Source organism: Spongiibacter thalassae (assembly GCF_012272835.1).
GTDB lineage: Bacteria > Pseudomonadota > Gammaproteobacteria > Pseudomonadales > Spongiibacteraceae > Spongiibacter > Spongiibacter thalassae.
In genome coordinates this window covers 397,122-454,792 of record NZ_JAAWWK010000002.1, presented here as the reverse complement: position 1 = coordinate 454,792, position 57,671 = coordinate 397,122, and the positions used below count along the sequence as shown (strand labels likewise).

General features: G+C 57.3%; 51 protein-coding genes (2 of these 51 cut by a window edge). 11 read left to right on the top strand and 40 right to left on the bottom strand.

The genetic code is table 11. From position 1 onward, the window contains the following. Positions 1-279 carry the final stretch of an alpha/beta fold hydrolase gene (locus HCU74_RS06275; protein WP_168449558.1) on the top strand. 717 nt of this gene lie to the left of the window's left edge, so 279 of the gene's 996 nt are visible here — the last part of the coding sequence; its start codon lies off the left edge, out of view; the stop codon is at positions 277-279. Between the two features lie 313 nt (positions 280-592). On the opposite strand, the gene sat is transcribed toward HCU74_RS06275, so the two are convergent. Both sat and cysC read right to left on the bottom strand, forming a co-directional pair. Continuing rightward, positions 593-1,780 carry a sulfate adenylyltransferase gene (gene sat / locus HCU74_RS06270; protein ID WP_168449557.1) on the bottom strand — a complete coding sequence of 396 codons (1,188 nt, stop codon included), beginning with the start codon at positions 1,778-1,780 and terminating at the stop codon, positions 593-595. Positions 1,781-1,911: 131 nt separating this feature from the next. Continuing rightward, the gene (gene cysC, locus HCU74_RS06265; protein ID WP_168449556.1) at positions 1,912-2,523 is read right to left on the bottom strand and encodes an adenylyl-sulfate kinase; all 612 of its coding nucleotides are present in this window, start codon (positions 2,521-2,523) and stop codon (positions 1,912-1,914) included. A 203-nt stretch (positions 2,524-2,726) separates the two neighbouring features. On the opposite strand from cysC, the gene HCU74_RS06260 reads away from it, so the two are divergent. Next, positions 2,727-3,629 (top strand): LysR substrate-binding domain-containing protein, encoded by a 903-nt coding sequence (locus HCU74_RS06260; protein WP_168449555.1) that lies wholly within the window; start codon positions 2,727-2,729, stop codon positions 3,627-3,629. On the opposite strand, the gene HCU74_RS06255 is transcribed toward HCU74_RS06260, so the two are convergent. The 4 genes from HCU74_RS06255 to HCU74_RS06240 form a co-directional block, all read right to left on the bottom strand. Beyond that, complete coding sequence (locus HCU74_RS06255; RefSeq protein ID WP_168449554.1) at positions 3,614-4,816, bottom strand: sulfotransferase family protein; 1,203 nt, start codon at positions 4,814-4,816, stop codon at positions 3,614-3,616. The two genes, HCU74_RS06260 and HCU74_RS06255, sit on opposite strands and share 16 nt — an antisense overlap. Beyond that, complete coding sequence (locus HCU74_RS06250; RefSeq protein WP_168449553.1) at positions 4,806-5,948, bottom strand: hypothetical protein; 1,143 nt, start codon at positions 5,946-5,948, stop codon at positions 4,806-4,808. Before HCU74_RS06250 ends, HCU74_RS06255 begins: the two co-directional genes overlap by 11 nt. Positions 5,949-6,020: 72 nt before the next feature. After that, on the bottom strand, positions 6,021-6,701 hold the full coding sequence (gene trmH, locus HCU74_RS06245) for a tRNA (guanosine(18)-2'-O)-methyltransferase TrmH (RefSeq protein WP_168449552.1): 681 nt from the start codon (positions 6,699-6,701) through the stop codon (positions 6,021-6,023). 36 nt (positions 6,702-6,737) lie between these two features. Beyond that, positions 6,738-7,163 (bottom strand): hotdog fold thioesterase, encoded by a 426-nt coding sequence (locus tag HCU74_RS06240; RefSeq protein WP_168449551.1) that lies wholly within the window; start codon positions 7,161-7,163, stop codon positions 6,738-6,740. A gap of 162 nt (positions 7,164-7,325) precedes the next feature. Between HCU74_RS06240 and HCU74_RS06235 the strand changes: the two genes are divergently transcribed. Continuing rightward, positions 7,326-8,474 carry an acyl-CoA dehydrogenase family protein gene (locus tag HCU74_RS06235; protein ID WP_168449550.1) on the top strand — a complete coding sequence of 383 codons (1,149 nt, stop codon included), beginning with the start codon at positions 7,326-7,328 and terminating at the stop codon, positions 8,472-8,474. A 71-nt stretch (positions 8,475-8,545) separates the two neighbouring features. Here the strand turns inward: HCU74_RS06235 and HCU74_RS06230 are convergent, their stop codons facing one another. The 6 genes from HCU74_RS06230 to HCU74_RS06205 all read right to left on the bottom strand — a co-directional run bounded on the left by HCU74_RS06230 (position 8,546) and on the right by HCU74_RS06205 (position 13,785). Beyond that, entirely contained in the window at positions 8,546-8,998 is a 453-nt protein-coding gene (locus HCU74_RS06230) for a pyridoxamine 5'-phosphate oxidase family protein (protein ID WP_168449549.1), read from the bottom strand. Positions 8,999-9,164: 166 nt separating this feature from the next. After that, positions 9,165-9,929, bottom strand: coding sequence for a crotonase/enoyl-CoA hydratase family protein (locus tag HCU74_RS06225; RefSeq protein ID WP_168449548.1), 765 nt, complete (start codon positions 9,927-9,929; stop codon positions 9,165-9,167). A gap of 39 nt (positions 9,930-9,968) precedes the next feature. Next, positions 9,969-10,742, bottom strand: a complete 774-nt coding sequence (locus tag HCU74_RS06220; protein WP_168449547.1) for an SDR family NAD(P)-dependent oxidoreductase — start codon at positions 10,740-10,742, stop codon at positions 9,969-9,971. Between the two features lie 41 nt (positions 10,743-10,783). After that, complete coding sequence (locus tag HCU74_RS06215; RefSeq protein ID WP_168449546.1) at positions 10,784-11,809, bottom strand: phosphotransferase family protein; 1,026 nt, start codon at positions 11,807-11,809, stop codon at positions 10,784-10,786. Positions 11,810-11,837: 28 nt separating this feature from the next. Then, a complete protein-coding gene (locus HCU74_RS06210) occupies positions 11,838-13,064 on the bottom strand; it encodes an acyl-CoA dehydrogenase family protein (protein WP_168449545.1) in 1,227 nt (408 codons plus the stop codon). Between the two features lie 43 nt (positions 13,065-13,107). Continuing rightward, positions 13,108-13,785: a histidine phosphatase family protein gene (locus tag HCU74_RS06205; RefSeq protein WP_168449544.1), complete on the bottom strand. Its 678-nt coding sequence runs from the start codon at positions 13,783-13,785 to the stop codon at positions 13,108-13,110. A gap of 157 nt (positions 13,786-13,942) precedes the next feature. Between HCU74_RS06205 and HCU74_RS06200 the strand changes: the two genes are divergently transcribed. The 4 genes from HCU74_RS06200 (at position 13,943) to HCU74_RS06185 (ending at position 19,000) form a co-directional block, all read left to right on the top strand. Then, positions 13,943-14,848, top strand: a complete 906-nt coding sequence (locus HCU74_RS06200) for a LysR family transcriptional regulator (RefSeq protein ID WP_168449543.1) — start codon at positions 13,943-13,945, stop codon at positions 14,846-14,848. 87 nt (positions 14,849-14,935) lie between these two features. Then, complete coding sequence (locus HCU74_RS06195) at positions 14,936-15,799, top strand: MlaA family lipoprotein (protein ID WP_168449542.1); 864 nt, start codon at positions 14,936-14,938, stop codon at positions 15,797-15,799. A 53-nt stretch (positions 15,800-15,852) separates the two neighbouring features. Next, positions 15,853-18,267: an MMPL family transporter gene (locus HCU74_RS06190; RefSeq protein WP_168449541.1), complete on the top strand. Its 2,415-nt coding sequence runs from the start codon at positions 15,853-15,855 to the stop codon at positions 18,265-18,267. Continuing rightward, complete coding sequence (locus tag HCU74_RS06185) at positions 18,257-19,000, top strand: N-acetylmuramoyl-L-alanine amidase family protein (RefSeq protein WP_168449540.1); 744 nt, start codon at positions 18,257-18,259, stop codon at positions 18,998-19,000. The genes HCU74_RS06190 and HCU74_RS06185 overlap by 11 nt, the downstream gene beginning before the upstream one ends. Here HCU74_RS06185 and HCU74_RS06180 read toward each other — a convergent pair. Then, on the bottom strand, positions 18,997-19,353 hold the full coding sequence (locus tag HCU74_RS06180; protein ID WP_168449539.1) for a YibL family ribosome-associated protein: 357 nt from the start codon (positions 19,351-19,353) through the stop codon (positions 18,997-18,999). The two genes, HCU74_RS06185 and HCU74_RS06180, sit on opposite strands and share 4 nt — an antisense overlap. A gap of 141 nt (positions 19,354-19,494) precedes the next feature. On the opposite strand from HCU74_RS06180, the gene HCU74_RS06175 reads away from it, so the two are divergent. Beyond that, positions 19,495-19,791 (top strand): YebG family protein, encoded by a 297-nt coding sequence (locus HCU74_RS06175; RefSeq protein ID WP_345889659.1) that lies wholly within the window; start codon positions 19,495-19,497, stop codon positions 19,789-19,791. Positions 19,792-19,842: 51 nt separating this feature from the next. On the opposite strand, the gene HCU74_RS06170 is transcribed toward HCU74_RS06175, so the two are convergent. After that, entirely contained in the window at positions 19,843-22,938 is a 3,096-nt protein-coding gene (locus tag HCU74_RS06170; RefSeq protein WP_168449537.1) for an efflux RND transporter permease subunit, read from the bottom strand. Then, on the bottom strand, positions 22,938-24,050 hold the full coding sequence (locus HCU74_RS06165; RefSeq protein ID WP_168449536.1) for an efflux RND transporter periplasmic adaptor subunit: 1,113 nt from the start codon (positions 24,048-24,050) through the stop codon (positions 22,938-22,940). The genes HCU74_RS06170 and HCU74_RS06165 overlap by 1 nt, the downstream gene beginning before the upstream one ends. A 96-nt stretch (positions 24,051-24,146) precedes the next feature. Between HCU74_RS06165 and HCU74_RS06160 the strand changes: the two genes are divergently transcribed. Further along, entirely contained in the window at positions 24,147-24,809 is a 663-nt protein-coding gene (locus tag HCU74_RS06160; protein WP_168449535.1) for a TetR/AcrR family transcriptional regulator, read from the top strand. Here the strand turns inward: HCU74_RS06160 and HCU74_RS06155 are convergent, their stop codons facing one another. The 20 genes from HCU74_RS06155 to leuC form a co-directional block, all read right to left on the bottom strand. After that, positions 24,810-25,352 (bottom strand): mechanosensitive ion channel domain-containing protein, encoded by a 543-nt coding sequence (locus tag HCU74_RS06155; protein ID WP_246864475.1) that lies wholly within the window; start codon positions 25,350-25,352, stop codon positions 24,810-24,812. 45 nt (positions 25,353-25,397) lie between these two features. Continuing rightward, the gene (locus HCU74_RS06150; RefSeq protein ID WP_168449534.1) at positions 25,398-27,386 is read right to left on the bottom strand and encodes a transglutaminase TgpA family protein; all 1,989 of its coding nucleotides are present in this window, start codon (positions 27,384-27,386) and stop codon (positions 25,398-25,400) included. Further along, a complete protein-coding gene (locus tag HCU74_RS20300) occupies positions 27,383-28,348 on the bottom strand; it encodes a DUF58 domain-containing protein (protein ID WP_168449533.1) in 966 nt (321 codons plus the stop codon). Before HCU74_RS20300 ends, HCU74_RS06150 begins: the two co-directional genes overlap by 4 nt. A 1-nt stretch (position 28,349) precedes the next feature. Further along, positions 28,350-29,276 carry an AAA family ATPase gene (locus HCU74_RS06140; RefSeq protein ID WP_168449532.1) on the bottom strand — a complete coding sequence of 309 codons (927 nt, stop codon included), beginning with the start codon at positions 29,274-29,276 and terminating at the stop codon, positions 28,350-28,352. Beyond that, positions 29,266-30,474, bottom strand: coding sequence for an O-succinylhomoserine sulfhydrylase (locus HCU74_RS06135; RefSeq protein ID WP_168449531.1), 1,209 nt, complete (start codon positions 30,472-30,474; stop codon positions 29,266-29,268). Before HCU74_RS06135 ends, HCU74_RS06140 begins: the two co-directional genes overlap by 11 nt. Before the next feature lie 14 nt (positions 30,475-30,488). Next, positions 30,489-32,009, bottom strand: coding sequence for an amidophosphoribosyltransferase (purF, locus tag HCU74_RS06130; RefSeq protein WP_168449530.1), 1,521 nt, complete (start codon positions 32,007-32,009; stop codon positions 30,489-30,491). A gap of 34 nt (positions 32,010-32,043) precedes the next feature. After that, complete coding sequence (locus HCU74_RS06125; RefSeq protein WP_168449529.1) at positions 32,044-32,565, bottom strand: CvpA family protein; 522 nt, start codon at positions 32,563-32,565, stop codon at positions 32,044-32,046. A gap of 66 nt (positions 32,566-32,631) precedes the next feature. Further along, positions 32,632-33,297: an SPOR domain-containing protein gene (locus HCU74_RS06120; protein WP_168449528.1), complete on the bottom strand. Its 666-nt coding sequence runs from the start codon at positions 33,295-33,297 to the stop codon at positions 32,632-32,634. Next, positions 33,297-34,583 carry a bifunctional tetrahydrofolate synthase/dihydrofolate synthase gene (gene folC / locus HCU74_RS06115; protein WP_168449527.1) on the bottom strand — a complete coding sequence of 429 codons (1,287 nt, stop codon included), beginning with the start codon at positions 34,581-34,583 and terminating at the stop codon, positions 33,297-33,299. The genes HCU74_RS06120 and folC overlap by 1 nt, the downstream gene beginning before the upstream one ends. A gap of 14 nt (positions 34,584-34,597) precedes the next feature. Continuing rightward, positions 34,598-35,470: an acetyl-CoA carboxylase, carboxyltransferase subunit beta gene (gene accD, locus HCU74_RS06110; protein WP_168449526.1), complete on the bottom strand. Its 873-nt coding sequence runs from the start codon at positions 35,468-35,470 to the stop codon at positions 34,598-34,600. Between the two features lie 47 nt (positions 35,471-35,517). Continuing rightward, positions 35,518-36,339, bottom strand: a complete 822-nt coding sequence (gene trpA, locus HCU74_RS06105; RefSeq protein WP_168449525.1) for a tryptophan synthase subunit alpha — start codon at positions 36,337-36,339, stop codon at positions 35,518-35,520. Positions 36,340-36,351: 12 nt separating this feature from the next. Continuing rightward, positions 36,352-37,575 carry a tryptophan synthase subunit beta gene (trpB, locus tag HCU74_RS06100; protein ID WP_168449524.1) on the bottom strand — a complete coding sequence of 408 codons (1,224 nt, stop codon included), beginning with the start codon at positions 37,573-37,575 and terminating at the stop codon, positions 36,352-36,354. Then, positions 37,576-38,211, bottom strand: a complete 636-nt coding sequence (locus tag HCU74_RS06095) for a phosphoribosylanthranilate isomerase (protein WP_168449523.1) — start codon at positions 38,209-38,211, stop codon at positions 37,576-37,578. Positions 38,212-38,246: 35 nt separating this feature from the next. Further along, entirely contained in the window at positions 38,247-39,140 is an 894-nt protein-coding gene (truA, locus tag HCU74_RS06090; RefSeq protein ID WP_168450039.1) for a tRNA pseudouridine(38-40) synthase TruA, read from the bottom strand. Between the two features lie 5 nt (positions 39,141-39,145). Beyond that, on the bottom strand, positions 39,146-42,769 hold the full coding sequence (locus HCU74_RS06085) for a FimV/HubP family polar landmark protein (RefSeq protein ID WP_168449522.1): 3,624 nt from the start codon (positions 42,767-42,769) through the stop codon (positions 39,146-39,148). A gap of 385 nt (positions 42,770-43,154) precedes the next feature. Beyond that, complete coding sequence (locus tag HCU74_RS06080) at positions 43,155-44,120, bottom strand: Asd/ArgC dimerization domain-containing protein (protein ID WP_168449521.1); 966 nt, start codon at positions 44,118-44,120, stop codon at positions 43,155-43,157. After that, a complete protein-coding gene (asd, locus tag HCU74_RS06075; protein ID WP_168449520.1) occupies positions 44,120-45,235 on the bottom strand; it encodes an aspartate-semialdehyde dehydrogenase in 1,116 nt (371 codons plus the stop codon). The genes HCU74_RS06080 and asd overlap by 1 nt, the downstream gene beginning before the upstream one ends. Before the next feature lie 95 nt (positions 45,236-45,330). Further along, entirely contained in the window at positions 45,331-46,398 is a 1,068-nt protein-coding gene (gene leuB, locus HCU74_RS06070) for a 3-isopropylmalate dehydrogenase (RefSeq protein ID WP_168450038.1), read from the bottom strand. A gap of 140 nt (positions 46,399-46,538) precedes the next feature. After that, a complete protein-coding gene (gene leuD, locus HCU74_RS06065; RefSeq protein ID WP_168449519.1) occupies positions 46,539-47,189 on the bottom strand; it encodes a 3-isopropylmalate dehydratase small subunit in 651 nt (216 codons plus the stop codon). A 10-nt stretch (positions 47,190-47,199) separates the two neighbouring features. Then, a complete protein-coding gene (leuC, locus tag HCU74_RS06060; protein WP_168449518.1) occupies positions 47,200-48,621 on the bottom strand; it encodes a 3-isopropylmalate dehydratase large subunit in 1,422 nt (473 codons plus the stop codon). A gap of 115 nt (positions 48,622-48,736) precedes the next feature. Between leuC and HCU74_RS06055 the strand changes: the two genes are divergently transcribed. After that, positions 48,737-49,603: a LysR family transcriptional regulator gene (locus HCU74_RS06055; RefSeq protein ID WP_168449517.1), complete on the top strand. Its 867-nt coding sequence runs from the start codon at positions 48,737-48,739 to the stop codon at positions 49,601-49,603. Here the strand turns inward: HCU74_RS06055 and HCU74_RS06050 are convergent. The 5 genes from HCU74_RS06050 to HCU74_RS06030 form a co-directional block, all read right to left on the bottom strand. Beyond that, positions 49,586-50,224, bottom strand: a complete 639-nt coding sequence (locus HCU74_RS06050) for an NTP transferase domain-containing protein (RefSeq protein WP_168449516.1) — start codon at positions 50,222-50,224, stop codon at positions 49,586-49,588. The genes HCU74_RS06055 and HCU74_RS06050 overlap by 18 nt on opposite strands. Before the next feature lie 42 nt (positions 50,225-50,266). Continuing rightward, a complete protein-coding gene (locus HCU74_RS06045) occupies positions 50,267-51,229 on the bottom strand; it encodes an XdhC family protein (protein WP_168449515.1) in 963 nt (320 codons plus the stop codon). A 186-nt stretch (positions 51,230-51,415) separates the two neighbouring features. Beyond that, the gene (locus HCU74_RS06040) at positions 51,416-53,941 is read right to left on the bottom strand and encodes a TonB-dependent receptor (RefSeq protein ID WP_168449514.1); all 2,526 of its coding nucleotides are present in this window, start codon (positions 53,939-53,941) and stop codon (positions 51,416-51,418) included. Between the two features lie 239 nt (positions 53,942-54,180). Continuing rightward, entirely contained in the window at positions 54,181-56,544 is a 2,364-nt protein-coding gene (locus HCU74_RS06035; RefSeq protein WP_168449513.1) for a TonB-dependent receptor, read from the bottom strand. Between the two features lie 188 nt (positions 56,545-56,732). Further along, positions 56,733-57,206 carry a flavodoxin family protein gene (locus HCU74_RS06030; protein ID WP_168449512.1) on the bottom strand — a complete coding sequence of 158 codons (474 nt, stop codon included), beginning with the start codon at positions 57,204-57,206 and terminating at the stop codon, positions 56,733-56,735. Positions 57,207-57,321: 115 nt separating this feature from the next. Between HCU74_RS06030 and HCU74_RS06025 the strand changes: the two genes are divergently transcribed. After that, positions 57,322-57,671, top strand: the 5' portion of a protein-coding gene (locus tag HCU74_RS06025; protein ID WP_168449511.1) for a VOC family protein. 91 nt of this gene lie beyond the right edge of the window; the window shows 350 of its 441 coding nt (coding positions 1-350); the start codon lies at positions 57,322-57,324; the stop codon falls past the right edge of the window.

Sequence of the window (57,671 nt, the reverse complement as noted above, 5' to 3'; positions counted from 1 at the left end):
CAGCGCGAGGCGCTTCACCAGAGCATTTTTGAAGGACTTACCAAGGAACTGGAAGCCGCCCCCCTGGAAGACCAACTGGCAAATATCAGCGTACCGACTTTGATTATCTGGGGTAAACACGACCGATTGATCGACGTCAGCTGCACCGAAAAACTGCGCACTGCTATCCCCCGTAACGAATGCATCATCATGGAAGACACCGGGCATATGCCGATGATTGAACGCCCAAGGGAATCCGCCGCCGCACAGCGTCAGTTCTTGCAGGCGTTGGGGGGCTAGACGCTAGACGCTAGACGCTAGACGCTAGACGCTAGACGCTAGACGCTAGACGCTAGACGCTAGACGCTAGACGCTAGACGCTAGACGCTAGACGCTAGACGCTAGACGCTAGACGCTAGAAAATGCTTGGTTTTAGCAATATCGCAGTCAAGCAAATTCTCTGCATTTTCTATATTTTTTAAGTCCACTGGGGCCGCTTTTACGTCTTGCATCTCGCGTTTTGCATCTCGCGTTTTTCTGCCAAAAAAAAACCGAGACCCCACAGGAGCCTCGGTTTTTCATGTTCCGTCACGGCCCCACTGGGCCGCGAGAATCAGCCTTCGATCTGATAGTAATCCATCAGAATCTGAGCCACTTCCGGGCGTGAGAACTCGGGCGGCGGCGCTATGCCATTGCCCAGCATTTCACGTACCTTGGTGCCTGACAGCAATACGAAGTCCTCTTTGGCATGATCCGGCGCATCGCGCATCATCACCACCTTGTTGAGTTTTTTCGAGTAGGCGGTGTGGTCGGCGCGGTAGATGTCGATTTCCAGAGCGCCTTCGGGCACTTTCTCGTCGAAGATGGTCTGGGCATCGAAACCGCCGTAATAGTCGCCTACACCGGCGTGGTCGCGGCCAACAATCAGGTGGGTACAACCACAGTTCTGACGGAAAACTGCGTGCAGTACTGCTTCACGGGGACCCGCGTACAGCATGTCGAAACCGTAGCCGGTAATCATCACGGTGTTTTTCGGGAAGTACACATCGACCATTTTACGAATGGCAGCATCGCGTACATGAGCAGGAATATCACCGGCCTTCAGTTTGCCCAGCAGCATGTGAATCAGAATGCCGTCGGTGCCCAGGTCTTCCATTGCCATGCGGCACAGTTCTTCGTGGGCGCGATGCATGGGGTTACGGGTCTGGAAGGCAACCACTTTTTCCCAGCCACGCTCGGCAATTTCGTTGCGAATCTCTACCGCGGTGCGGAAGGTATCGGGGAAATCGGTCTGGAAGTAGGAGAAATTCAGCACCTGAATCGGCCCGGACAACAGTACATTGCCCAGTGCCTTGAAGGTTTTCACACCGGGGTGTTCACCGTCCAGCGTGCCGAAGATGTTCTCTGCCATAAAGTCGATTTGCGCGTCGGTAACGGTTTCCACCGCTTCAACGTCCATAATCGCCAGGACCGGGTTGCCTTCAACATTGGGGTCGCGCAGAGCAATGCGGGCACCCGCTTCAACGCCCTGGGCGTCTGGCAGCAGATTAACTACTGGCACGGGCCAGAACAGGCCATCGGCGGTGTGCAGTTTTTCCGCAACACTCAGTGAGTCGGCCAGGTTCATGTAGCCCTTGAGCGGAGTGAAGTAGCCCGCACCCAGCATAACAGCGTTAGCCGCTGCAGCAGAGCTGACGGTAATTGAAGGCAGTGTTTCTGCCTCGGCATTCAGTGCGTGGTGTTTTTCAGTATCGTAAACGAACAGTGGGTTCAGTTCGCTGGCGCCATGTGGCTTGATCATCGCTATACTCCGTAGCTTACGTATATTCAACAGGTGCTAATAAAAGCACATATTCAAAATTTCGGCGTTTTACGCGAAGGGAGCGGAGGCCGAACTGGCGTCTCCCCCCTCCCGCTCAGCGTCTCGCCAATTTAAATAATGCCGCGCTCAGCCAGGGAATTAAGCAGAATTTCAACTTCTTCTTCCAGACTCTGCTCATGGCTGTTCAGCACGATTTCGGGCTTCAGCGGCGCTTCATAGGGATCGTCGATACCGGTGAAGTTCTTGATTTCTCCGGCACGGGCTTTCTTGTACAGACCTTTGGGGTCACGTTCTTCGGCAACCGACAGCGGCACATCGACGTGTACTTCGATAAAGTCCATGCCACCCTCGTCGTGAAGTTCGCGAACCAGATCACGGTCGGCGCGGTAGGGGCTGACAAAGCTGGACAATACGATAACGCCGGTATCGACAAACAGCTTGGAGATTTCGCCGATACGGCGGATGTTTTCGGTGCGGTCTTCAGCACTGAAGCCCAGATTTTTGTTGATGCCCAGACGGATATTGTCGCCGTCCAGACGGTAGCACAGGTGGCCTTTCTCCATCAGAGCCTTTTCCAGCGCCACGGCAACGGTGCTTTTACCGCTGCCCGACAGGCCGGTGAACCACAGTGTGGCGCCCTTTTGCTTAAGCAGTTTATTGCGGTCTTCGCGGCTTACTTCGCCGTCGTGCCAATACACGTTTGTTGCTTTGACTTCTGTCATGTTGATCTCCCGAATAAAAACCTGAACTTGCGACACCCCGGCCGCCCATTCACCCGATTTAAACGAGCCCAAGACGGCAAAGCGGGGCCATAATACGGCCCCGCACGCCACAAGTAAAACGGGTTATTACTATACTCAGTATTTAAAAAATCGATACTTAACTGTATGCTCGACGCCAGGCGCTCAATGCAGAGGACAACACTGTGAACTACACCCTTAGGCAACTGCGTATCTTTCTCGCCATTGCCCGCCACGAGAATGTGTCCCGTGCTGCGGCGGAATTAAACCTGTCCCAGTCCGCCGCAAGCGCGGCCTTGCAGACCTTTGAGCGCAATTACGGCGTGTCGCTGTTTGAACGCCAGGGCAATAAACTCAAGCTGAACCCGGTCGGCCACAGCCTGCGCAAGGAGGCGGAAACCCTGATGACCCACTGCGAACAGTTTGAACACACCCTGCTCCGCCATGGCGACCTGGGGCACTTGAAAGTGGGCGCGAGCTTTACCATTGGCAATCATCTGGTCGTGCGCTATCTGGCGGATTACCTGCAAGCCTACCCGGAAGCCGATGTAGACCTGAATACGGCCAACACCCCGGAGGTTGTACACAAGGTGCTCAACTACGAGGTGGACGTGGGCATGATCGAAAGAGAGGTGCAACACCGCGACCTCGAATTGATTCCGTGGATGGACGACGAGCTGGTGGTGTTTTGCAGTGCTGACCACCCCTTGGCGAAAAAGAAGGTACTGGGTAACCGCGAGATAAAAAGCGCCCGCTGGATCCTGCGGGAACCGGATTCCGGTGCCCGACATACCTTTGATCGCGCACTGGCAGAGCTGCTACCGGAAATCACTATTTACCGGGAGTTTCGCCACAATGAGGCGATTAAAAGCGCGGTGGAATCCGGCCTGGGCATTGGCTGCCTGTCGCAGGTGGTACTGCACAACGATATTCGCAATGGCAACCTGGTGCCGTTAAAGCTGGCCAAGCGGGATATGAAGCGGCGCTTCTATTTTGCCCTGCCGCGGATACGCCACAGCAAACCCGCGGTGGACTACTGGATCGAGCTGTGCCGACGCCAGCTACCGCCGGCTCATTCTTCGATATAGCGGCGACGATATTCGGCGAACTGCTGCTTTAGCTTGGCCTCGCTGTAACCGAACTGCTCCAGGGTATAGTGGTGACCCGGCCGCGCCTCACGGCGGTTGTCTTCCCGGTGTTTTTCCATGGCCGCTATGGCCGTATCGGTGAGTGTCATGCCGATAAAGTCGTAGACCCTGGCGACGCTGTCGGAGGGGTCTGCCACCGTGTCCTGATACCACACATCCAAAAAGGCCTCGGGCTGGGCATCGCGGGTTGCCAGGGTGTGCAATGTTCCCCGCGCGTACTTCTGCGCCCATTGGGCGCCGACCACCGTCGGGTCGACCTCATCGCTGCCCATAATCCACAGGTTGTAGTTCATGCTCGCCGCAGAGGGGATGGTTTGCAGCGGGTCCCGGTGGGTCTGAATAATCTTCGCGCCGGGGAAAACATCGAGCAGGGTCGCAATGTGGTGCAAATGATGGGGGGTTTTCAGCAACCAGCGCTCGGCCTGCTGCCCGCTACGACGCTTTTGCCATTGCAGGCATTGCAGCAACCGCTTCAAATATTGATAAGCGGGGGTATTATCCTGCTCGTCATTCCACTGACCATAGCTTGGTACATTGCAAAAGGCATCGGGAATAGTACTGTAAAAACTATGCTCCAGCAGCATGATGTCTTCGTCCGCCGCCACCGGGTCCATAGGGTGAATCGCCGCCAATTCGGGGTTGGCCTCCAGCATGGCGGCAACCTCCGCCTCGGCGGAGGTAATACGCGGATCTTTGCTGACAAAGTCCCAATCCATTGGCGGCGCCGGGTTGCGCACCTCGTACCACAGGGGTGCGTAAAACCGTTTGTCGCTGGCCAGAATGCGATGAAAGTAAGTCGAACCCGTACGTTGCAGACCAATAATCACCACTGGCGGTGCGATCACCTCATCGAGGATGTCCGGGTAGCGCTTGATCCACGCTTCCACCCTCAGGCGATTGCGCAGGATATTAAGCAGCCGTTCGTACTGGGTATAACGTCCCACCGCATTGAGTCCAGCCTCATTGTTCAGCGCGTCTACCAACACCGCAAAGGGAGTGCGAAAGCTGTCGTCGCCAAAGTCGTCCAGCCCCTCCAGGGCAGCCGCTCTGGCAAGCAATCCCGCCACGCTTAACTCCACCGACGGCAGGTCATTAACCGAGGGTTCAGCGCCGAATTTATCCGCCATGTACAGCCTCCTTCAAAGTATGTAATTCTGCTTTTTTAACCACGCGGCAGCGGGGGTCGACAATGCGCTGCGCACCGATCCAGCGAAAAGCCAGGGTGCCCTCGCGGTGCCTGCAGGTATCGAGGCTGTTGGGCAAACTGCTGCCACCGTCGGCTATCACAATGAGTACGCCCCCCTGCGGGGTGTAGTGAGCCATGTGCTTGTTGAGATGAATCGGGCTGTAGCGATAATCCAGCGACTCCATCCAGTAATTATTTACTTGCAGATTCCAGTTGTCGCAGGGGGGAATATCGTCCACCTCGACCAACAGCGCTTCATCCTCCTCCAGACAGAAATAGCCGTGGTAGTAGTAAATATTGGGGTCGCCACCCAGCTTTTGGCAGTAGGCCTGGTCCGCTGCAGGCAGGGTGTTGGGTTGCTGCTTGAACTGAGCTGCCCAGTCGGCAAACAGGCCGGCGGTGCCCTGCACAAAGGCCGCGCTGCTACGCAGGGCCAACGCCAGCTTCTCGGTGCACAGGGGCTGAGGCGGGCTACCGTCATTGTCGCTGCGGGAAATTGTCAGCTGTGCGGCGCGCTCGGTGCCGCGATCGAGAAAGGTCTGGCGCACCAATACCGCCACCGTGTCGTCGCTGAGGCGCAGCCAATTGCCCGGCTTGGGCTCCCGAGACAGGTGAATAACGATGCCGCCGTCGTCCTCTACCTGCAAGCCGGTATGGGTATCGAGGGCCGCCACCGAACGCATATTGCCATCGGCTTCTTCATAGCCACCCGCAATCGCGATAAAACCAAGATAGGGGACACTGCCGCGCTCACCGCGAATAACATAGTCATTACAGCCGTTGATTTCCGCCCGCTGATACAGGTTGTCGGGGTTGTCGGCACCGATCTTGGCGGTTTCGTGGGAGGGACGGTAAAACGACGGAAAATCCCGGTCGCTGCACTCCATAAACATATCGAGAGCAATTCGACTGAGGCGGGTCAAATAGCGCCAGCCCTCCGCTCGATGCAGCGGATCATTCGGTGCATCGGCGCGCAGAATCGTCTCCCCCGCTGCCTTGAGCTGATCGCAGAACTCTGCCCAGATTTCCCCATTCATCACCGCATCGTGCGGCGACTGCCCCGTATTGGCCATAGTATGCTCTCCGTTATTATCGGCAGACTATGGCAGGTCGGCGGCGCGGGGCACATCATCCAGATAGGTGAATCAGCCCTCTCGAACCCGTTGATACCAGGCCGGGGCATCGACAATTTCACCATCCTCGCCCAGGGCGGGATACTCCAGTCCCCGCTCCTGGCAGAAATCACGAATATGGGGGTGGGCCCACTCAAACAGAATGCGCTGATACACCGCCGGGGCCAGCCGCGGCTGGTCATACATACCCGCCTCAGCCCTCTGGCGCTGGGCCTCGGAAAGAATAATCCCCGCTGCCACAGACACATTGTAGGACTGCACCATACCCATCATGGGAATAGTGATATGGGCGTCCGCCAGGGCACAGGCCTCGGCGCTGACGCCGCGCTTTTCCGCCCCCAGCAGCACCGCTGTTGGTCGAGTGTAGTCGGGTTGGCGATAATCCACCGAGTCAGCATCGAGATGGGCCGCCAGAACCTGATAGCCCGCGGCCTGTTGTTGCTGAATAAGGGTGGTGATATTCGGGTGACGCTGCACATCAACCCAGCTGTGGGAGCCCATCGCGGTGCCGCGAAAGGCCTTATAGTCCTTGTCGTCAATGACCGCGTGCATTTCGGCTATGCCCGCCGCGTCGGCGGTGCGAACAATCGCCGACAGATTGCGCCCCTTGTGGACATTGTCGGTAATAATGGTCAGGTCCGGCTGGCGGCGGTCCAGCACCGCGCGCAGCCGCGCGTAGCGTTCAGGGGTCATGGGTGGCTTTCACTAACACTGGCAGAAAACCCGCGATTATAACTCGAAATCAATCACCGCCATGGTCAAGCGTGAAATACACACTTCCTTACCGTGGTCATCGCACAGCCGAATATCCCAGACATGGGTGGTGCGTCCGAGGTGTACCGGGCGCGCAGTGGCATGAACGCGGCCCGTTCTGACCTTGCACAGGTGATTGGCGTTAACATCAAGCCCCACCGCCGCCTTGCCCTTTGCACACACCATATTCGACGCCATGCTGCCCACCGACTCTGCCAGCACCACCGATGCGCCGCCGTGGAGAATGCCCATGGGCTGATGGGTACGCGTATCCACCGGCATACTGGCACGCAGATAGTCGTCGCCAATTTCATCAACCGTAATTCCCAGTGTCTCACCGATGGTATTGCGCATCATCGCGTTGGCCGCGCCGATGTCGGTGTGTTGTTGCCATATACTCATTGAGTCACTCCAATTACTCACGTCATTTTTACCGCTGGGCACAGTGCGGCACGAATCGGTGAACAATTTACCGTCACCACCATCGAATAGCTATTACCCCAAAGTGTTCCCTGATAACATAGGTTTGAATAAAGCCAATAATCGAGTCCCGGGAGATCCGTTATGAGCACCATGCCACGTTATATCTACGACGAAGAACACGAAATGTTCCGCACCTCCGTGCGCAAATTTCTGGAGACTGAAGCGGCACCCTATCACGCCCAGTGGGAGAAGGACGGCCACGTCGATCGCAATTTGTGGCTCAAGGCCGGCGAGCAAGGCTTCCTCAGCCCCACCGTTGCCGAAGAATACGGCGGTGTCGGCGTCGATTTTCGCTACAACGCCATTGTGAATGAAGAAGTCGCCCGAGCGGGATTGACCGGCATCGGCTGGAGCCTGCACTCTGACATCGCTGTGCCATATGTATCTCGCTACGGCAGCGAAACGCAAAAGCAGAAATACCTGCCCAAGTGCGTCAGCGGCGAAATAATTATGTCGATTGCCATGACCGAACCCGGTGCCGGTTCCGACCTGCAGGGTATCAAAACCACCGCGGTCAAAGACGGTGACGACTATATCATTAACGGCTCCAAGACCTTTATCACCAACGGCCAGCTTTCCGACCTGGTCATTGTTGTTGCCAAAACCGATCCCTCTGCCGGAGCCAAGGGCGTCAGCCTGTTCCTCGTTGAGGACGGCACCCCCGGCTACAACAAGGGCGCCAACCTGGAAAAAATCGGCATGAAGGCCCAGGACACTTCCGAGCTGTTCTTCCAGGACGTACGGGTATCCAAAGACCAGCTGCTGGGTGAAGAAGGCATGGGCTTTGTCTACCTGATGCAGGATCTCCCCCAGGAGCGACTCAGTGTCGCCATCACCGCTATCGCCAATGCCAAGGCGGTACTGGAACAGACCGTAGAATACGTGAAAGAGCGTAAGGCCTTCGGTAAATCCATTTCCACCTTCCAGAACACACAGTTCAAACTGGCGGAACTGGACACCGATGTGACCGTGGCCGAAGCCTATCTCGATCGCTGTTTGCAACTGCACATAGAAGAAGCCTTCGACTCGGTTGCCGCGGCCAAATGCAAACTGATGTCCACCGACCTGCAATGTCGCCTTATCGACGAGTGTTTGCAGCTGCACGGCGGTTACGGCTATATGTGGGAGTACCCTGTCGCGCGCGCCTTCGCCGATTCACGGGTTCAGCGCATCTACGCCGGCACCAACGAAATCATGAAGTTGATTGTCGGACGGGAATTACTCAAGTAAGTCGCACTCTCTGGCGACCCGCCCGGTGCGAGTCGCCAGAGAAACCCGCCCACATTGTCATCGTTGAAGGATTATTTCCGCCCTTCCATCCTATTGGAAAAATCCCAGGACGTTATCGACTGCGGACTGATTTTTAGCGCATATTCGTCGTTTTTCCTGCTCAGCAACCAATTCGACAAACTCCGATTGCTTCCCTGAAGATACCTGTCAATCACTGTTTCGAGCACATTTTCGACGCTGTCGTTCAACAGAGTCACCGTCGCCTTGCCCCTCACGCCGTGATAGGGGTATTCGTTGGTGGCAATCTCAAAACCGATTTTCGGGCTTTTTTTCAGCACCTTTACAATATATGAGTTGCGGTGTGAAGCAGCCCAAAGCGCTCCATCTTTGTGTACGAACCACATGGAACAAATAATAGGGAAGCCGTCATTGTCGCAGCAGGAAATGCGCATCGGGGTTATCGCTTGATCGAGAAAGCGACCGATGTCCGCCTTCGACCAGGCGCTCGATGGGAGAACTTTCATATTAGTCTATCCTTCCGCCACCCTGTAGCTAACTATAGTCCAGCCCGACGGTTTTCTCCCGCACCGCCCAGCGCCACTATAGCCGCAAACGAAAACGAGCCTCAAAAGAGGCTCGATTCGACGGCTAACGACTACGCGCTAACCAGAAAGGGCTAACAGCAGGCTGTTACTTGCCCTTCCATACCGGAGCGCGTTTTTCCGCAAAGGCGGTCGCCCCTTCAATGGCGTCTTCACTACTGAAAATAGGATCGGTAATCGCTTGCTGATTACCCCACATATTTTCCTCAGTCCAATCCGCTGATTCATTGATAATACGCTTGCTGCCGATAACCGCCATGGGGCCGTTAGCCGCAATGGATTTAGCCAGAGCTTTCGCCGCCTCAACACTGCTGCCAGCGTCAACAACACGGTTGACCAGACCCAGTTCATAGGCCCGCTGGGCGTCAATAAAGTCGCCGGTCATCGCCATTTCCATCGCGATACGGGGAGGGATTTGCTTGGGCAGGCGCATCAAACCACCCGCCGCTGCCACCAGGCCGCGCTTGGCTTCGGGAATACCGAATTTGGCTTCTCTGGAGGTCACCACAAGATCGCAGGTGATCGCCAACTCAAAACCACCGGCCAGAGCAAAACCTTCCACCGCAGCAATCAGCGGCTTCTTCGGTGGCGCCTCAACCAGCCCGGCAAATCCTCTGCCCGGAAGCACAGGCATTTCGCCACTGACGAAGGCCTTCAAATCCATTCCGGCGCAGAAGGTATTGTCGGCACCGGTTAAAATGGCAGCGCGAATCTCATCGTTACTGTCCAATTCATCCATCGCCGCGGCAATACCCTTTGCCACCGCCAGATTGACTGAGTTCTTGGCCTTAGGACGGTTGATGGTGACTACCATAATGCCGTCGTCAACACTTACCAGAACTTCATCGCTCATTGTCTCTCTCCACTCGTTGTATCGAAAATGCAGCGTCTGTTAGCGCGGCTGCATACGAATTGCGCCGTCGAGACGGATACACTCACCGTTCATGTACTCGTTTTCTGCAATCATCACCGACAGGTGTGCAATTTCGTCAGGACGGCCCAGACGCTTGGGGTTTACCACGCTGTTTTCCAGCGACTTATAAGCAGCTTCAGGCAGAGACTCAAACAGTGGCGTGTGAATCAGACCGGGAACAATTGTGTTCACACGAATACCGTAAGAGGCAAGATCCCGCGCCATTGGCAGAGTCATACCAACAACACCGCCCTTGGACGCGCTGTAGGCAACCTGCCCCACCTGTCCTTCGTAAGCCGCCACCGACGCGGTATTGATGATTACGCCACGGGCGTTGATATCGTCGTAAGGAACATTTTTGGACATTGCTTCAGCAGCCAGACGGGCAACGTTGAAGGTGCCGATCAGGTTTACGTTGATCACGTTTTTGTATGCGTCCAGCGGGAAGGCGCCGTCTTTACCCAGGGTTTTGATCGCGTTGCCGATACCCGCATAGTTGTTACAGATATGCAGGCCGCCAAAGTTGGCCACCACCGCATCAATGGCTTCTTTTACCGAAGCCTCGTCGGCAACGTTTACGTTGTGGAAAGACACTTTGTCCGCGCCCAATTCCTCGACCAGCGCCGCACCGCGCTCGGCATTCATATCGAAGATAGCAACTTTGCCGCCCTTGGCCACGTAGGCACGAACTGTTGCTTCACCCAGCCCTGATGCACCACCGGTGACAATGGCAACTTTACCGTTAATATCCATTTGTTTTCTCCTGTTACAGTTGGTTTAAAATCGTTGTTGTGTTAATTGCCTTCGCTAATCACTCCGACACCGAGTTCGGCAAGCGGCTTGGCCAGAGCACCATAGGCCATCGCCTTGTCACTCGACGCATTGCCATCCAGCGCGCGTTTATACACGCCCTGCAAAATGGCGCTCAGGCGGAAGAAGGAAAACGCCACATAAAATGCCCAGTGGTCTATACCGGATATGCCTCGGCGACGACAATAGGCCTGCACGTATTCCTCCTCAGTGGGTATTCCCAGCGCCTGACGATCGACATCACCCAGGCCGGGAATCGCCGCATCACCGGGAATGCGCAGCTGCATACACTGGTAGGCCAGATCGGCGTAGGGGTGACCAAGGGTAGACAGCTCCCAGTCCAACAGCGCGATCACCTCGGTGTCGCCCTTGGCGAACATCATATTATCCAAGCGAAAGTCTCCGTGGGCAAGGCAAACCTGCCCGTCGTCGGCGGGCACATTCGCCTCCAGCCACTGGATCAGGGTTTCCATCGCATCGATGCGCTCGGTTTCACTGGCGCGATACTGAGTGGTCCAACGGCTGAGCTGACGCTCGAAGTAACTGCCGGGACGGCCATAGTCCGCCAGCCCTGCCGCCTCGACATCCACATTGTGCAGGTCAGCCAGCACCTTGTTCATATTGTCGTAGATGCGAGTGCGCTGTTCAGGGGTGTGCTCTGGCAGCGCCGCGTTCCAGTGAATATCGCCGTCGAGAAAGTCCATCACATAGAACATTGAGCCGATGATGCTTTCATCTTCACACAGCACCCGCATCGTCGGCACGGGCACGGCGGTATCCGCCAGGGCACTCATCACCCGATATTCCCGGTCTACCGCATGGGCCGATTTCAGCAACTTGCCCGGTGGCTTGCGTCGCAGCACATAGCGACCGCTGCGGGCATCAATGCGATAGGTGGGATTGGATTGGCCGCCGGCAAACTTTTCCGCAGTAATCGGCCCGGCAAAGCCGTCGATATTGGCCTCAAGATAAGCGGCGAGTTTATCGGTATCCAGATCAAAAGCTGACATGGGTATCTCCTGTTTAGATGACCAGCGACTACGCGCCGGAGTAGCGGTCGATAATCTGTTTGCCCAGCGCCATTTGGTGAACCTGGTCCGGACCATCGGCCTGGCGACACCAGCGGGCGTAGTTAAAGGCCTCGGCCATCATATAGTCTTCCGTCAAACCTCCGGCGCCGTGCATTTGCATGCAACGGTCAATAACATTCTGCACCAGAAGCGGCACAGTGGTTTTTGTGGCGGCAATCATATCAGTAGTGTTCATCGGCCCCTGCTCGTCGATCATTCGGCAGGTTTTCAGCACCAGCAGACGCGCCATTTCAATTTCGGAAAAGCTGCGGGAGATTTCCTCGCGCACCGATTGGTGCTTGCTCAGCGGCCGGCCAAAGGTACTGCGCGACACGGCGCGTTTACAGGCCAGCTCCAGCGACCGCTGCGCCGCGCCGACCAAGCGCATGCAATGGTGCATACGTCCCGGTGCAAGGCGACCCTGGGCAATTTCAAAGCCGCGGCCCTCGCCCAACAACACATTTTCAAGCGGTACGCGAACATTGTCGAACACCATTTCGGCGTGTCCGATGGGCGCGTCGTCATAGCCGAGGGTCGTCAGTGGGCGAATAATATTCATGCCCGGCGTCCCCTTGGGCACCAGTACCTGGGTTTGCTGCTTGTGACGACTGGGGTTTTCCGGGTCGGACTTACCCATAACAATGAAAATTTTGGTGCGCTCGTTCATCGCGCCGGTGATAAACCACTTGCGGCCATTGAGCACCCACTCATCGCCGTCTTTCTCAATGCGCAATTCAATATTGGTGGCGTCGCTGGAGGCGACCTGGGGCTCGGTCATAGCATAGGACGACCGAATATCCCCGTTGAGCAAGGGAGTCAGCCACTGCTCCCGCTGGGCGTCAGTGGCATACTTCATAAACACTTCCATATTGCCAGTGTCCGGGGCGTTGCAGTTAAACACCTCGGGGCTCCAGGTCACCCGGCCCATCACTTCGGCAAGGGGGGCGTAGTCGAGGAAGCTCAGGCCGCCATGCTCGCTGTACTGGCCGTAATCCTCGGGCACAAACAAATTCCACAGCCCGGCTTCCTTGGCCTTCGCCTTGAGTTCATCCATCAGCGGCACAATGGCAAAGCGGTTTTCCAGCTCGTGAAGCTGCCGAGCGTAGGCCTCCTCATTGGGGTAAATATGCTCGTCCATAAACTGTTCGAGTTTGGCAAGCAAGGCCTGGGCCTTGGGGCTCATTGTTAAATCCATGGAATATCTCCTGTCGCACAAGGGCAAAAATAAGTGAATAAAATCAGGTGTAAGTAATCAGATGGCGGTCCTGGGGTTTTTCCAGGTGGGGCACACCGTTGAAGGCATTGAGCTGGAAGCGTCCGTTTTTACAAAAATAGGTGCTGATACCTGAATTTTTCGCTTGCAGGTTCAGGTTTACCATCGTCGCAACATCAACGCCCAGCACATTTCGAAGAATCGCACTGCTGGCGCCGCCGGAGGTCACCACCAGAATTCGACCCTGATCAAAAAACGGCGCGCGGGCCTCACCAATGCGGCCCATTGTGGCGCGCACACGCTGTTCAAACTGCTGCCAGCTTTCATCCAGCCCCGGCACCTCGTCCCGGCTCCAGGCCATTAATGCCGCGCGCAAACAGCGGTAGAAATCGCGGCTGTCGGCCATATCGTAAACCCTGTCCTGAGTGGGCAAATACGCCTCCGCCAAGCGGTGGAAGTCATATTCATTCAAGCCCGGCAACACCTCGGGGTCCGGGGTGTCCGGCAGCACATCGCGCAAACCAACAAAGGTTTCACGATGGCGACGCATCGCCCCGATATACACCGCGTCGAAGCGGGTCTGACAATTGGCGAAATACTCACCGAGCAGGCGCGATTGCTCCCAGCCAACTTCCGTCAAGCGGTCGTAGTCGTCGGTGCCAAAGGCCGCCTGACCGTGACGCACCACGCTGATCTCCAGCATTGCCATCTCCTCATTCGGGTAAAGAATCGGTTTAGAGGCACCCCACCCCATAGACAAACCCCAGTGTAGACAGGCATGATAAATAAGTTAAATTTATTTTTGTTATCAACACAGATCACTGAAAATTATAAAAGGCTATTCAACGAGGCCATACAGCATGAAGTCACCGCGTATCGACCTGAATTTGTTCGTTGTATTCGACGCCATTTACAGTCAGCAGAGCCTCACCCGCGCCGCGGGCGTGCTGCATGTCAGCCAGCCCGCCGTCAGCAATGCCCTGGCGCGACTGCGGCAGGCCCTCGACGACCCCCTGTTTGTGCGCAGTAATACCGGCATGAGCCCGACTCCCCTCGCCCGCCAGCTTATTGTGCCGATCAGGGAGTCGCTGAAAAACCTCGAGTCCTGCGTGCAACTGCGCCGTAGCTTCGACCCCGCCAGTGCCCGTCAGACCATACGCCTGCACGCCACAGAGCACGCCGAGATGCACCTGCTGCCGCAGCTGCTCAACCTGTTGGAAAAAACCGCGCCCGGTATCGATCTGGAAGTGGTGTTTACCCGTCGCCGCGACATCCCCGTCGAGCTGGCCGGGGGCAATCTGCAATTGGCCATCGACGCCCCCCTCATCAACAGCGGCGACTTGCTCACGCGCCTGCTCAGTAAAGATCACTATGTCTGTGTCATGCGCCCTGACCATCCGCTGGCTGGCAGCGATCTGCAATTGGAGGACTTCCTCGCCTACCGCCACGTGCATATTTCCAGTCGCAGCCGCGGTTCCGGTCATGTTGATCTGGCGCTCCGCGCCGTCGGCGAACAACGCCGTATCGGCCTGCGTCTGCAGCACTATGCGGGCTTGCAGGCGGTGCTGCACCAAAGTGATTATCTCGCTGCGGTGCCCGCCAGCCTTGCTCAGCAATGGACACTCAGCCAAAAGCCCCTGCCCTTCGAGGCATCGCCACTGGAACTACATATGTTCTGGCACAAGGGCGCCGACCACGACCCCACCATTATGTGGTTGCGCGACACCATTATGGGTATTTTGCCACCGTCCCAAAGCACCCATTGAACAAATCGCCCCGACGTCCTTCTAATGCTTCATTCAGGGGAGGCCTCAGCATCACTGAGCTGAGCCACAACCAAGGGGAGACAGACAATGGGCGGTCGATGCGCATTGCTGGCAACAACAGACACCCGGACACTTCGGCGCGGCGGCGCGATCCTGCTGATAGCGCTCACCACCCTACTGGGTGGCTGCGCGGGCAAGGCGGTGGCCGACAGCGAAACTGGTGGCACTGAAGCGTCGGAAAGCCGGGTTCCCTATTCACAGACCAACATCCTCCCCGCCGACGAGGCCACCGTGGTCGCCTTTGACGGCGATTACTACGACCCGCTTATCAGTGTTAACCGCGCCATTTTCGGCTTCAATGACTTCAGCTATCGCTATGTGCTGATTCCCACCGCGAAGGCTTACAAAGCGGTGACACCCGACCCCGTCGAGGTCCATATAGGCCAGTTTTTCAACAACCTCAAAGCGCCGATTTCCATCATTAATCACCTGTTGCAATGGCAACCCGCCAAGGCCGGGCGAATGACCGGACGGTTTTTATTAAACACCACGGTGGGAGTGCTGGGCCTGTTTGACCCGGCCAAAGCCTGGCTGGATCTCGAAGAGGAGAGAGCCGGCTTTGCCGACACCTTGCGCACCTACGGCAGCGGTCGTGGCCCCTACCTGGTACTGCCCTTTCTCGGCCCCTCCGACCTGCGCGGCGGTGCGGGAGTCATCGGCGACTATTTTGCCAACCCGGTGCCCTATCTGACGGAACAACCGGATACCAGCCTGATTATGGCGGCGGATACCCTGCAATCCTTTGCCGGTCGCGCCGATGTATACAAAAAGCTATATGACAGCGCCGACGACCCCTATCTGTTCTTTCGCAATATGTATTTGCAGGGCCAGCGGCGAGACGAGTTTTATCACAGCACAACAATATATGTCGGCGACGACAACGATCGCTGAAAACGATCCAGCGGTGCCAGCCACCGCACTGGACATATAACAAAGGACGTTCCATGCTGAATCGACTCCTTGATTATCCACGCACACTGTTATTGTTCGCCCTAGGGGTGGTGCTGTATTTTGCGTGGCAAAGCCAGTATTTCGAAATCAACGCCTCGGCCGACACCCTGATTGCCGATAACAACGAACAGTATTTACGCAGCCGGGAAATCAGCCAAAAATTTTCTCCGGAAGAATTTCTTATCATTGCCTTCCGCCCGAAACAGGGCAAAGTTTTCAGCCGCGACAGCCAGGCGGTTATCGCCGAACTGAGCGAACGTTTGCTGACCTTCAAACGAGTGGAATCGGTGCGCTCCATCATCAATGTGCCCCTGCTGTCGCGCTACAGCGGCCCCTTGCACGAGGGGCTGAACCCCGAGGAGCTGACCCAGCAGCATCTGCAATTGTCGCCGAAAGAACTCGCCAAACGCTTCCGCGATCACCCTGTATACGAAGACCTTATCGTTACACGGGACATGACCAGTACCGGCATTCAAGTGCTGTTTCGCAGCAATCCCGCGATTGAACAACTGGAGCGGAAGATTCTGCGCCTTAAGCGGCGCGTTCAGAACGCCCCACTATCAGAGGGCGATCACCAACGCCTTGAGCAGCTCGAACGACAACTCGCGCCATTGGAAAAATCCCTGCGTGAACAGCGCCATCGCGAGGTCGCAACCCTGCGTGACATCGTCAACGACTACCGCGACAAGGGAGAGTTTTTCCTCGGTGGCCCCCATGTTTTGGGGTATCAATTAATTAACATTATCAAGGATGATCTGTTGCTGTTTGGCAGCGCCATTGCCGCATTGATCTGCGCCATGTTGCTGCTGTTATTTCGCCAACTGCGCTGGCTGTTTGTCACCCTGACCTGCTGCGCCGCCAGTCTGGCAGTGACCCTGGGCCTGTTCGCCAATCTCGGCCTGAAAGCCACGGTAATCTCGTCAAATTTTGTCGCCCTGCAACTGATTCTGTCCCTCGCTTTGGTCATACACCTGATCGTGCAGTACCGCGAAGAGGCCAACAAGCGCCCGTCAGCTTCACAGCGGGAAATCGTCCTCGCCACTCTTAAGGAAAAAACCGCACCCTGTTTCTTCGCAGGGCTCACCACCTCCATTGGTTTTGCTTCACTGATTTTGAGTGATATTAAACCGGTCAGCAGTTTTGGTTGGATGATGGTACTGGCAATGGCCATCAGTCTGGTATCAACACTGATTCTGTTTCCGGCGCTGCTATTACTGTTCAGCCGCCCACTGCACAGCCATCACCGCTCCCTGTTCGACCGCCCGGTTGCCGCCCTGCAACGCAGTTGCACCCGGCGTGGCGGTACCATTGTCGTGCTCAGCAGCCTCGCCCTGATACTCGGCGTTGTGGGAGCATTACGTCTCACCGTAGAGAACAGCTTTATCAATTATTTCGACAGCGACACCGAGGTGTACCAGGAGCTAAGTTTTATCGACAGGAAGTTTGGCGGATCAACACCGCTGGATATTATTTACACGCCGCCGGCACGCGAGGCTAAAGGCCGCGACGGACAACTGCTGCTGCGCGCAGTTGACATACAACAGGCCCAGCGGATCCAGTCCGCTATTGAAACCTTTCCCGCCGTGGGCACCACCCTGTCCATTGTGAATGTTACCCAGCTGGCCCGGGAGATGAACAACGACAAGCCCCTGACCGAATACGAACTGACCGCCGTCTACTGGAGCCTCGACAGCGCAGTGCGGGAAAATCTGGTCAGCAGCTATTTCACCGATAATCCTCCACAGTTGCGCATTAGCACCCGTATCCACGACAGCCTGGAAGGCTTGAATCGGGCCGACTTATTGCGCGACCTTCGCGCCAGCATTGCCGACCTGGGAATTCCCGCCGAACAGATCGAGCTGAGCAATCTTCTCGTGCTCTATCAGGCCATGCTGGAGCAGCTATTTGAATCCCAAATTCTCACCCTGGGCACGGTATTCGCGGCGCTGTTTATCGCCTTTATTGTTATCTTCCGCTCACTCGCCATTGCCCTTGCTGCGATGGCGCCCAATATTCTCTCCGCCGCTGCCATCCTCGGCATAATGGGCTGGCTGGGGATTCCGCTGGACTTTATGACCATGACCATCGCCGCGGTTGCCATGGGCATTGCCGTTGACGACACCATTCACTACGTCCATCGCTTTCGCAAAGAAGCGCAGCAACATTCCTCTGCGGAGGCCCTGCGGCTCAGCCACCAAAGTGTCGGTTACGCGCTGTGCTATACCACGGTGATTATCACCTGTGGTTTTGCCCTGCTCGGCTTCTCCGATTTTATTCCCAGTGTGCTGTTTGGCCTGCTCACCGCCCTGGCGATTGTCATTGCCCTGTTTGCCGACCTGATGCTGCTGCCAGTGCTGCTACACTACCTGCATCGAGATCCCAGTCAGGTGTACGGTAATGACAGGTAGGCAACTCAGGACGCGACTTTTCGCCTTCATGCTGTGGACACTGTACTCCGGCCACAGCATCGGCGATAACGCTCCCTTGCACATTGCCATCGACATCGGGCACAGCCTCGCCAACCCTGGCGCCATCAGCGCCACTGGACGGGCAGAATTTCACTACAACCGCGATGCGGCAGAGACACTGGCCGACCTGTTAAATCGCCACCCGAATCTTCGGGCCAGCATATTGAATCCCGCTGGCGATGACATCGCCCTCAGTGAGCGCACCGCCCGCGCCAAGGCTGTGAACGCCGACCTGTTTATCTCACTACACCACGACTCGGTACAGCCCCACTACCTGCAAACCTGGCAGTATCAGGGGCGGACTCTGCACTACTGCGACCGCTTTGCAGGCTATTCGCTGTTTGTCGGCCAATCCAGTGGGCCGAGTGCGAAACTTGCGACACGCATTGGCCGCGAACTGCGCCAGCGAGGATTCACTCCCACACTGCACCACGCTGAACCAATTAAAGGAGAAAACCGAACCCTGCTGGACGCCACCCTCGGCATCTACCAGTTTGGCGAGCTCGCCGTACTGAGAACCGCAACAATGCCCGCGGTATTAATTGAAATGGGAGTTATTGTGAACCGTGAGGAGGCGTTGCGGGCAAACTCTCCCCGCAATCAGCAGCAGTTTGCCGAAGCCGTCCGCGACGCCATTTTAGGGGGTCTGTCCCCGGGGACAGACCCCGATTAGAATTTTTTCGGGGCGAAGCCGGTGACCTCTTTCAGGCCCAGTTCCTTGCCAAGTGCGGTGATCGGCAACACCACAACCAAGCCTTTCACTGACTTTTTCAGCTTGCCCATATCGGCCTGCTCCTGTTTGGTCAATGCACGGGAAAACGGCAGGGCTTTGAGCCCTTCGGCCTTGCTGGCGTTTTGCCGCGACTGTTGTCCTTTGATGCTCGCCGCTTTTTTCGACAATGCGGCAATGTCCCGTTCAAACTGTTGGATAACCAGTTCGTCTCCCCGGCTCTGTGCCGCCACCAACTTTCTGCGCAGGAGGTCGAGTTTGTTGTTGAGTTGCTGTATTTCTTTATTCAGATTCACGACAGTGTCCACAGGCAGGAGGGATAGAAGGCGAGGAGAAGGCGCAGTATAACAAATTACCACCGACAAATTTCGATCAAAATTGGCCTTGCACCGACCACTGGTTGAATATACAGTAAGGCAACGTTTCTCAATTTAGCAATGAGGTGGACCATGGCGGTTGTAGCCAAGTGGATGTGTGACAGGGATAACAGCATGTTTGACAGTAAAAAAGACGCCGATGCCTATGACAAAATGCTGGAACTGGCCGAGCAGTTTACCGAACTGCTGCAACGGCAGATTCCCGAGGTCGATGAGGTAAAGGCCGAGGAATTTGGTATTTTTCTGGCAAAGAACAAAGAGGCAATTATCTCTGCCTGCAAGGGCAAAACGGAAGCCTTGGCAGAACTGCACGAAGGTGGCGACTCCAATGTGCACAGTCTGGCTGCTGAGGGCTGAAGGCGCGATGCCGCGTCGCTGTGCGGCGCGGCATACGCAGTATCACCGGCCCTAGGCCCCTTGCTCGTTCAGTGTGGCCTCTTTTTCAGCCCGACGATCTTCCTCGGCAAGTGCGGGAAAGTATTTCATCAGATAGGGCCGGCGTAATACCAGAAACACCGAAGGAACAAAGATAAACGACAGAATGGTGGTTAACACCGTTCCCCCCGCCAACACTATCGCGAAGGGCGGCCAGAATTGGCCCTCTGCAACAATCAGCGGCACCAAGCCCGCCACCGTCGTTAAGGTGGTTGATACAATATGCCGCGAGCATTCCGACACAGTGTCGACTATCGCCGCCTTGTTACCGGCCATAGCCAGGGGCGATGAGCGCAGCTCGGTAAGAATGACGATCGCCGCGTTGACCGCCAGCCCCATCAAGCCCATCAGACCGATAATCGCGGTAAAGCCAAAGGGATAGCCCCCCAACCACAGGCTGAGCATACCCAGTCCCGCAGATTGTATCGCCACCATAAACACCAGCGCCGACAGTCTGAAGGAGTTAAAAGCCATGACCACAGTCACCACCAGCAGCACAACGATAATACCCACGCTACCCAGCAGTTTGCCCACCGCACGGTTACGGCTTTCTGCTTCGCCCCCGATTTCCAGTTCATAGCCCGCCGGCACCTGAAAACCAACCTCGTCCATGGTTTTTTTCAGGGCCGCAAGCACCTCGGCGGGCAGCACACCATCGCGAACATACACTTCAATTTTATTCACCCTGCGTCCATCCCGACGGGTGATTTTTGCCTGCGCCGGACGCAATTCAACGTCCGCCAGCGCCGACAAAGGTCGGGGACCATTGGGCAGGATCAGCGGGAATGACATAAAGCGGTCTACGCTGGTTTCCTTCACATCCAGACCGGAGACCCGCAGTGGCAGCTGCTCGCTGCCGTCGAGCACGCTGGCGCTGACTATGCCATCGACACTGGCCGCCAACAGATTGGAAATATCCCTCAGCCCCACCTGCGCGCGCTGGGCCTCGCTCTCGTCGATACTGAGCCACAGCTTGGGCACGACTTCGCCCAGTGAGTCACGCACGTGCACCACATCATCGTTAGCCAGGGCGAGGCCGCGAATTTGATCACCGAGCACTTTCAACTGGGCAATACTGCTGCCGTAAAGCCGCAATTCCACCGGCGCGATGGTCGGCGGCCCCTGTCCCAATCGCCGCACTATCGCCTGATATTCAGGAAAGGCCTCATCCAGTTCCCGCTGCAATTCGGCGACCAGACGGTTGGCCGAGGGCGCATCCACCACCTTGGTGATTGCCTGGGCGTAATTCGCCGCACCGTCCTGGTTGTCGAACAGATTGTAGTAATACGTCGGCGCACTGCGCCCAACTACCCAGTGCAAATTTTCCACATCCGGGTGGGCTTCAATAAGCTCGCTCATCCGCTCAGTGGCCTTCAAGGTGTTGTGTATGCTGCTGCCCGCGGGAAGAAACACCTGCAAGTCAATCATGTCCCGGTCCGAGGGCGGGAAAAATTGCTCGTGCAGCGTCGATGCCAGCAGAAAACCGGCTATCGGCAGCACACAACAGAGCAGCGCCGCGCGCCGGGGTATTTGCAAGGCGTAGCCGACAATACCTTGCAGCAGCGCGGCCGATTTCGGCGAAGTAAGTCCCCCTGTTTGTCTGGACGACAGCCATTTCCCGGCAATCGGCGCGATCAGAAACAGCGAGATAATCCAGCTACCCAACAGGGCAAAAATAACCGATACCGCCAACGGGCCGATAAATTCCCCCGCAGAGCCTGGCATCAGAGCAATCGGCATGAACGTTAGTATCGTCGTCAGGGTAGACCCCAACAAGGGCACCCATAAATGCTTGAAGGCTTTGGTGGCGGCGGCGACCGGGGAATACCCCGTCTGCCGATAGCGCATCACCATATCCGTCATCACAATGGCGTTATCGACCATAATCCCCAGGGCGACGATCAGGCCGGTCACCGACATCTGATGAATCGGCAGGTGATTGAAGCGCATACAGGCCAGGGCAAACAGCATATTCAAGGGCAGCGACAGGGCGACAATGACCGCCGAGCGCCACCCGAGGGTGAATAGCAAAATAGAAAAAATAAAGAAAAAGCCCAGCGCAATATTATTCACCAACTCACCCAGGCGCTGGCTAGTATATCTCTCCTGGGAAAATAATTCCGATACACCGATTTCGCTGGGCAGTGTCGCAGCGAAGCTGTCGATTTCCCGCTGCACATCCTTTATCCACAGGTCGCCACGCATTGTCGGCAGCATACGCACCGCGATGGCAATGCCGCGCTCGCCGGAAATCACGGTGATCTCCCTAGGGTTGGTCGGCTCCCCTCGATAGACTCGCGCGATGTCCTGTAACTGCAGAGAGCCGCCATCGCGGGTTAACAGCGGAGTGCGGCGCACCCGTTCTACCTGATCGAAGCCCCCGACCAACTCCAGCGACAAGCGTTGTTGGCTATTCACCAGCTCTCCGGCAGCGGTTTTCGCGTCACTACTGGACAGCAGGCGGGAGATTGCCGGAACGTCCAGCCCGACCGCCCCCGCCTTGACCACATCCACCTTGACTTGAACCTCCTCGGCGGGGGCGCCCCACAGCTTGACGATATCAGTGCCGTGGACATTGCGCAGTAGACTGGCCAACTCCTCGGCATAGCGCCCCATGCGCAGCAAATCGGCATCGCCGCTCCCTTCCCAGGTCATTGCGCCGATCCAGGTGAAGGCGAAGTTGCGCTCCTGATCCAATTGCGGAGGGCTCGCCCCCGCAGGAAGGGATTTGCCGGCCTTTTCCAGTTTGTCCCGCACCTCCGACCACAGGCGGTCGGTGTCCTCGGGGGGAACCTCATCGACGAGGGCGATACTCAGCGCTGCCACACCGGATTTCGCGGTGGCGTCAATATGGTCGATTTCAGGGATGCTACGCAGCTCGGTTTCCAGCGGCTCGATGATCAGTGTTTCAATACGTTCGGCGCTGGCACCGGGGAAGGTCGACAGAACAATACCGTGGCGGTTACCAAAGCGAGGATCTTCCAGACGCGGCAGGCTGGCGACAGCGGCCAATCCCGCAACCAGTATCAGCGCTATACCCAATGCGGTGATCCGAGGGTTATTCAACATTATTCAATCTCCACTCGCCGCTCGGCAGTGTCATTGAACAGTACCACCTCCTGGCCTGGCGCCAGACGATGAATTCCCGCACTGACCACCTGCGCGCCATCGGTCACCTCGGCATCGACATAGACCCGCCCCTTGTGCTGATAGAGGGGCTGCACCGAACGCTTCACCAATGTCCGCTTGCCTTTGTCATCTGCGCTCACTTGATACACCGCCCAGCTGCCGCGAACATCCTCCAGCAATGCCTCCATCGGCAACCAGATTCCCGACTGCTGACGCTTCTCGTGCAACACCAGGTGAATAGTCTCGCCATCGACCAAGGGGGTGGATTCCGGCAGTTCCACGCGAATACTGCGGGTCTGGGTGCGCCAATCGAGATTGCGGGACACTGCGATCAACTTCGCCTCCCAACGTCCGGCACTGCCGTGCACCTGCAGAGATTGCCCCAGGGTGAGGTCCCTACCCAGGCGGTCCGACACACCAAACACCGCTTCAATACTGCCCGACTGAATGACCTGAAGTACCGGTGTGCCCGCCGATACCACTTCCCCCGCTTCAAGTTCCAGGCCGGCAACCTCACCGGCAAAGGGGGCTGTCAGTCGTGACTTTTGCAGGCGCAGCTCCAGCGCCCGCAGCTTCTCGTCTACCTGGCGCAGCTGGGCACCGGCTGACTGGTGACGGCTACGTAATTCATCGAGCTGCCCCTGGGAGACGTAGCCCTTTGTTGAAAGCTGATCAAATCGCTGTAAGTCCCCGGACAATTGGTCCAATCGAGCCAGTACCTCTGCCCGTGCCGCCTGCCACTCCCGACGCTCAATATTCAGGGCATCGGTATTCAGTTCAGCAAGTACTTCTCCCGCCGCGACCTGCTGACCATTTTCCACCTTGACCCGCGCCACTCTGCCGGGAAACTCAAAGCCGATATTCGCCCGCTGGCTGCCCATCACACGGCCCGCAAACAAGCGGACGACGTCGTAGCCCTGTTCGCGTTTGACCTCCACTGTCGCAACCGGGTGGGGCCCTGCTACCGCGAACTGGCAAAAGGTAGCCGCCGACAGCACTAACAGCGCCATCAGCAGAACATGTGCCGTACAGGGGATGCGTGGATACAACATGGCAACGGACTCATAGTAAACTCGGTAGCCAAGAATATATGGAAACTAGACTGGACTGTCCAGTCCATTTTGTTTACCGTAAGATTAACTCACGCAATGAGACAGACAGTGGATACAGAGGTGCAGGCAGGGGTGGACGACGAGAAAGGCCGTGGGCGTAGCAAGAGCGAGGAAAAGCGCCGACAAATCATCGCCGCGGCGGGTGATTTGTTTATAGAGCAAGGCTATGAAAATGCCAGCATGGTAGGGATTGCCAAAAGCGCCGGTGTCTCCAAGCAGACCCTGTACAGCCATTTCGGCAGCAAGGAGCTTTTGTTCAGCGCCGCCATTGAATCCAAATGTGAGGAATTTCAGCTTAGTAAAGACCTTAATACCGAGCGCCGAGACCGAACTTGCCGAGAGAGCCTGGAGGAGTTTGCCCTGCACTTTTCCCAGCTACTGGTCAGCAATGAGGCGATAATGGTATTCAAGGTGTGCATCGCCGAATCGGGCCGCTCAAATGTCGGCCAGCTGTTCTGGCAGGCCGGGCCCGAGCGCATTCGCGAACAGTTATACAATTACCTCAAGCAGCAGCACGACTCCGGTGAGCTGTGCATACCTGACATCAGCCTGGCCTGCAGCCAACTTATTGCCATGCTGCACGGCGAGGCCCACAGCTGTGCGTTGCTGGGCCAGACAACCAGCGCCACAGGAAAAGACCTGCGCCGCTATAGTCGCGCCTGTGTTGATATGTTTCTGAAGGCCTATAAAGCCGACTGATCAGCCCGCCTGCAGGGGATTCTCCTCGCCCATCTCCGCCTTCTGGCTTAATTGGCGACTGGAGGGTGGCTGTTTGATGACCGGTTTTTGCAACAGTGCGGTATTGGGATAGGTAATGGTTGCGCCGTCTTCACGGCGAATAAGCACATGGAAAGAGGCTATTTCGATAATTTCTCCGCTGATATCCTCATCGGCATCGACCACTTTAACCTTGTCACCCACCCGATAGGGAAAGGCAAAGAAGATGATAATGCCGGAGGTCAAGTGGCTCAGAATTGACCACTGGGCAAACAGCGCAATACCGATCACCGCCAATACAGACCCCAGGAAGATATAAACCTGGTGGTAGCCCAGGCCCAATGCGGCGCAAAACAGCATCAGGCCCAGTGCACCCAGCAGAAAGTTCGACACCTTGCGTACGGTGTATATGCGGCGCGCGGAAATTTGCCGCTTGTTACCGAATTCGGTCAACAGCCGCCCAATCAGGCGGCTGATGGCCAGCGCTCCCAGCAGCACACCAATTGCAATCAACACCTTCATCATCGCAGAGTTCTATCCTGTAGTTCACTTGGCAAATTGTTGCCGGCACTATGTCTTGCCAACGCCCTTGGCGGAGGATGCCACTTTACGAGGACGACGCAGGCGCCGCAATGCCTTCAGTGCATCCTCCGCAGACTTTTCACTGTGATATTGCTGACCTTCAAAACACTGGGTCAGCTCCCGCAGCCAGGGCGCCCACTCCGGTGCCGAACGCTCAACCCGCTGCAGAAAAGCCCGTGGTGTTTCTCCCGGCTCGCGCCCGACACCACGCTTGGCAAGTTGTTGACAGGCCTGCATATAATAACGTGTCGCCAGATCCCCGGAGCGATTTCTGCCGGGCAAAAATACCACCACAGCGTAGAGCAGCAGGGGCAACCCACCACATAGCAGCAGTGCAATAATCAGGCGCTGCGGCGTGACCAACCCCAGAATATCAACCAAGACCAGCGACTGGCTGTCGCGGTCGTAGTTCAGCACCCAGCGCGCCCAGGCGTAATTGAGGTTGTCCATATACAGGCGCAGGGTATTGGCCCAGGCAAAGCGCCGCAATGACAATGGTGACCCGGCGAGAAAGCCCTGTTGATCACGCAGCAGAGACTCCGCCCCCAGGCGCAAACGATCAGGGGTAACCAGCGCCGTTGGATCAACCCGCTGCCAACCGCTGCCCTCCAGCCACACCTCTGCCCAGGCGTGGGCGTCGCTTTCATGCACCAGTAGATAGTTATCGGTGGCGTTGTACTCGCCCCCCTGATAACCCACTACCACTCTGGCGGGCACTCCGGCAGCCCGCATCAGAAAAACAAAACTGGCGGCGAAGTGTTCGCAAAAGCCCTGACGGGTCTGAAATAAAAACGCATCAACACTGTCTTCGCCCAGGGTCGGAGGGTTCAGGGTGTATATCAGCGATTGCTGCAGATAAAAGCGCAGCGCCGCATTCAATCGTTCATTCCCGGTGGCATATTGCTGCGACCAGCGCTGCGCCAAGGCCCGCGACTGGGGGTTAATACCCTCTGGCAGGCGCAGATTGCGGCGCAGCATCATCATATCCACTTCGGTTCTGGGCTGCGCGGTATTGCTGTAAACACGGTACTGCAAGCGGCCGCTCAGGGGCTGTTTCGGGGCCCACTGGTAGGCGCCGGCATACACCAGATCGTTGCGACTGATATTTGCCACCGGCAGGGTATAAAGCCAGGAGTGCACTCCGGGCTCCAGGGTCACGGTGTATTCGCGAGCGGCGTTGCGCTCAATGACGGGAGCCTGAGGGCGACTCCAACGACCGAATTTATTCACCCGCCAGGTCTTGCCGTCAAATTCCTCCAGCACCAGGCCCCGCCAATACAGATCCTGTCTCGCGGGGGGCGGGCCGTCAAAACTGACGCGAAAAGCCAGCGCACCAGACCGGCTCAGTTCGGCGATATCACCAAAGCGCAGCTCGTCGGACATGCCCGTTTTCGCCTTGGAGCCAGGCATAGGCATGGTCCACAAAGGCCCAATTCGCGGGAAAACCACAAACAGAAACAGCATCAGCGGCAGCGCCTGGGCGAGCATCACCCCCGCCAGGCGCATACTGGGCACTACCGCATTACGCTCGCGAAACAACGACTGCTGGGCCACCAGCAGTGCACAGAGTTGCGCCACCGCCAGCAACACGTCAATAATCTGCTGGTCAAACAGCAGCCGACAGCCGAGCAGAAAGTAGCAGAGCATTAACACCAGCCAGTGTTCGCGACGGGTCTTCATCTCCAGCAGTTTCAAGGCCACCGCCAACACCAGTAATGTCACCATGGGCTCCAGCCCCAGCAACTGACGGTATTCCAGGTAAATTCCCAGCGCGGCCAGAGCCACCAGCGCAAACTTCACCGGGGGCACCGGCATGGCGTAGGCGGCAGTAACGATTTTCCAGTACCACCAGGCCACCGCGCCCCAGATCACCAGCAACCACAGCGGCAGTACCGTCAGCAAGGGGAGCATCACCGCCAATTGGGCGATCAGCAGCAGCACAACGGCGTGGCGGCTGCTGCGTCGCTCGGCGCTCATGACTGTCCGCCCTCGAACAACGCCAGTTCGCGCAATACTCGAGCGAGATGTACCGGGCCACTGCCCTGCTCAACACTCACCCCGGGCAACACCAGGGCGAAATACAGGCCGCGCTGTTCACAGTCCAGCGCCCAGGCACACAGTGTGCTCAAACGATCCTCAACAGCAAGGCCCGCCAAACTGTCCCAGTGCAACACCAATTCATCGGCGCGATTTTGCTCAAACCGCTTGCTGAGCAGGCCCTGGCCCTTTGCGTAGGCCTTCCAGAAAATACGGCGCGGTGGTTCGCCGGGTTGGTAGCGCTCAAAACCGCTGAATTCATCGCCATCGGCATGAGCATTAAGGTGCTCGCCCTCTCCCTCGCTGGCAAAACTGTGCAGAGGCCGCAACAATCTTGGTTGGGGATAGACCAGGCAGTGCCAGTCCAGTGCGGGCATGGCCCAACAGCGAATAATGCCAAGGGGAAAGTCGGAGCGTAACTGTAATCGCCCCGGTACCAGCTTACCCCGGCGCTCAGCCGGCCAGGGCAGCACGACCTCGCCACTGTCCAGAGGGGCGGAGAGCTCCAACCACTGAAAGCGACCGCCGGCGAAATTAAACCGCAGCTGATGGCGGGGGCGTTGCTGTGCGTGCACGTGTAAATGGAAGTGGGCCAGCTCCCCGGCAAACACCGGATCGGCCACCCCCGCCCGCAAGCGAATCCCCGACACATTGGCATAGGTGTGCAGAATTGCCACCAGAAAGAGGCTGAACAGGCTGAAACTCAGGGCGAAAATCAGATTGTTCTGGTAATTGATCGCCAGCAGCAGCAAGCCCAACAGCATCACCAGAAAACCCAGACCAGCGCTGGAGGGAAAGATAAAAATGCGGTTTTGTTCCAGCACCACTTCGCTGCGCCGAGGGTTGCGCTTATCTAGCCACAACTCCATACGCCGGCGGAGGAAGCGCTTGAATCTCGCCACCTCACACCAACACCGAAACCTGGGCAAGCATACGCTGCACCAGCTCGCGGCCGTCAGCCCGGCTGTCCGCCGAGGATTGCAGGCGATGGGCGGCGACCGGCTCGAGCACCGCCTGAACATCGTCCGGCAGGAGATAATCCCGTCCCTCAAGCAGGGCCCAGGCCTTGGCGCTCTGTAACAGGGCCAGCGCCGCACGGGTGGACAGCCCAAAGGCGAATTCGGCATCTTCGCGGGTAAAGGCGATAAGCCGTTGAATATACGACACCACACTGGCGCGCACTTCCACCTGTTTGACCCGCTCCCGCAGTGCGAGCAGCTGCTCTACCGACAGGCGCGCGCTCAGTCCGGACATCTGCTCTCGCGGATCACCGCCTTCCAGCAGCTGTCGCTCGGAGCGCGCATCGGGATAACCCAGTGAGATGCGCATGATAAAGCGATCCAACTGGGACTCAGGCAATGGAAACGTGCCGGACTGAAACAAGGGGTTTTGGGTGGCCATCACGAAGAAGGGCCGGGGTAGTAGCCGAGTTTCACCCTCGATGGTGACCTGTTCCTCGGCCATGGCTTCCAGCAAGGCGCTCTGTGTTTTGGGCGTGGCGCGGTTGATTTCGTCTACCAGCAAAAACTGGGTGAACACCGGGCCGGGATGAAAGTGAAAGGCATTGGTATTGCGGTCGAACACCGAGGAGCCGAGAATATCCGCCGGCAACATATCACTGGTGAATTGCACCCGGCGGAACTGCAACCCGGTCACAATGGCAAAGGTCTGCGCCAGGGTGGTCTTACCCACTCCCGGCAGGTCTTCAATCAATAAGTGCCCGCCAGCTAACAAACAACACAGCGCCTGCTGGACCTGGCGTTCCTTGCCCAGCACAATGCGGCCAATTTCAGCACTGACGTCACGCAGTAGCTGCTGCTCAGATTGCATCCAATCCTCGCTGCATATCGGCTTTCAGGTCGCGAATATCTTCCAGCCCCACTGCGACACGAATCAGATTATCGGTGATCCCCGCCGCCGCTCGCTCTTCCTCGCTCAAGCGCCCGTGGGTGGTCGTCGCCGGGTGCACAATCGTGGTTTTCGCATCACCGAGGTTGGCGGTGATCGACACCAGGCGGGTGGCATCAATAAACTGCCATGCGGCCTCGCGACCACCCTTGACACGGAAGGCCAGTACACCGCCGAAAGCCCTCTGCTGAGCCTTGGCCAGGTCGTGGCCCGGATGATCAGGCAAGCCGGAGTAGAACACCCGCTCGATACCTGGTTGGCTGTCCAACCATTGGGCCAGCTCCAGCGCGTTGCGGCTGTGGGCCTCCATACGCAGGCGCAGGGTTTCCAATCCCTTTAGGAAAACCCAGGCATTGAAGGGGCTCATACTCGGCCCGGCGCTGCGAATAAAGCCCAGCACCTCGTCCATTTGCTCGCGGCGACCCACTACCGCGCCACCGACACAACGACCCTGACCGTCGAGATATTTGGTCGCCGAGTGCACAACAATATCCGCCCCCAGCGCCAGCGGCTTTTGCAGCGCTGGCGTGCAGAAACAATTGTCTACCACCAGCAGGCAGTTATGTTCTTTGGCCAGCGCAGACAGGGCGCGAATATCGGCAATTTCCGCCATCGGATTGGACGGTGTTTCCAGAAAAAGAATTCGGGTTGCGGGGGTGATAGCCCCTCGCCAGGCGTCGATATCCACCGGTGATACCACGGTATTACCAATACCCAGCTTGCCCAGATATTTATTCAACAGCACCGTGGTTGTACCAAATACACTGCGGGAACACACAATGTGATCGCCGGCTTTCAGCAGAGCAACAAAGGTACTGAGAATGGCCGCCATGCCTGATGCCGTCGCCACCCCCATCTCGGCCCCTTCCAGCGCCGCGATGCGCTCTTCAAAGGTGCGCACCGTGGGGTTGGTATAGCGGGAGTAGACGTTGCCCGCCTGGGCGCCGGAGAACCGGTCAGCGGCCTCCTGAGCAGAGGCAAATACATAGCTGGAGGTGGTAAAAATCGGCTCCGAGTGCTCCCCTTCCGCGGTGCGTCGCTGCCCGGCACGTACCGCGAGGGTGTCCAGCTCGGCTTCGTGCAACACCTCTAGACGCTGTTGTAGATAGTCCTGATCCATACTCGTCCCCGCCGTCAAGATACGTCGTTATGCAGACCGATCAAGGCGCCATCACCCGCAGAGGCATTCTTGGCAGCCTGGTTGCTGTCGTTGCGATCGGCTTCCAGCTGATCAAGATAGGCCTGGTCCACATCGCCGGTGATATAGTCACCGTTAAACACCGCACATTCGAAGCGGCTGATATTGGGATTGCCCTCCGCCGAGCAGTCCAGCAGGTCATCCAGATCCTGATACAGCAGCCAGTCGGCGCCAATCTCGGTGCGAATTTCCTCAACACTGCGACCGTGGGCAATCAGCTCCGTCGCCGATGGCATATCAATACCGTAGACATTGGGGAAGCGCACCGGCGGCGCCGCCGAGGCGAAATAAACCTTGCGGGCACCGGCATCCCGTGCCATTTCGATAATTTGTTCACAGGTGGTGCCGCGCACAATCGAGTCATCGACCAGCATCACGTTTTTGCCCTTGAACTCAAGGCCAATCGCGTTGAGCTTTTGCTTCACGGATTTTTTGCGAGCGCTCTGCCCCGGCATGATAAAGGTTCGGCCGATATAGCGGTTCTTCACCAGGCCCTCGCGGAATTTCACCCCGAGCACCGCCGCCATGGACTGGGCGGCAATACGGCTGGAATCCGGTATTGGCACAATCACGTCGATATCGTGGTCGGGACGCTCCCGCAGGACTTTTTCAGCCAGACGCTCGCCCTGACGCAGGCGCGACTTGTACACCGAGATCCCGTCCATGATGGAATCCGGGCGGGCAAAATACACATGCTCGAAAATACACGGCGCCCAGTTCACCTTTTCTGCACACTGGCGAATATGGAACTCGCCGTCGTGGGTGATATACACCGCTTCGCCGGGGGCAACATCACCGACCAGGGTGTAACCCAGGGCGTCGAGAGCGACACTCTCCGAGGCCAGCATATATTCCGTGCCCGCCGGGGTCTCGCGCTTGCCGTAGACCAATGGCCGAATTGCATTGGGATCGCGAAACCCTACCACACCGTAGTTGGCAATCATCGCCACCACCGCGTAGCCGCCACGGCAGCGCTTGTGCACACCGCTGACCGCTTCAAAAATATCGTCGGCGCTGGGCACCAGTTTCCCCAGGCGCTGTAACTCGTGGGCAAAGATGTTCAGCAACACCTCCGAGTCAGACTCGGTGTTCAGGTGGCGCAGATCCGACTGGAACAACTCCTGGGATAACTCCGCCGAATTGGTCAGATTGCCGTTGTGGGCCAAACTGATACCGTAGGGGGAATTAACATAAAAGGGTTGTGCCAGTGCCGGGCTGGAGCTGCCCGCAGTGGGGTAGCGCACATGGGCAATGCCCATGTGTCCCTGCAGTCGCTGCATATGGCGAGTGTGGAACACATCGCGCACCAGACCGTTGCCCTTGCGCTGGTTTAATCGGCCATCCTGGCAGGTCACAATTCCCGCAGCATCCTGGCCGCGGTGTTGAAGCACAGTCAACGCATCATAAAGATCCTGATTGACATTGCTTTTAGCGACGATGCCCGCAATACCACACATGCAGCCTTACCTCATTATTGCAAATTCAGATAGATCAGCGGTGGGAATCCAGCAGGTTGCCGGCCCACGCCACAAATTCAGTGAAGGTTTGTACCGACCAATCACGCATCAGTAAAAATTCAGGAATCAGAACAGATTCGAGCCACCAGTCGTCTTTTTCAACATCCGTCAACAGCGACGGCAGCAGCACCAGAAGTGCGAGCACTACAATAAGCCCCCGGGTGGTGCCAAATATCATCCCCAATAGCCGGTCGGTGCCACTGAGGCCGGTGCGTTTGACCACCTCGGCAACAAAGTGGGTAAGCAGACTGCCCACCACCAGCGAAGCAGTGAACAACACCACGTAGGCCAGAATGTCACGGAGGTAGACCTTGTCCACCATCGACGACAGCATTTCAACCATCTGTGAATGAAAGGCGACCGCGATAAAGAAGGCCGCGGCCCAGGACAGCAGAGACAGGGCTTCTTTCACAAAGCCACGCAGCAGACTGATTAATGACGACACCACAACGATGGTGATAATGGCCCAATCTGCCCAGTTAAAGCTAGTCAGCACCGCAGGCGGCTCCAGGATTGCTCGAAGCTGCGAATTCTAACAAGCCCCGCTCCCCAGCCCAAGCGTTTATCCTTCAAAGCGGGTGAGTATCGTATTTAATTCAAAGCGGCGGTTGATTTCCACCTGCAATGACTCGGCCCGCTCGCGGTTGAGCGCCGGCCCGACCAATACCCTATACAAGGACTTTCCGCCCCGCTCAATACGTTCGGCGTAGGCTTTGTAACCCCCGCTGCGCAGCCGTTCTACCAGACCATCGGCATTTGCCTGCTGCCCAAAGCTGCCACACTGAATAACCCAGGCAACCGGCAGTCCGCGGGCCTCGGCGGTGGGTTCCGCCGGGGGCGCCGCCGTTTTCACCTTGGCGGGTTTCGGTTCCGGTTTCGGTTCCGCTTTCGGTTCCGGCTTCGGCTCTACAACCGGCGTCGGCGGCTCAGGTGTCACCTGTGTCCGAGCGGTGGGTTCGGGTCGCGGTGTGGGCTCGGCCTTACCTGGCGGTGTATCGCCATCACTGATCGGCAGCACCTCCTGCTCCACCACAATGGGCGAATCGGCGGAGGGTATGCCCTGGGGCTCGTCGGCGTCCATATCCGGCATCGCCTCCAGCCGCGGTGGCACCGGTATTTGGCTGTTGCGATCCACCTTGTATTCCGCCGGCGCGGTAAACAGTACAGACCACAAAATAATACCGCCACAGAGCAGCACCAACAGCCCCACCAAACGTTGTTTCACCATTAGTGCAGCGCCTCCGCAAACGCCGATGCGGGCAGTGCCTCAAGCACCGCCGCAACCGTAAAAAATGAGCCGAACGCCAGCAATGTATCATCGCCCGCCATCGCGTTCAGTACTTCGGGAAGGTCGGTATGCAGGTCAATCAACTCTACTCGCCTTTCGTCGATCCCCGCTGCGATCAAGCCTGCGCGCAGGGCCGCAGGCGCCATCGCCCGGTCATTACCCGGCAACTCGGGAAGATACCAGTGATCTATTCGATGCCTGATCTCCCCCAGCAGGCTCTCAAGCTTTTTGTCAGCCATCAGAGCGAAGACGGCGACGGTGCGGCCAGCGGCTTCCTGGCCCAGCCTGTCGGCCAGCCGAGCCACTGCCGCCGCATTGTGGGCAACATCCAGTACCAGATCACACTGACGCAGGCGCAAACGCTGTCCGCGAGCGGGCACCGAAGCCTGCTCAATACCGGCACGAATGGCCTCATGGGAAATTTCTGTGGGGAAAAACTGTAGGGCCTGAATCACCGTCGCGGCGTTGTCGAGCAGCAGCTCAGGCTTGGGCAGGTCGGCGAGTACCTTGGGCTGGCGGTTCCGATCAACGCCGCGCCACAACCAGCTTTCGGCGGTGTCCTCAAAACCAAAATCGCTGCCCCGCTCCACCAGGTGGGCCAGCTTGTCGATGGCGCACTGGCTCACCGCAGCACAGGGCCGTGGGTCACCGAACACAACCGGTTTTGCCGTGCGCATAATGCCCGCTTTTTCGCGGCCAATGTCTTCCCGGTTATTGCCCAGCCAGGACTCGTGGTCGAGATCGACCGAGCTGATAATGGCGATGTCGGCGTCAATGATATTCACCGCATCAAGACGCCCGCCCAAGCCCACTTCCAACACCAGCACATCGGGTGCCGCTTCGGCAAATAACCAGAGTGCGGCAAGGGTGCCAAATTCAAAATAGCTGAGGGAGGTGCCCTGACGGGCCCGATCGACTTCGGCGAAAGCGCGGCACAGCGCCGCGTCGTCGACCATTTCGCCGTCGATACACACCCGCTCGTTGTAACGCAGCAGGTGGGGAGAGGTGTAACTGCCAACGCTGTAGCCGTCGGCGCGAAGAATGCTGTTCAGCAAGGCAACACAGGAGCCCTTGCCATTGGTGCCGGCAACAGTAATCACCGGCATTGGCAGGTCCAAGGCCAGGGTCTCGGCCACCGCCGCGACCCGTTCAAGACCCAGGTCGATTTGACGCGGATGCTGCACCTCAAGCCAGCGCAACCAATCGTGCAACTGCGTAAAGCGCATCGGCGTCAAATCCTTCAGGGTTGATGTTGCGTCAGATTGCCCAGCAACCTCGCCAGTGTGTCGCGCATGTCTCCGCGGCGCACGATCATATCAATCGCGCCGTGGGACAACAGGAATTCACTGCGCTGGAATCCGGGCGGCAGCTTCTGGCGAATGGTCTGCTCAATAATATTGGGGCCAGCAAAACCGGCGCGGGCACCGGGCTCGGCGACATTGATATCGCCCAGCAGAGCCAGACTGGCGGAAACCCCACCGTAGATCGGGTCAGTCATCACCGAAACATAGGGCACGCCATTTTGCTTGAGGCGCTCCAGCACAGCACTGGTTTTGGCCATTTGCATCAGCGAGATCAAGGCCTCCTGCATACGGGCACCACCGGAGGCGGAAAAGCAGATTAAGGGACAGCGCTCGCGCAGGGCGATATTCGCCGCCTGGGTAAATTTCTCACCCACCGCCGACCCCATGGAGCCACCGTGAAAATTAAACTCAAAGGCCACCGTCACCACCGGCAGCGATTTCACCGTGCCCTTGTAGGCAATCAGGGCGTCTTTTTCACCGGTGCTTTTCTGCGCGGCGGTGAGACGGTCGCGGTATTTTTTCTTATCCTTGAATTTCAGTCGATCGACCGGTTCGATATGGGTAAGAATTTCCTCGCGCCCCTCCTCATCCAGAAACAGGGCGATGCGACGGCGGGCGCCAATGCGCATGTGATGATCGCACTTCGGACAGACATCGTCGTTGCTTTCCAGCTCGGGACGGTAGAGCACCGCCTCGCACTTCACGCATTTTTTCCACAGGCCTTCCGGCACCACACCGCCCGGCTTGCGCGCCTCTGACGGCTCCGCACGACGAACACCCGAGGGCAAAATCTTATCAACCCAGCTCATGATATTTTCCTGTCATTTATAGAGTCATTCGTTTTTATAATACGCGTTCAGTTTGTCGGCGCCCCATCGACCGCCTCGCGTATTTCTTTAATCAACGCAACTGCCTGTGCTATCTGCGGAGCGGCATCCGCCTCGTGATCCCAGTTCGCAAACCGGTCAACCAGGGCACTGCCGACCACCACGCCTTCGCACAGCGGCGCCAGCGCCGCCGCCGATGCGCCGTCCTTGATACCGAAGCCCACTGTTACTGGCAGTGTGCTATGTTTTTTGATCAGCGCCAGCTGTGCCCTTACGCTATCGACATCCAGGTGGCCCGCACCGGTCACGCCTTTCAGTGACACACAGTAAAGATAGCCTGTCGCCAGCGCCGACACCTTGGCAATACGCTGCTCGCTGCTGGTCGGTGCCAGCAGAAAGATATTGTCCAGCCCCACCGCCTTCATCAATGCGCTGATCTCCGCCGCTTCCTCCGGCGGCATATCCACCGTCAGCAGGCCATCAACACCACTGTCGCTGGCCTGACGGGCAAAGGTTTCATAGCCCATACGCTCTACCGGGTTGGTATAGCCCATGAGTACAATTGGCGTTTTACTATCTTCGCGACGGAACTCCGCCACCATATCAAGGGCCTGATTCAAGCTGGTATTGTGGGCCAGCGCACGCTCGTGGGCTAACTGAATCACAGGTCCCTCGGCCATCGGGTCGGAAAAGGGAATGCCCAACTCGATAATATCTGCCCCTGCTGCGACCAGCTCATGCATCAGCGTAACGGTGTAACGGGGATCGGGATCACCCGCCACGATATACGGCACCAGCGCCTTGCGGCCCTGTTCTGCCAGTGTTGTAAAAAGACTGCTTAATCGGCTCAATGTACTTCCCCGTTAATCGATGCCAATACCGTCGATACCTGCGACGGTATGAATGTCCTTGTCGCCGCGACCGGAGAGGTTCACCACGATCGTTTGTTCCGGGCTCATCGTCGCCGCCAGTTTTTCGGCGTAGGCCACGGCGTGACTGGATTCCAGCGCGGGCATAATGCCTTCGGTCAGAGTCAGCTTGCGGAAGGCGGTTAAGGCTTCCTCATCGTCGATGGTCACATACTGAGCGCGACCAATGTCCTTCAGCCACGAGTGCTCAGGCCCCACACCGGGGTAGTCCAGCCCCGCCGATACCGAGTGGGTATGGCTGATCTGACCGTTATCATCCTGCATCAAGTAGGTCCGATTACCGTGCAATACCCCGGGGCGACCGTCGCTCAGAGGCGCCGCGTGCTGCCCGGTAGCCAAGCCATGCCCACCGGCCTCAACGCCGTACATTTCCACACCTTCGTCTTGCAGGAAGGGGTGGAACAGCCCGATGGCATTGGAACCGCCACCCACACAGGCCACCAGAGCGTCGGGTAATTTTCCGGTGCTATCCAGACATTGCTGGCGGGCTTCGCGACCAATCACCGACTGGAAGTCCCGAACCAGCATAGGGTACGGATGCGGACCCGCAGCGGTACCGATAATGTAGAAGGTGTCATCGACGTCGGTGACCCATACCCGCATCGCCTCATTCATGGCATCTTTCAGGGTGCGTGAGCCAGACTTTACCGACACCACTTCGGCGCCAAGTAATTTCATGCGGTAGACATTCAAGGCCTGACGCTGGATATCTTCTTCACCCATAAATACCTGGCAGGACATGCCTAGCCGGGCTGCCACCGTGGCCGAGGCCACACCGTGCTGCCCGGCACCGGTTTCAGCGATAACCCGCTTTTTGCCCATATACTTCGCCAGCAGCGCCTGCCCCACGGTGTTGTTCACCTTGTGCGCACCGGTGTGGTTGAGATCTTCCCGCTTAAGGTAAATCTGTGCCCCCCCCACTTCCCGGGACCAACGTTCGGCGTGGTACAGGGGCGATGGCCGCCCAACATAGTGGGCGAGATCCCGGTCAAACTCCGCCTGAAATGCGGGGTCCTTGCGCAAACGGAGAAAAGCCTGCTCCAGTTCGTCGAGGGCGAAGATCAGGGTTTCCGATACAAAGCGCCCACCATAGCGGCCAAAGTGGCCTTCTTTACTGGGAAACGCCGCATAATCGACGTTGTTTTTCGAACTACTCACTCAACTCTCCAGGCGGTCAGCATCGGCGACCGCTTTAATAAACTGGCTGATTTTTTCAGGGCATTTTTGACCGGGGGCGATTTCGACGCCGCCGCTGACATCCACCGCCCAGGGGCGACAACTCGCCACCGCGGCGCCAACGTTACCACTGTGCAAGCCCCCCGCCAACAATAGCGGAAAGCCGCGCTGGTGTGGAATCCGCGCCCAGTCAAAGGATTCACCAGTGCCGCCGGGCACCCCCGGTTTGTAACTGTCCAACAGAATGGCCCGCGCATCGACGTAAGCGGCAGCCTGACGGGTCACATCCAGGCCGTCGCGCATCCGCAGGGCCCGCAGATAGGGCCGCGGCAAGGCCGCACAAAACTCGGGGGATTCGTCGCCATGCATCTGCAAAAGATCCAGGGAACACAGCGCCGCCGTACGGCTGATAAAATCCAGGTCAGCGTTAACGAACAGACCAACGGTGCTGACGAAGGCGGGAATCCCGCGAATAATACTGGCAGCTTGCTCCGGCGTCACCGCGCGGGGGCTTTTGGCGTAAAACACAAAACCCAAGGCGTCTGCACCTGCCTCTACAGCGGCGCGCGCATCTTCCTCTCGGCAAATTCCACAAATTTTTACGCGGGTTCGTGACACTCGGATTCAGCAAGGCGGTTAAAGGGGCCTGAATACTAGCAAATTTCGTCCGCCTCTGCCGCAAAATCCGCCGCGAATGTGCGGATAAATTCCGGCCCGATCGGCGCCTTGGGCAGGTTGAAAGCCGCGGGATAGCTGACATCTACCAGATATAAGCCATGGGGCTTGGCAGTAACGCCACCCTGGGTACGGTCTTTACTCGCCAGCACCTCGGCGGTCCAACCGGGTTTTGCCTGACCACCGCCCACCGCCATCAGCACCCCGGCGATATTGCGCACCATATGATGCAAAAACGCGTTGCCCTGAATATCGATCATCACCAGACGGCCGAAGCGCTCGACGCGAATAAAATGAATATTGCGCATCGGGCTGAGCGACTGGCAGGACGCCGCGCGAAATGCACTGAAGTCCTGCTCGCCCAGCAGGCATTGAGCCTCTTTGTGCATCAGTGCCGCATCAAGGGGTTGGTCGCAATGGGTAATGGCTTTCACCAGCTGAGCGGAGCGTGTTGGCTGGTTGAGAATCAGATAGCGATAACGCCGGGCAGTGGCCGAAAAGCGCGCGTGAAACTCGCTGTCTACCGCCGTCACCCACTTTACGGCCACCTCATCCGGCAGCAGGGAATTACAGCCCGCCAGCCACGCTTTTTGTGAGCGCGGACTGGGGGCATCAAAATGAACCACCTGGCTACTGGCGTGAACCCCGGCGTCGGTTCGACCTGCGCAGATTACCGTTACCGGCTTGGCTGCAACAGAGGACAGGGCTCCCTCAAGGGCGTCCTGAATCGTCGGCACCCGGGGCTTGGCCTGGCTCTGCCAACCGCGAAACGGACTGCCATGGTATTCAATGCCCATGGCAATGCGGGTTCCTGCGGGCAGTGGCGTGCTGTCAACCCGAGTAAAGCCCTCGGGCAAGTGACTTGACTCCATCACAATCAGGCAAGTTGTTCCAGAAGTGCCCTGGCGTCATCCCGCTGCTGTTCACTGCCTTCCTGCATGACTTCTTCCAGCATTTCCCGAGCACCGTCATTGTCGCCCAGTTCGACATAGGCACGGGCGAGATCGAGCTTCGTGGCCACATCATCACCATCGCTGAGCATGCCAATATCGTCGTCATCGGCACTGGCGTCGAATTCATCAAACACCAAATCATCAAGATCAATAGCCGCGACATCGCTGGTGGTGGGGGCCGTGCTGTCGTCAGTAATGGTATCGGTATTGGCCTCGCTGTCGGCATCGCGGTCTGCGGCGTCGATCAGTGAGTCCAGTTCCTGGTCTGCTTTTTCCTCGGCGGATGTTGGTTGTTCCGCCGCGGGCTCAACGGGTTCGACTGGCTCGGAAAAATCGAAATCACCTACCTCGGCATCGAGCTCCGCCAGAGCAGAATCGAGATCGCTTAAATCCTCAAGATCACCGGCGTCGCTCAATTCCGCAATATCTTCGTCGATATCCAGCGACAACTCAGCGAGACTGTCTACCACATCCGCAGCGGCTTCAGTGGGAACTTGCTCGGTCTCTGCCCCTGTACCTCCAATCGCATCATCGGCCCTGGCCCCTTCGCCAAAGGACAAATCGTCCATCGACAGGTCATCCAGAGAGACCTCATCGGCTGCGACGGCCTCACCCGCATCGGGCTTGCCACTGCTTTCAGGGGTTTCTGTATCGAATGACAGGTCGTCGAGGGACAAGTCATCAATGGACAGCTCGTCACCCAGTTCAAAGTCGCCCAGACCGCCAGCATCAGACTCGGCAAGCACTTTTTCCGCGTCTTCCGTGTCGATTGTCTCGGTGGCTTCGTCGAAGTTCAGCTCTACGTCGTCAAAGCTGAACTCTTCCAGCGACGCCGTGAATTCATCAAGCTCATCGCCGGCCGCTGTCTCCTTTCCGTCGCCCTCTTCTGGCTTGGTCGCGGTGTCATTGGCAGCGGCGTCCAGGCTGGCTATCTCGCTGTCGAGCTCATCAAGATCCAGCTCAAAGTCGGCCACGTCGCCGTCACCCCGTGACGCCAATTCGCTGTTCGATGCTGTTTCATCCTTGACCTCATCCTCCAGATCGATATCCAGGTCGAGGTCAAAATCCGCTAATTCATCACCCAGCCCTTCCAGCTCTCCATCAGCGGCGGCCGTACTCGATTCCTCGGAGTGGTCAACGTTGTCCCCTTCTGCCGACGACACCAGTTCGGCATCATCAAGGGAGCCGGACAGCTCGTCATCGAGAAATGACAGTTCGTCGTCCAGCGCGTCGAGGGACGTACTTGATGACGGCGCAGCGCTATCCCCGCTCAACCAGTCGCTGACTCCTTCAATCGCCGACATGGACTCTTTAACCCGGGCAATCGCATCCTGGTCGCCGCTCTTCTGGAGCAGTTCAAAGGTTTCCTGAAAGCTTTCCTTGTCGCGGGTATCCAGGTACACGTCGATCAGTTTGACCTGGAGATTGGTATTTTTCGGGTCTTTGACAATGGCATTTTTCAACAGGCTGGCAGCCTGATCGTAGCGGCCATAGGCGACATAAATTTCCGCCTCGGAAATCACGTCGCTGGTCTGGGCCTCGACGGGCTCATCGCCGTCCTTGCCGCCGGTTGACTTTTTATCTTCCCAATCGTCAGCGGACAAATCCAATCCGCTGTCCTCGTCGAGGGACTCATCAAGGGCCGCAAAATCAAACTCGGACACCGTACCGAAGGCCTCGGCCTCTGTATCGCCCTCCGCCTCTGGCGTCGCTATTTCCGCGGTGTCTTCTTTATTGAAATCCAGATCCAGATCGTCAAAGGCGGAATCATCTCCGCCGCCAGGGGCGGCGGTGGCAGTAGACTGGGGAATGGCTGGATCGTCGCTTCGATCATTTTCCGCGCCCGCGGCAGCACGGCGGCGCAGCGCCACAAACAGCAGACCGAGAATAGCCAGTCCCGCGCCGACATACTTGACCAGCTCCGACTGATACCAGGCTTGCCCCTTGGGAGCCTCCTGAACAGCTACCGGCGCGGCGTCGGCAACCACCTCCACTTCGTCAGCCTTCGGCGATGCCTGCGGCTTTTCACCGGCCAATTCCTTCGCCATGGCAATGGCGTCAGCCGCTTGCTGGGAATCAACCTTACCTGGCGCCGCCGGATTATCACCAGCCTGCGCCTGCAAATCAGCCTTTTCGGACTGGCGCTGCTCCAGTGCCGCAACATTCTGCGCGAGATCGCGCTCAATTTGCTGAATTTCTTCGCTGAGTTCCTGGTCGCCCTGGGCGTTTTGCGCGTTGCTATTGCGCGCGGTCAGCCCCGCCTGCAACGCCGCCAACTCGCGATTTTTCAGTGCGATCAGCTTGTTCAGTGTGTCGATCTGCTTTTCCATCTCGACTACACGGCTGACGATAGAGGCGTTTTCCAGTTGCAGTTTTTCCCGCAACTCCTGCTCTTCCCGCAGCTTTTTGCTCAGCGCGTCCACTTCTTCGCTGGAGGAACTGTCACCGGCACTGCCGATGCTGAATCGCGCCGAGGCTTCGCCGCCACTTTCACTTTTCTGGTTGTCGGCTGATTTGGTGGCATCCAATTGGGGTGCCGACGCGGGCTTACTGGCCGCCTCGGCACTGCTTTGCCGGGCGCTGCTGCGATTGTTTCGCCAATCCCGCGCCTGTTGTTTGACCTCCCTCACCGCCTCGGCATGGGACAGACGCTGCACTTCCTCTTCCGTCGGCACCGCCAGAACATAACCGGACTTGACGCGATTGACGTTATTACCAATGAAGGCATCGGGGTTTTTTCGCAGCAGTGCAATCATCGTCTGCTCGATAGTCACCGACGCTCCCGGGCGCAGGCGGCTGGCCACCTGCCACATGGTATCGTGATGCTGAATGCGGTATTTATCGCCATCTGCCGAGGCTGGCAAACGGGTTTTCTGCGCATCCGGGCGCGGCTTGATCGCCGAGGTGGGGGACGGGGGCCGGTCAACCACCACCGCTCCTCGCGAACCACCCGGCTCCGCTCGGCTTGGCGCAGGGCTTACCGTGGCCTGTGATTCCCGGCGCACCGCCTGACTGACGGCAGTTTCATTCACCAGTGGGCCGGCCTGCTGAGCTGGAGAGACGGCAGAATCTGCCTGAAATTCCGGCAAATCCAGCAGCACGGTGTATTCCCGCAACATACGGCCATTGGGCCAGCGGACTTCAACGATAAAATCGAGATAGGGCTCAACCACCGGCTGCGGTGTCGAGACGACAATTCGGCCCCGGCCATCCGGCCCGACTTCGACGTAGAACTGCAGTGTGGTAAGAAAGTGGGTTCTGTCAACGCCGGCGTTGGCGTAGGCTTCGCGGCTGGCCAACTCGACCTTCAGCTGATCAGGTTCTATACCCTGGGCTTCCCGAACCGGGATAAACGCCCGAAACGGTTGATTAAGGGAGGACGCTAGTGCAATTTCACCGACTCCCACTGCACTTGCCATTTCGCCGTGCAGGGCACCGTAGACCAGTACCGCCTGGGCCAGCTTTTTCCTCAACATATTTCCACCGTCTCGTTTTTGCGCATTTCGCGAGAGCACCGCTTGGTGAGCGCGCTCATCAACTACATTCATCCTCTGCGCCTGCACGACTCTGGGCCGCATAGCTCAAACGCTTGGCATAGCTTGGGACATCCCTACAAGTCTATCTTATCTACGCCAGATCCATTGCAAAAAAACCGCAGGAAATACGCCGATATTTGAACCGGTACAAATATGGCGCAAAATTCGCGCGCCATAATACGGCCCTCATGTCAGCGGAGCCGACTTAACACGTCTGCTCAGTCGAAGAAAAACCGACAAAGTGCTTGTCGGCATTAAGGCCTGTTAACGCTATATGCATCGCCGCTGATGATTCAATTAGTGTTAACAGGCCCTGGCAGACCTGCCCCGGCACAATGCTATAGCCCTGTGTAGAGATTCCCTAGAATCATTCTCGGATAACCTCCGTAAATATTAGCTATGTGTCGATTTTTATCAAGATTCGAAGCGCCTCAATAATGTTAAATGTGACACCTTTGCGCAAATTATCGGCCACCAGAGCACAACGGAGCACAGAGGCATTGGCGCGATCGAGACTCATATTGGTGATATCGATACAATCGCTTTCTCCCAATTCCGCCGGTGTGGCCATCGCCGCGTCCTCGTTGGGAAACACCCGAAAACGGGGGTCGTCAAACAGCGCCTCGCGAATCGCCGCGAGCGGCACTTCGCCGTGGTACTCCGCCTTCAGCATATAGAGATTGCCATAAAACACCGGCACAACGGTGGTCTGACAACTGACCTCAGTGGCCTCTTCCGCAGTGGACGACAGCAGTTTTGCCAGGTTCTGCTCGACCTCAGCCGACCGACCCGCCGCTGCCGGAAAGACGTTGAAGGCGATTTGCACACCAAGTGGCTTGTTTTCAATCTGCTGCCCGTTGAGCAGCCGGGCACTCTCCGCCGCAAGGGCTTCCACCCCGACCTTACCAAGGGCCGACACCGACTGATTCAACGCCACATCCAGGCGCTTCAACTGCGGTGTTTTACTGAGAAAAGCGGCAATATGGCTGCTGGCAGCATCGGCGATAGCCACGATCCGCTCCCCGGCGGCGAGCTCCGCCCCGGCATAATACAGCGGCGCATCGCCACGCTGGGCGAGCACGTCGCTGGCGTCGAGAATCGCGCAGGACGCTTTCTCCGCGGCGTCAAGCGCTTCGAAGTACGGCTCTTCGACGGGTAGAAACACGGCGATATCAATGGCTGCAAAATCCGCGTTAGCGGGATTTTCGACTGCCACCGGGCGGCCAGCGTACATCATCGGCTCGGAGTGTTCGGCCACACTGAACAGGAAGGGAATATCTACAGCAGGCTCCATGCCTGCCAGCGCCTCGAGGAGTTGCTCCCCCTCGAGGCTATCAGCACCGAATATTGCCAGTTTAGGCATCAGTTAATATCACCTTTCAAAATACGCAGCATGCGGCGCAGCGGCTCCGCAGCACCCCACAACAACTGGTCACCAACCGTAAAGGCGGACAGATACTGCTCGCCCATGTTCAGTTTGCGCAAACGGCCAACGGGCACTTTCAACGTGCCGGTGACGGCCGTCGGGGTCAGTCGCTCAAGAGTCGCATCGCGATCATTGGGCACCACATCTACCCAATCGTTGGCCGAGCCAAGAATGGCTTCGATTTCCGCCATCGGTAAGTTTTTGTTCAACTTGATGGTCAGCGCCTGGCTGTGACAACGCATTGCACCGATGCGCACACAGGTACCATCAATGGCGATCGGGTTGGACGAGCGGCCGAGAATCTTGTTGGTTTCAGCCTGCCCCTTCCACTCCTCACGACTCTGGCCATTTTCCAGCTGGGTGTCGATCCACGGCAGCAAACTGCCGGCGAGGGCGTGACCGAAATTGTCGGTGGGGAAGCTGTCGCTGCGCATGGCCTCGGCCACTTTTCGGTCGATATCCAGAATATTTGAGCGCGGATCGGCCAGTTCCGGCGCTACGGCGTCGCGGATCGAGCCCATCTGGCTGATCAGCTCGCGCATATTCTGCGCACCCGCACCACTGGCGGCCTGATAGGTCTGGGCGCTTACCCATTCAACCAGGCCTTCGCGGAACAGGCCACCGATGGCCATCAGCATCAGACTCACGGTGCAGTTGCCGCCGATGAAGTTTTTCACCCCGGCGGCCAGCCCTTCCTTGACCACATTCATATTGACCGGATCGAGGATAATAATGGCGTCGTCGGCCATACGCAGCGACGATGCGGCGTCGATCCAGTAGCCCTGCCAACCGCTGGCGCGCAGGTCAGCAAATACCGCCTTGGTATAGTCGCCACCCTGACAGGAAATAATCGCGTCCATCTGTGCGAGGGCGGCAATATCCATGGCGTCCTTCAGCGGCTCAATGTCGCGACCGATGTCGGGGCCCTGACCGCCAACATTCGAGGTGGTAAAAAACTGCGGCTCAATACCGTTGAAATCATTTTCTTCCAGCATGCGGCCCATCAGCACCGAGCCGACCATGCCACGCCATCCTACAAATCCGACTTTCATAACAACTCTCCAACACAATGTATGAGCGGCAACAACCCCTGGCGATGCCGCAAGGAGACCCGCTGCATTCAGCAGCGGATGCGGGTCACGCGCTCTCAGCCTTGGGTCAATGCCGCGACAACGGCGTCGCCCATTTCCGAGGTACTGACTTTGCGACACCCTTCTGAATAAATATCTGCTGTACGCAGGCCCTGATCCAGTACGCGGCTTACCGCGTCTTCGATGAGCTGCGCGGCCTGCGGTTCCGCACAGGAATAACGCAGCATCATGGCTACCGACAGAATAGTCGCCAGGGGGTTGGCAATACCCTGCCCTGCAATATCCGGCGCACTGCCGTGGCAAGGCTCGTACATACCGCGACCATTCACATCCAGCGAGGCCGACGGCAGCATACCAATGGAACCGGTGAGCATAGCCGCAGCGTCCGACAGAATATCACCAAACATATTGCCGGTAACGACCACGTCGAATTGCTTCGGCGCCCGCACCAGCTGCATAGCCGCGTTGTCGACATACATATGACTCAGCTCTACATCGGGGTAGTCCTTGGCCATATCCTGCACCACTTCCCGCCACAGCATGGTCACTTCCAGCACATTGGCCTTATCCACCGAACACAAGCGTCCGCCCCGCTTTTGCGCCAATTCAAAGGCCACCTTGGCGATACGGCGGATTTGCGATTCATTGTAAACGTAGGTGTTGTAACCTTCGCGCTCGCCATTTTCCAGTTCGCGAATACCCCGTGGCTGACCAAAATAAATGCCACCGGTCAGCTCCCGCACAATCAGAATATCCAACCCCGCTACCAGCTCTGGCTTGAGGGACGACGCCCCGGCAAGTTGCGGATACAAAATGGCCGGACGCAAATTGCCGAACAGGTCCAGGCGCTTGCGAATCTCCAACAGCCCGGCCTTTTCCGGGCGATCTGCCGGAGGGAGCGTGTCCCACTTCGGCCCACCGACAGCCCCCAGCAATATGGCTTCTGCATCAGCACATTTGGCAAAGGTGTCGTCGGGCAAGGCGGTGCCAAAGGCATCGATCGCCGCGCCGCCAACCAGCGCCTCGTCGAGTTCAAGTCCGAGGTTTTGCGAGGCATTCACAACCTCCAGCACCTTGCGTGCCTCGGTCATAATTTCCGGGCCAATGCCGTCGCCGGCCAACATCAAAATCTTGCGGGAGCTGCTTTCTGACACAGTGATTTCCTTTAATCAAATTCAGTGGTGACGGGCGCTGCAACATAATTGCGTCGCCGCCCGTTGTCAAAATAAACCGGCACGGTCACCCACACCGGCGAATCATCCAGCTAGGCCGAATGGGCCCGAAACAGCCATGGCGACTTTTTCTGCCACTGCTGCTCAAACTCAGCAATGGCGTCGGCGTCCTGCAGAGTGAGACCGATGTCATCGAGACCATTGAGCAGGCAGTGCTTGCGGAAGGCATCAACCTCGAAACCGATTTCGCTGCCGTCTGGTCGGCGAATTTTTTGCTCGGCCAGGTCCACCACCAAACGGTAGCCCTCATTGTCGTAGACCGCTTTAAACAAGCCATCGACCACATCGGCGGGAAGCACAATGGGCAGTACACCGTTTTTAAAGCAGTTATTAAAGAAAATATCGGCGAAGCTCGGCGCAATCACACAGCGAAAACCGTAATCTTCAAGGGCCCAGGGTGCATGTTCGCGACTGGAGCCACAACCGAAATTTTCCCGCGCCAGCAGCACACTGGCTCCCGCATAGCGGGGGAAGTTCAGCGGAAAATCCGGGTTCAACGGGCGACCGCTGCAATCTTGCCCGGGCTGTCCTTCGTCGAGATAACGCAGCTCGTCGAACAGGTTAGGGCCGAAGCCGCTGCGCTTGATCGACTTCAAAAACTGCTTGGGGATAATCATGTCGGTGTCGACGTTGGCGCGATCCATCGGCGCAACAACACCGTCTAATGTCGTAAATGCTTTCATGGCAGGCTCCTTAAATCAGCTCGCGTACGTCAACAAAATGTCCGGTAACCGCCGCAGCGGCAGCCATCGCCGGGCTGACCAGATGGGTGCGCCCCCCGAAGCCCTGACGTCCCTCAAAATTACGGTTGGACGTAGAAGCACAGTGCTCTCCGGCGCCGAGCTTGTCGGCATTCATCGCCAGGCACATGGAACAACCCGGCTCCCGCCACTGCAGCCCCGCCTCGAGAAAAATCCTGTCCAGTCCCTCGGCCTCTGCCTGTTTTTTCACCAGACCAGAGCCAGGCACAACCAATGCTTCCTTCAAGCTTGCCGCCACCTTGCGGCCCTTGACCACCGCCGCCGCTTCACGCAGGTCTTCAATGCGCGAGTTAGTGCAGGAGCCAATGAAAACCCGGTCCAGTTTGATATCGGTGATCGCCTGGCCCGCCTTCAGCCCCATATAGCTTAACGCCCGCTCGCAGGCACTGCGCGATGCCGCATCGGCAAAATCCTCTGGCGAGGGTACAGTACTTCCCACCGGCAGCACCATTTCCGGACTGGTTCCCCAGGTCACCTGCGGCTGGATCTCTGCGCCGTTCAATTCCACTACACTGTCGAATACCGCATCGCTGTCGCTGTGCAGGGTATTCCAATAGGCAACGGCCTGCTCCCACTCCGCCTCATTTGGCGCAAAGGGCCGACCTTTCACATAGTCGAGGGTCGTCTGGTCCACCGCCACCATACCTACTCGGGCACCGGCTTCAATGGCCATATTGCAGATGGTCATACGCCCTTCCATCGACAGCTTGCGAATCACTTCACCGCCAAACTCAATGGCATAGCCAGTGCCACCTGCGGTGCCGATCTTGCCAATCACTGCCAGCACTACATCCTTGGCCGTCACCCCTTTACCGAGTTGGCCATCGACCCGCACCAGCATGTTTTTGCTTTTTTTCTGGATCAGACACTGGGTCGCCAATACGTGCTCGACCTCGGAGGTGCCAATACCGTGAGCCAGAGCACCCAGTGCGCCGTGGGTTGCGGTATGGGAGTCGCCACAAACCACTGTCATACCGGGCAGGGTCGCACCCTGTTCAGGGCCAACCACGTGAACAATACCCTGACGCTCGTCGTTGATCGAAAATTCGGTGATACCGAATTCTTCACAGTTGTCGTCCAGGGTTTTCACCTGAATCCGCGACACTTCGTCTTTAATGCCCGCGACTCCGGCGCTGCGTTCGGCATACACAGTAGGGACGTTGTGATCCGGGGTCGCGATATTGGCGGTGGTGCGCCAGGGCTTGCGCCCAGCCAGGCGCAGACCCTCAAAGGCCTGCGGAGAGGTAACTTCGTGCACCAGCTGGCGATCGATATAGATCAACGCGGTGCCATCATCGCGCTCCTTAACCAAGTGCGCGTCCCATAATTTGTCGTAAAGCGTTTTACCGGCCATGACCTCGTCCTGAAATATATTTCTGAATGGACGAATTTTACTCAGCCCAAACAAATAACACAAATTCATATTTTTTATTATTTGAATTCCAATATGGAATAGATAAAATCGCCGTATGGACACCCAATCATTACAAGCCTTTTTAGCGGTGGCGGAAAACGCCTCCTTCTCTCTGGCCGCCAACCAACTCCACCTCACTCAGCCAGCGGTGAGCAAACGCATTGCCACATTGGAAAAACAGTTAGAGTGCAAGCTGTTCGATCGCATCGGCAAGCATGTCCACCTCACCGAAGCCGGTAATGCCCTGCTCCCGGAAGCCCGGCAAATTCTATTGGATATTCGCAAAGCCCAGCGACGGATCAACGATTTGCGCGGCAGTGTATCCGGCCGCCTGACCATGGGCATCAGCCATCATATCGGGCTGCACCGGCTGCCGCCGATACTGCGGGAGTACTCCCGACGCTACCCCGAGGTGCAGCTGGACATCGACTTTATGGACTCTGAGCAAGCCCACAAACGCATCCTGCACGGCGAAATGGACCTTGCGGTGATTACCCTGTCGCCCAGTCAGGAAGACCAGCTACAGTTTATTAGGGTATGGGAAGACACATTGACCGTAGCGGTAGCCCACGACCACCCCCTTGCTGCAACACCTGTGGTCACCGCCAGAATGCTCAGCGAATACACCGCCATTCCACCGGGCCTGAACACCTATACCGGCCAGATTATCAAACAACTCTTCGACGATCAGGGACTGGAAATGGACATTGGCATGTCCACGAACTATCTGGAAACCATCAAGGTGATGGTCAGTATCGGTCTCGGCTGGAGCATTTTGCCGCTGACACTGGTGGATGACACCGTGACCGCCTTGCAGCTGCAAGACCTGAAATTGAGTCGCAGCCTCGGCTGCGTTCACCACCGACGCCGCAGCCTGTCGAACGCCGCCGAGGCCTTTATCGAGCTATTGCCCACACCCTGAGTCATCAGGTGGATCCAACCGCGCCAGTGTCGCGGCCATCAGCTCCGGGGTATCACCATCGCGGTAAATCCCCTCATCATCCACCACCAGCGAGCGTTGTGCAGCAGGGTGACGCTGAATAACCGATCTGGCACCGCCATCTCCATCGAGGGTCATTAGCTCCGACCAAAACCGGCGACCAAAGGCTACCGGGTGGCCATTTTTATCACCGCAAAAAGGCTGAACAATGGTATCGGCGGCGGCAGCGGCGGCGACGGCGCGCAGGGTGTGAATTCTGATCAACGGCAGGTCCGCGGGCATCAGCAACACTGCGTCAGGCTCGGACTGCTCGATTTTCCGGTAGTACTGGCGCAGTAAACTGACGCCGCCAGCGATACTGGAGGCCATCCCTCTGCTGGCATTCGCGGCGAACAACCAGGGACAGCTTAGCTGCTGAGTCACTCGGGGCGCGTCCTCGGCGGCAGGGTCCAGCACCACCCACACGTCCAGCCCCGCCTTCCCGCCGCGACGAATAAGTGCCGGCAACAAGGGACCGCCCTTGGGCATAGTGACAAAACGCTTGTCCTCTGCGCCAAAGCGACGGCTTTTGCCCGCAGCCAGAATGAGTAGTGGCAAGGTCACGGGGTCAATCCACCGGCGAGCGGACAGCCACACAAAATATAATCAGGCAACACGTCGACTCCCTCTGGCGCGTAACTGGGTCAATTCCGCCATAATCGCCACAGCAATCTCCATCGCCGATTTACTGCCGATGTTCAGCCCTACCGGCGCGTGCAGCCGGGCGATTTGGTCCTCGCTGAGATCCAGCAGGCGCAAACGCTCCCGGCGCTTGGCCGAAGTGCGCTCTGACCCCAGTGCACCAACGTAGAAGATGTCCTCCAGCAAGGCCTGCATTAAGGCCATGTCGTCGATACGGGGATCATGGGTAAGGGTAATAACCATACTGTGGGCATCCCGGGCATAGGCCATAACCGCATCGTCCGGCATATCACCGACCAACTCAACACCGGCCAAACCCCATTGCTGAAGCCGATCGGCGCGGGGGTCACACACCACCACCCGATAGTCCATTGCCAGAGCAATCTCCGAGATACAGCGGGCGAGTTCATTTGCCCCCACCAACAGCAACTGAAAGCGCGGACCAAAGTCCTGAATGAGAGTGTTTTCATCCAAGCACAGGGGCTCGCACACTTTGCGTTCCTCCAGTCGCCAGTCGCCACCGACAAGGTCGACATAACGTCTCAGCACCCGGCGCTGGGCCAAGGCACTGGCCAGCGTGCGCAGTAGTGCCAGCTTCGATTCGTCAAGCGCCTCAATCACGATCCGCATTCGACCACCGCAGGGCAGGCCAAAACGCTCGTTTTCCTCCGGCGTCACGCCATACTCGATGACCTCCGGCGCACCCACGGCCAACTGCCCCGCCGCCAAACGCTCAAGCAAATCATCTTCGATACAGCCCCCAGACAGCGAGCCGGTCAGATTGCCGTCACTATCGAGAAACAACAGCGAGCCGAGGGGGCGCGGCGAGGCACCAAAGGTTTCCGCTATACAGCACAACCAGCCGCGCCGCCCCTGCTCCAGGGCATCAGCAGCGGCAGCAACAATCAATTGATCAATACTCTGCAATGGAGTACCCGCCTTTTATCAACAACACATTGAGATAGTACATGGGGAGGATTTCTCGGCCCAGGGTGACCGCGACGATTGCGACCTTACCCCCACTACGGCGCAAGAGCCGAAAACGATCCCTTCCCCAATAACGAAAAACGCCGCATAAAGCGGCGTTATCATATCAAGGGCGTTCGTTTCAGCTTAGTACCAGCGGTAGGTACCCTGAAGGGCAAATGAACGCGGTGCTTCGATGAAGCCATAGTGACCAATCGAACCGAAGATATTGCTCGCCAACGGGGTGTCGTTGGAGTAGGAAATCACGGTTTCGTCGGTAGCGTTTTTCACCAACAGTGCAACATCCCAGCCCTGCTCAACATTCGACAGCGCCATACGCAGGTTCAGCTTCTGGTAAGCATCCTGCTCCTGGCTCGGGTCGAGGTTTTGCGAGGAGTTGTAGGCACCGGTGAAGACAATATCAGCCCCGCCACGGAATTCCAGGTCGTCACTCACCATGGTGGTGTAGACAAAGGTCAGGTTACCGGAGTAATCCGCAACGTACTGGTTAGTTTTACCTTTGTAGTCACAGTATTCGGTGCCGTCAACAACCGTGTCAGCCTGCTGCCCCTGGTAGCACTGGCCGGTATCGAATTCGGTAAATTCGAAGTCCAGTACCGCCAGAGCACCGGTCATCATCAGCTTTTCAGTGATAGCCATTCGGCCATCAAGCTCGATACCCATAGTGCGCGCTGCACCCGCATTACCCACGTTGAAGCCCAGGGTGCCGTCAAATACGCTGACCTGAAGATCGTCATACTCGGTGTAGAAAGCGGCGATATTCAACTCGGCAGCACCATCAAGCAGCGTTGATTTTGCGCCCACTTCCAGACTGGTCGCCTGCTCTTCTTCATACTCGAAGCTACCCACCAGAATCAGCGGCTCGCTATCGGGATTCTGCAAGGCACGAATCTGGTTAGCTTCGGGCGAGGCGTTGGAACGCGCATCGTAACCACCGGACTTGAAGCCCCGCGCCAGAGTAGAGTAGATCATCATTTCGTCGTCGTAATCCCACTGGATATTCAGCGACGGCGACACATTTTGCTCGGTGCGCGATCCGCTCAGGTCATGGCGCTCTGCAGAGAAGTTCTTAGCCACAACCGTATCGATTTCCCCCTCGTCCCGGCGCTGACCGGTGGAGATATCGGAGAAGTCCAGGCTACGGCTACCATCCTTTTGCTCATAGGCATAACGCAGACCAAGGGTACCGCGCATGTCGTCAGCAAAATTCCAGGTCGTTTGCAGGAAGACAGAGAACAGCTGTGTCTCTGTACTAAAGTTCCGCGGCGTCCCCAGGTTGATGATTTCATCACCCGCGTCACCAACACCACCGGCAACCAGAGGAATACCACTGATGGTTGGGCCACCTTGGGTATCAAACGGAGGCCGCTCGCCTCGCGCACCACCTTCCTGCAAGTCAGCGGCGTTCAACAGCTGAGGAAGTATATCGCTTTCAACGCGAATACTGTCGAAGAACTCAAGGTCGCTCAACTGCACAAAGCCGCCGCCGATAAATTCAAACTCTTCCCCGGCGGGCGATACCCAGCGGAATTCCTGGCTGAATTGCTCGTAGTTTTCTTCTGCAGCAACACTGAATACCGAGGCGCCGGTAAAGTCACAGTCACACAGCTCAGCAGTGTCATACCCCAAAATGCCGGTAATAAAGGTGAACTGGTGACCTTCGCGATACCAATCCACGTTCAGGGTCATGTTGTAGGTGTCGTTGTAGCTGTAGTCACCGTTAGAGGAGCGTTTGTAATCCTGGAAATTGTTCAACACCGAGGAGTCGGCATCAACGTCCACAATTACCGCAGGGCCTACCGTGATCTGGGTGCGATCAAGGATCTCACCATAGGTACGACCGTTAAAGGCGTCGGTATCTGAGGTAGAGGGGTTATCGTTGATAATCTCAATCTGGCGACCATTTACGTCGAATTTACCCGCTTCCAGTTTCAGTGCGGCAACCAGATCGGCATTGACATCCCACTCAAAAATGGCGCGGATCGTCGCTTCATCGCGTATTGGCTCGTCGCGGTTCAGCGTCAGGTTTTCCAGATGGCCATCGATATCGCGCTTGCGAATGGCAAGGCGAGCGCCGACTGAGTCGTTAAGGGGGCCAGAAAGAATAACGTCGAGAATCTGTTCGTTAAAATCGGGTTCATAGGTCGCAGAAACCTGACCTTCAAATTCCGCGCCGGGGCGCGCCGAAATCAGGCTCAAGGCACCTGCAATACTGTTTTTACCAAAAAGAATGTTCTGCGGGCCGCGCAACACCTCTACCCGGGCCAAATCGAGGAAGGGCGCACGGGTCAACTGGGCACGCCCATAGCTGATACCGTCGAAATACATACCCACCGACTGTTCGAAGCCGGGGTTAATACCGGAGCCGATACCGCGGATATAGATATTGGTACCGATACCCGTTTCCGACATGGTGAGGTTGGGCACATAGGCCTGTAGATCCTCTACCTTACCGATACCCGCCTCAGCCATTTTATCGCCGCTCACGGCGTTAACGGAGACAGGAACGTCCATCAGGCTGGTCGCGCGCACGGTGGCCGTAACCACAACCTCTTCGAGCATCGGCGCAGCAATAGACTGCGACGCGGCAACCGAAACTGCAGCAGCAAGCGCGGAATGACGGAAACGTGAAATAGAACTTTTCAAGGTCATGTGACCTCCAGATGCCTTGTTTTTGTTATGGCCAGCTTCGGCATTGCCAAAACCACCCTCTAGATATCACCTCACCCATTGGCATGACCGAGGCTTTTGTATGTAATCGCCGACAACATATAACAAATTGGTAATGTGCGCAATGGCTCGAATTACGTATACGCCGTTTTTCTCCACGTCAATTATTGCAAAAAACGCCCCGCATTGGGGCGCTCCTTGTTAAGACTGAGACCTGGTACCTACCAACGCACACTCATTTGCAAAGCGACGCTACGAGGTCTTTCGACAAAGGCATAGTGGCCGATACTCTGGAAGCTGCTATTGGCGAGCGGTGTATCATTGGAGTAGCTCACCACCTCCTCGTCGGTGAGGTTTTTACCGACCAGGGCAACTTCCCAACCGTCCTTCACATCAGCCAGCCCAAGACGCATATTCACCTTCACGTAGCCATCCTGCTCCTGACTCGGATCCAGGTTCTGCGAGGAGTTATAGCTGTCAGTGAAGACAAAGTCGGTGGCAGCGCGGAATTCCATACCGTCACCAAAGCTCGACACGTAGTTAAAGGCGACATTACCGGAATAATCAGCAACGTACTGGTTGGATTTGCCCTCGTAGTCGCAGAAATTGACACCATTAACCGTACGGGTCGGGGTCTGTCCCTGGTAGCACTGGCCGTTTTCGAACTCGGTGAATTCAAAGTCAAGGAAGGCCAGAGCCGCCGTCATGGACAACTCTTCGGTGATCGCCAAACGGCCATCAAATTCCAGGCCCATGGTCTCGGCGGCACCGGCGTTGCCGACATTAAAGCCAAGGGTGCCGTCAAATATACTGACTTGCAGATCGTCGTATTCGGTCAGGAAGGCAGCAACGTTAAGCTCTGCCCGGCCGTCAAGCAGGCTGGTCTTGAGCCCCACTTCAAAACTGGTGGCCTGCTCTTCGTCGTATTCAAAGGAGCCGACAATACTGGTGCCACCGGCGTTTGGTGCGGGGCTGGGAGAACCATTGGAGCGGGCATCAAAGCCGCCGGATTTATAGCCCCGGCTCACCGTAGCGTAGGCCATGGCGTTGTCCGTAGCATCCCACTGTACGTTTATGGAAGGCGCAAATTGATCGGTGCTCTGCTTGTCCGCCAGATCGTGGCGCTCAATTTTAAACACACCCGCCAGCACGCCATCGACCGTGCCCAAAGGACGCTCGTTGCCCTCGAGGTCGGCCACGGTCAGGCTGCGACTACCTTCTTTATCTTCCTGGGAGTAACGCAGACCGAAATTGGTTCTGAATCGTTCACTCACATGCCAGGTGGTCTGCCAGAATACCGACCACAGATCCGCGTCAGAGGCGAAGTGGCGCGGCGTGGTGGTGTTGGCGATAGAGTCACCCGCAGCCTGCGAGCCAGTGCGCGCGGCAACAGCTCGCGGCAGAATATCGCTGTCGATCACGATGGTATCGAAGAAGTCCAGTCTGCTCGCTTGCAGGTAAAGCCCGCCGATATGCTCAAGAGTGCCGCCAACGGGCGATGCCCAGCGAATTTCCTGACTATATTGTTTGTAGTCTTCTTCAAAGGGCACGCTGAATACATTGGCACCGGTAAAGTCACAGTCACACAGTTCGGAGAATTCGTATTCGAGGATACCGGTAATAAAGGTCAGGGTGCCTTCACCGAGGGCGTAATCAACGTTCAGCGTGATATTGCGGGTGCGGTTATCGCTGTAGTCGCCGTTGGAGGAGCGCTTGTAGTTCAGGGTGTTATCCAATGTTGATGGATCGGCACCGAAACTCGCCACCAGAATCTGGGTGTAGCTCAAGCCACCAAAATTGGGATTGGTGGAGGGCTGGTCGTTCACAATTTCGATCTGGCGACCATCCACATTGAATTTGCCTATTTCAAATTTCAACATCGCCGACAGATCCGGTGTGGCATCCCAGTCGAGAATCGCGCGCACCGTAGTCTCATTGCGGGAGGGCTCGTCGCGGTTCATAGTGGTGTTTTCGATATAGCCATCCATCTCTCTTTTGCGCAGTGCCATGCGCGCGCCGAGATTGTCTGTCAGCGGCCCCGACAGCACCAGGTCGACAATTTTTTCGCCGTGATCGGGCTCATACAACACCGAGGCCATGCCCTCTTGCTCATCGCTGGGCTTGGCAGAAATCAGGCTGAGCGCACCGGCGATACTGTTTTTGCCGTATAGAATATTCTGCGGGCCACGCAGCACTTCCACTCGAGCCAGATCCAAAAACGGCGCGCGGGTCAGCTGAGCACGGGAATAGGCCACCCCGTCGAAGTACATTCCCACCGACTGCTCAAAGCCGGGGTTGATCCCCGAGCCGATACCGCGAATATAAATATTGGTGCCGATACCGGTTTCCGACATCGACAGATTGGGCACATAGGCCTGGAGATCTTCTATTTTATCGATCCCCGCCTCCTGCATTTTTTCGCCACTCACCGCGTTCACCGACACCGGAACATCCTGCAAACTCTCCGTACGCAGCGTGGCGGTCACCAGCACCTCTTCGAGCACCGGGGCGGCTACCACCCCACCGGGCGCCAAAAGCACACTGGCAGCAATAACAGGCATGGAATAACGCGATTTGGACTTCATATGCTGGATCTCACTTTTATTTTTTTACCGAGAGGACTCCGCGATGACAGCCCTCGCCCTGGACACTCTGAGTCTAGCCCGAATTATCCGCTTGTCTAATTTCCAGCAAAGAAAATTTTGTGCAAAAACAACAACCCGCGTAAGAAAGCTGACTCAGCGCCGCACACGCTTCAGGAAAGGGTTCGCGGTCAAAACACGCCCAGTTCAAGCCCCGCTGCCAAAGCCTGCCCCAGCTCCCGAGCGGCAGCCAAATGCGCGTCATTGGGTCTGCCATGACACACATAGGGCTCCGCCACCGGTTTCAGCCCCATGCCCTTTGCAATTTTTTCCAACTGCCGTACCGCATTGCTGCCGTCATTGCCGCTGCAGACCATCAGCGCATAGGGGCGCACGAGGTTGCGGTCGATAGCGGGATAAAAGCAGCGATCAAGGAAGTCCTTGATACCGCCGGACAGGGCGCCAAAATTCTCCGGCGTGCACAGCAGCACACCGTCACACCAGATCAGATCCTTGCAGGACGCCTCCATTGCCCGGAGTAAACGTATCTGAACCCCCTCCTCGGTTGCCGCTGCCGCGGCAGCATAGGCCAAACGCTCATTGCGACCGGATTGACTGTGATACACCACCAGCAGTTTTTTTGACTCTGTATTGTCCTGCGTCAATTCACACCTCGTCTCGCACCTTGCCTCTCCCGTCCCCCATTTTCCCTTTGTCGCGTCTCTCACTTTTCGCTACCCTACGGCAAAACTTCCACGGCAAAGTCTAGCAGGACACGCTATGAAATATCTTCACACCATGGTTCGCGTCAGCGATCTGGACGCATCGCTGCGGTTTTACTGCGATTATCTCGGGCTATACGAGGTATCGCGCAAGGACAGTGAGCAGGGCCGCTTTACCCTTATTTTCCTCGCCGCCCCCGGCGACCGCGAGCGCGCCGACAGGGAAAAGACCCCCTGTATCGAACTGACCTACAACTGGGACCCGGAGGAATATCAGGGAGGACGCAACTTCGGCCACCTGGCATTTCAGGTGGACAATATCTACGACACCTGCGAGCAACTACAGGCCGCGGGAATCACCATCAACCGGCCACCACGGGACGGCTATATGGCCTTCGTGCGCTCGCC

Bases quoted from the DNA above. Each gene is read 5' to 3' on its own strand.
- sat (WP_168449557.1), bottom strand. From the start codon at position 1,780: ATGATCAAGCCACATGGCGCCAGCGAACTGAACCCACTGTTCGTTTAC.
- cysC (WP_168449556.1), bottom strand. From the start codon at position 2,523: ATGACAGAAGTCAAAGCAACAAACGTGTATTGGCACGACGGCGAAGTA.
- HCU74_RS06255 (WP_168449554.1), bottom strand. From the start codon at position 4,816: ATGGCGGATAAATTCGGCGCTGAACCCTCGGTTAATGACCTGCCGTCG.
- HCU74_RS06250 (WP_168449553.1), bottom strand. From the start codon at position 5,948: ATGGCCAATACGGGGCAGTCGCCGCACGATGCGGTGATGAATGGGGAA.
- trmH (WP_168449552.1), bottom strand. From the start codon at position 6,701: ATGACCCCTGAACGCTACGCGCGGCTGCGCGCGGTGCTGGACCGCCGC.
- HCU74_RS06240 (WP_168449551.1), bottom strand. From the start codon at position 7,163: ATGAGTATATGGCAACAACACACCGACATCGGCGCGGCCAACGCGATG.
- HCU74_RS06235 (WP_168449550.1), top strand. From the start codon at position 7,326: ATGAGCACCATGCCACGTTATATCTACGACGAAGAACACGAAATGTTC.
- HCU74_RS06230 (WP_168449549.1), bottom strand. From the start codon at position 8,998: ATGAAAGTTCTCCCATCGAGCGCCTGGTCGAAGGCGGACATCGGTCGC.
- HCU74_RS06225 (WP_168449548.1), bottom strand. From the start codon at position 9,929: ATGAGCGATGAAGTTCTGGTAAGTGTTGACGACGGCATTATGGTAGTC.
- HCU74_RS06220 (WP_168449547.1), bottom strand. From the start codon at position 10,742: ATGGATATTAACGGTAAAGTTGCCATTGTCACCGGTGGTGCATCAGGG.
- HCU74_RS06215 (WP_168449546.1), bottom strand. From the start codon at position 11,809: ATGTCAGCTTTTGATCTGGATACCGATAAACTCGCCGCTTATCTTGAG.
- HCU74_RS06210 (WP_168449545.1), bottom strand. From the start codon at position 13,064: ATGGATTTAACAATGAGCCCCAAGGCCCAGGCCTTGCTTGCCAAACTC.
- HCU74_RS06205 (WP_168449544.1), bottom strand. From the start codon at position 13,785: ATGCTGGAGATCAGCGTGGTGCGTCACGGTCAGGCGGCCTTTGGCACC.
- HCU74_RS06200 (WP_168449543.1), top strand. From the start codon at position 13,943: ATGAAGTCACCGCGTATCGACCTGAATTTGTTCGTTGTATTCGACGCC.
- HCU74_RS06195 (WP_168449542.1), top strand. From the start codon at position 14,936: ATGGGCGGTCGATGCGCATTGCTGGCAACAACAGACACCCGGACACTT.
- HCU74_RS06190 (WP_168449541.1), top strand. From the start codon at position 15,853: ATGCTGAATCGACTCCTTGATTATCCACGCACACTGTTATTGTTCGCC.
- HCU74_RS06185 (WP_168449540.1), top strand. From the start codon at position 18,257: ATGACAGGTAGGCAACTCAGGACGCGACTTTTCGCCTTCATGCTGTGG.
- HCU74_RS06175 (WP_345889659.1), top strand. From the start codon at position 19,495: ATGAGGTGGACCATGGCGGTTGTAGCCAAGTGGATGTGTGACAGGGAT.
- HCU74_RS06170 (WP_168449537.1), bottom strand. From the start codon at position 22,938: ATGTTGAATAACCCTCGGATCACCGCATTGGGTATAGCGCTGATACTG.
- HCU74_RS06165 (WP_168449536.1), bottom strand. From the start codon at position 24,050: ATGTTGTATCCACGCATCCCCTGTACGGCACATGTTCTGCTGATGGCG.
- HCU74_RS06160 (WP_168449535.1), top strand. From the start codon at position 24,147: ATGAGACAGACAGTGGATACAGAGGTGCAGGCAGGGGTGGACGACGAG.
- HCU74_RS06155 (WP_246864475.1), bottom strand. From the start codon at position 25,352: ATGATGAAGGTGTTGATTGCAATTGGTGTGCTGCTGGGAGCGCTGGCC.
- HCU74_RS06150 (WP_168449534.1), bottom strand. From the start codon at position 27,386: ATGAGCGCCGAGCGACGCAGCAGCCGCCACGCCGTTGTGCTGCTGCTG.
- HCU74_RS06140 (WP_168449532.1), bottom strand. From the start codon at position 29,276: ATGCAATCTGAGCAGCAGCTACTGCGTGACGTCAGTGCTGAAATTGGC.
- HCU74_RS06135 (WP_168449531.1), bottom strand. From the start codon at position 30,474: ATGGATCAGGACTATCTACAACAGCGTCTAGAGGTGTTGCACGAAGCC.
- purF (WP_168449530.1), bottom strand. From the start codon at position 32,009: ATGTGTGGTATTGCGGGCATCGTCGCTAAAAGCAATGTCAATCAGGAT.
- HCU74_RS06120 (WP_168449528.1), bottom strand. From the start codon at position 33,297: ATGGTGAAACAACGTTTGGTGGGGCTGTTGGTGCTGCTCTGTGGCGGT.
- folC (WP_168449527.1), bottom strand. From the start codon at position 34,583: ATGCGCTTTACGCAGTTGCACGATTGGTTGCGCTGGCTTGAGGTGCAG.
- accD (WP_168449526.1), bottom strand. From the start codon at position 35,470: ATGAGCTGGGTTGATAAGATTTTGCCCTCGGGTGTTCGTCGTGCGGAG.
- truA (WP_168450039.1), bottom strand. From the start codon at position 39,140: ATGGAGTCAAGTCACTTGCCCGAGGGCTTTACTCGGGTTGACAGCACG.
- HCU74_RS06085 (WP_168449522.1), bottom strand. From the start codon at position 42,769: ATGAATGTAGTTGATGAGCGCGCTCACCAAGCGGTGCTCTCGCGAAAT.
- HCU74_RS06080 (WP_168449521.1), bottom strand. From the start codon at position 44,120: ATGCCTAAACTGGCAATATTCGGTGCTGATAGCCTCGAGGGGGAGCAA.
- asd (WP_168449520.1), bottom strand. From the start codon at position 45,235: ATGAAAGTCGGATTTGTAGGATGGCGTGGCATGGTCGGCTCGGTGCTG.
- leuB (WP_168450038.1), bottom strand. From the start codon at position 46,398: ATGTTGGCCGGCGACGGCATTGGCCCGGAAATTATGACCGAGGCACGC.
- leuD (WP_168449519.1), bottom strand. From the start codon at position 47,189: ATGAAAGCATTTACGACATTAGACGGTGTTGTTGCGCCGATGGATCGC.
- leuC (WP_168449518.1), bottom strand. From the start codon at position 48,621: ATGGCCGGTAAAACGCTTTACGACAAATTATGGGACGCGCACTTGGTT.
- HCU74_RS06055 (WP_168449517.1), top strand. From the start codon at position 48,737: ATGGACACCCAATCATTACAAGCCTTTTTAGCGGTGGCGGAAAACGCC.
- HCU74_RS06040 (WP_168449514.1), bottom strand. From the start codon at position 53,941: ATGACCTTGAAAAGTTCTATTTCACGTTTCCGTCATTCCGCGCTTGCT.
- HCU74_RS06035 (WP_168449513.1), bottom strand. From the start codon at position 56,544: ATGAAGTCCAAATCGCGTTATTCCATGCCTGTTATTGCTGCCAGTGTG.